Here is a 56,798-nt window from a genome sequence, read left to right on the forward strand (position 1 = left end):
CCGCTATGGCACCGCCTGCGTTCGTCTACGCCCCCCGCAATCCCTCGCGCTGCACTCAGCAGCTCGTACTCCCTCTCGCTCCACTGGCGCAGCCCGGCAGCCTCGACGGCGTCGCGGCACAGGTCCAGGAATACCTCGGCTCTCTCGTAGAAGCACTCGCGGGCAAAGGCGCCGGATCCGTCCGCAACGCACGTGCCGTCGGCAAAGAGCTTCCAGCCAGACGGCTCGCGAGAGTCGTCTCCAAGCAGCTTGATCTGCAGCACGTGCGGATTGCCGGCAGCGCAGAGCTCTTCCTCGAGCTTCTGTACTGTGAAGCGCATCTGGTGGGAGAGGCTGCTCTTGACCATGGCCGAGGCGTAGCCATTTGGCTTATCCAGAAGATGCATTTGTTTTGGCTTGACGATCAGGTTGTGGAAATTGCGCTCGCTGCGCACGGAGAAATTGTCCATACGGACTCCTTTCATCGATGTTGGCAGGGCCACCGTGCCTCTTGGCCGGTTGGCGTCGGGATCGTGGAGCCAACTCTCTACCCCGACTCTGGATAAAACGCGCCCGCTCTTTGCGGGCACGATGGAGTCTATCAGCGAGCGCGGACACAAATCAAGCGCGCTTGCGAAATGACGCGCGGATGGCGTTGGTTTCCCAAGTGATTATTCGGCTTTCATCCGAAAAAGTGTCGAAATCAGTCGTGTAAAAGTACGGAAAAGTGTCGAAATCGGCACCTCAAAATTAAGGAAAAGTGTCAAATTCGATAGGCAAATTATCCGGAAAAGTGTAGCTGGATGACAAAACAGCACTTAGAAGCCGGTGCTGGATGCGGAATCCTGTGGCCGCCTTAACCCCCGCTACTCGTCCCCGTCGTTGGGGTCGCCCTTGAGGGTGTTGATGTCCAGGTGCTGATTGTCGTTCTCTTTTTGCTGCGTTGCCGATTCGGACGCGGTGGGGCCGCGGAACAGCTGGAATCCCTCAAACGCAATGACGCCGAGCAGGGCAATGACAATGGCGATAAAGGCAACCTTGACTGCCTGCGGAAATTCCGAGAAACGCAGCGCCTTTTCCTCGGCGTAATAATCGGCAAAGCGCTCTTCGCCCGTGCTTTTGGTATACGCCGGCGCGGACGCGGCCTCCGGGTCATATTCCGGTGCAGGCGTGGCAGCGTACGGATCGTTGAGATAATCGCTCGATGCAGTGCCATAATCCTCGGTCTCGATGCGACCGGTGCCAGTATAGCTATCGGAATAATCGGAATATGCCGCACTGCCCTCATAGTCCGCGGCGCTCGTGTTGGCGGCAAAAAGCGGGTTAACTGGAACATCGAGCGCCGGCATGCCGGTAGAGGTTTCATCCAGATCGGCTGCAGCCCAGGAATCGTGGACAACCTGACGGACAACGGGCTCATCGAGCCTTGTGACCGGAGGCTTGCGTGCCGCAGGAACGGGCAACTGCTGGGCGTTGTACATAACGGTGCTGTCGGCCGATTTGCCCTGCGTCGCTGCAGCGAGAAATGCCGCCGTCTCGGACGGGTCGCTTGCGGGGCGGGGAGCGGTCGTGGGCGCCGAAGTGGGTGCGGGTGTAGGCGCGGGCGTCGAAACAGGCGACTGCGCAGGAGTCGGCGCAGATGCGGGCTTGGGCGCAAGTGCGGGATTGGGGCTTGACGGGCGAGCCCCGCCACCCATGAGTTCGTCGGCGGTCCACGGGCGATCATCCATCACGTCGTCAAGGCTCAGCGAAAACAGGTCGTCTTCGCCCTCATCGAACATGCGGTGCACATGTCCACCAATTGCCGGAATCAATCCGCGACCGGTGCATGATGCCTTGCTCAACGCCATTCTGTTCCACCCTTTCGAAATGCTAATGACATCGATTATATGGAACTTCCCAAGCGGCTCGGTCTTGGATTCGAGCTTTCCAGAACTCGCGCCCAAAAGGGGAGGGGCAATCTAGGCGAGTGCCTACTTGTCGTCGGCCGCCGCCTTGGCCTCATTGAGGTAGCTATAGAAGCTGTACTTGGAGATGCCAAAGAACTCGCAGGCGCGCTCGCTCGACTTGGAAATGAGGAAGGCGCCGCGACGGTCGAGGTAGCCAATGGCGCGAATGCGCTCATCTTTGGTCATGAGCGCCGCGGGCTTGCCCACAAACTGCTCGCACTCGTGCAGCAGGTCCTCGAGCAGGTCGCCGATGTTCTTGGTAATGGGCTCGGGCTCGGTGTAGCCCGTGCCGCCGGTGCCGGTAAAGGCGTCGAGCGAACGCTCAAAAGCCTTCATAAGCGTAATGTCAAAGATGATGCCCAAAATGCCGACGGGCTTGCCCTCGTCGTTGCGGATAAAGATCGTCGACGATTTGAGCAGCTTGCCATCGGCGGTTTTGGTGAGGTACGGCTCGCGGTCGTGCACGTCGGCGGTGCCCTCGTGCATAGATTCAAGCACAATATGGCTGGGGCCGTCACCCAGTTTGCGCCCGCTGACGTGGCCGTTTTCGATCACTACGATGGAGCGGCCCACGTCCTCGGTCTCCAGGTCGTGGACGACGACTTCGCAGTTGGGGCCAAATTGGAGCGCCAGGCCGTGTGCAAGGCGCTTGTAGAACTCAATCTGTGCGGGGGTCATGGGTGCCTTCCTAAAAATTAGTTTGGGCTCACTGTGCCATAAACCCCACTTGTTCGCAAATAACGAAAGCGTCGCCGTGTTATGTGACCGTTCGGCGGCGAAAAGGTACCGATTACGGCAACAAACAATTTGTTAGGTTTTCCAATCAAAAAGTGTGATAGAACAGTGCTAACAAACTTATTGTTTGGCATCCACATAAAAGTTCAGCCGTGTGAATGGGATCAGGCTGAAACGCGTATGCGGGGGCCGGCAAGAGAGAACTTAAGGAGTTCGCCGTATGGCCGATAAGATCCAGTGGGCGGGCAACACGATGCCCAAGAGCGATGACAAGCACTTGGGAATCATGAGCCTCGACCACGTGAAGAAGGCCCGCGCCTTCCACCAGTCGTTCCCCCAGTACACCGTCACTCCGCTTGCCCGCCTGGATGGCCAGGCCGCGCGCCTGGGCCTGTCCAACCTGTGCGTTAAGGACGAGAGCTATCGCTTTGGCCTCAACGCCTTTAAGGTCCTGGGCGGTTCGTTTGCCATGGCCAACTACATTGCCGACGAGACCGGCAAGGACGTTGCCGAGTGCACCTTCGATTACCTGACCTCCGATCAGCTTGCCAAGGACTTTGGCCAGGCCACCTTCTTTACCGCCACCGACGGCAACCATGGCCGCGGCGTGGCATGGGCTGCCAACAAGCTGGGCCAGAAGGCCGTCGTGCACATGCCCAAGGGTTCCACCAAGCCCCGCTTCGATAACATCGCCGCCGAGGGCGCCACGGTGACCATCGAAGAGGTCAACTACGACGAGTGCGTGCGCATGGCCGCCGCCGAGGCTGACGCCTGCGAGCGCGGCGTCATCGTTCAGGACACCGCCTGGGAGGGCTACGAGAAGATCCCGTCTTGGATCATGGAGGGCTACGGCACCATGGCTTCCGAGGCTGCCGAGCAGCTGCGCGAGATGGCCATCAACCGCCCGACGCACGTGTTTGTCCAGGCTGGCGTGGGTTCGCTCGCTGGCGCCGTGGTGGGCTACTTCACCAACCTGTATCCCGATAACCCGCCCACCTTTGTCGTGGTCGAGTGCGCTCCTGCCGCCTGCCTGTACAAGGGCGCTGCCGCCGGCGACGGAGATCCGCGCATCGTAGACGGTGACATGCCCTCCATCATGGCCGGCCTGTGCTGCGGCGAGCCCAACATCTTGGGCTGGGATATCCTGCGCAACCACACCACCGCCTTCGTGTCCTGCCCCGACTGGGTCACCGCTCGCGGCATGCGCACCCTGGGCGCTCCCGAGAAGGGCGACCCGCGCGTCATCTCCGGCGAGTCCGGCGCAGTGACCACCGGTCTGGTCGAGACCCTCATGCTCGACCCCGAGTACGCCGAGCTCAAGGAGCTCATCGGCCTGGACAAGACGAGCTCCGTGCTCTGCTTCTCCACGGAAGGTGACACGGACCCCGACCAGTATCGCCGCATCGTCTGGGAGGGCGAATACCCCACTTGCTAATCGTTGGGCGGCGCAACGCGCCGCGCCAAATTTCTATTAGACCCTCTATGTCCTGCAGATGCATGAACCCGGGAGGCGGAGGAATACCTATTTGCTCCGTCGCGAGTTCCGCACGCAAAGGAAAGCACTTAATGTGCTTTCCGTCTTGCGCAGGACTGTTCGAGCAGCGGAGTAAATAGGTATTCCTCCGCCAACTCCTAGGTAGACTCCTTCGAATGAAAGGTTGACTGTTATGACTAAAGAACTCGATTTCGACGCTATCAAGGCTGCGGCTGAGTCTCATCGTGCTGATATGACCCGCTTCCTGCGCGCCATGATCTCGCACCCCTCTGAGTCTTGCGAGGAGGGTGAGGTTGTCGCTTGCATCAAGGCCGAGATGGAGAGCCTTGGCTATGACGAGGTCAAGGTCGACGGCCTGGGCAACGTCATGGGCTTTATGGGCGAGGGCGACAAGATCATCGCCATCGACTCCCACATCGACACCGTTGGTATCGGCAACATCGAGAACTGGGACGCCGATCCCTATGAGGGCTACGAGACCGACGAGATCATCTACGGCCGCGGCGGCTCCGACCAGGAGGGTGGCATGGCTTCTGCTACCTACGCTGCCAAGATGATGAAGGACATGGGCCTCATCCCCGAGGGCTACAAGATCATGGTCGTCGGCACCGTCCAGGAAGAGGACTGCGACGGCATGTGCTGGCAGTACATCTACAACAAGGACGGCATTAAGCCCGAGTTCGTCATTTCCACCGAGCCCACCGACGGCGGCATCTATCGCGGTCACCGCGGCCGCATGGAGATCCGCGTCGACGTTCACGGCACCTCCTGCCACGGCTCCGCTCCCGACCGCGGCGACAACGCCATCTACAAGATGGCCGACATCATCGCCGACGTCCGCGCTCTCAACAACAACGGCTGCGACGAGTCGACCGACATCAAGGGCCTCGTCAAGATGCTCGATCCCAAGTACAACCCCGAGCACTTCGAGGACGCCCGCTTCCTGGGCCGCGGCACCTGCACCGTCAGCCAGATCTTCTACACCAGCCCCAGCCGCTGCGCTGTCGCTGACTCTTGTGCCATCTCCATCGACCGTCGCATGACCGCCGGCGAGACCTGGGAGTCCTGCCTGGACGAGATCCGTAACCTGCCGGCCGCCAAGAAGTACGGCGACGACGTGAAGGTCTCCATGTACATGTACGACCGTCCGTCCTGGACCGGCGAGGTCTACGAGACCGAGGCTTACTTCCCCACGTGGATCAACAAGGAGACCGCTCCGCACGTCAAGGCCCTCGTCGACGCCCACAAGGCCATGTTCGGTGACGAGCGCATCGGCTGCGAGCCCAGCATGGACAAGCGCACCGGTCGCCCGCTGTGCGACAAGTGGACCTTCTCCACGAACTGCGTTTCCATCCAGGGCCGCTATGGCATCCCCTGCGTCGGCTTCGGCCCGGGTGCCGAGTCTCAGGCTCACGCTCCCAACGAGGTCACCTACAAGGACGACCTGGTCACCGCTGCCGCCATGTATGTGGCTGCCCTGAACCTCTACGATCCGAGCCAGGCCGATGGCGACGCCACCGTGTTCCGCGCCGGTCTGACCAACAACAAGATCGATTAGTCCCATTCCTCGATCTTGTTGAGCCGGGGACAGCTCGTGTCCCCGGCACCCCCTGTTGACTTGGGGCCCGCGGTCGTTATCTCCCATGCTTCCTCAACGGTAGCGGGTCCTCGTCATAGTGCTCTGCATGTTCTAGCCGCACGCGCATGCCGGAGCACATCTACTCATTGCAATCGTTTCATCGTTGGAAAGGATATTTACATGGACGCCAAGTTTACCGAGCTCGTCGAGCAGCTGAACGGCCTCGATTTTAAGGGCATGTACGGCAGCGACTTCCTGCACACCTGGGATAAGACCACCGATGAGCTCAAGGCGCTCTACATCGTCGCCGACGCCCTGCGCGAGCTGCGCGAGAACAACGTTTCGTCCAAGATCTTCGATTCGGGTCTGGCCGTCTCCCTGTTCCGTGACAACTCCACCCGTACGCGCTTCTCCTTCTCTAAGGCCGCCAACCTGCTCGGCCTTGAGCTGCAGGATCTGGACGAGAAGAAGTCCCAGATCGCCCACGGCGAGACCGTCCGCGAGACCGCTACCATGATCTCCTTCATGGCCGACGTCATCGGCATCCGCGACGACATGTACATCGGCAAGGGCGACGCCTACATGGCCGAGGTCTCCGAGTCTGTCCAGCAGGCCTACGAGGACGGCGTTCTGGATCACCGTCCCACGCTCATCTCCCTGCAGTCCGACTCCGATCACCCCACGCAGTCCTCTGCCGACATGCTCTACCTCATCAACGAGTTTGGCGGTCTTGAGAACCTCAAGGGCAAGAAGGTTGCCGTCACCTGGGCCTATTCGCCCTCTTACGGCAAGCCGCTGTCCTGCCCGCAGTCGCTGATCAGCCTGCTGCCCCGCTTTGGCATGGACGTCACCCTGGCCCACCCCGAGGGCTACGACCTCATGCCCGAGGTCGTCGAGCGCGCCAAGGGCTATGCCGCCGAGTCCGGCACCACCTTTAAGCAGGTCAACACCATGGCCGAGGCCTTCGAGGGCGCCGACATCGTGATCCCGAAGAGCTGGGCTCCGTTTGCCGCCATGGAGAAGCGTACCAACCTGTACGCGGAGGGCGACGACGCCGGCATCGCAGCGCTCGAGAAGGAGCTGCTCGCTCAGAACGCCACCCATCAGGACTGGTGTTCCACGACCGAGCTCATGGAGAAGACCGCCAACGGCCAGGACACCATCTTTATGCACCCGCTGCCCGCCGACATCTCCGGTGTCTCCTGCGAGCACGGCGAGGTCAACGCCGACGTCTTTGACATGCACCGCGTGGGCATGTACAAGGAGGCCAGCTACAAGCCGTACGCCATCGCAGCCATGATGTTCCTGCAGAAGGTTGCCGATCCCGCCGCTACCCTTAAGGCCCTCGACGAGCGCAACACCGCCCGTTGGTTCCAGGCCTAAAGCTGGGCTGAGGTAAGCCATGTAAAGGGGGCGCTCTGCCAACCGGCGGGGTGCCCCTTTTTGCATCGTGGGCGTGCGGGATAAGCTCTTTCGATGTAGATGCCCCGCGACGAGAGTTATGGGTACGATGGTTTCAGGGGAGGTATCGCCATGAAACTTGGTTGCGTCATTATGGCTTCGGGCGAGGGCAAGCGGTTTGGCTCTAACAAGATGCTTGCCGATATCTATGGCAAGCCGCTGATTGCCCGGACCATCGATTCGGTTCCCCGGGGCTTTGACGTCGTGGTTTCGACGCGTTGGCCCGAGGTCGCCCAGATTTGCGAGGACAAGCATTGCTCGTGTGTGCTGCACGATGGCAAGCTCAGAAGCGAAAGCGTCCGTGCGGGCCTTTCGTGGGGGGCGAGCCGCGGCTGGAAGGGTTGCCTCTTTTTGCCGGGCGACCAGCCGCTCGTGAGTTCGGATTCTTTTGAGGCCATGGTTCGCGCGTTTGATGAGCGTGGCCGCAAGTATCCGGTGCGTCTTGCGTGCAACGGTGAGCCTTCGAGCCCGGTGCTCTTTCCGGCGGAACTGTTCGATGCACTTATGTGTCTTGAGGGTAAGGACGGCGGCGGTTCGATCCTCAAGGACCGTACCGACGTGGTGCTGGTCGAGGCGCGTGCCTACGAGCTGTGGGACGTCGATACCGTCAAGGGACAGCGACGCATAACGGAGCATATCGCCGCCTGCTCGTATTTTGATCGCGTGGCCAACTGCATCAATTAATAAGGAGCAATTATGATCATCATCAAAAACGGCGCGCTCGTGACGCCCCAGGGGCTTCGCCGCGCCGATCTTGCCATGGATGGCGATAAGATCGTGCGGATTGCCGCGGCGATTGAGCCGGCCGAGGGCGATACCGTCGAGGATGCTGCGGGCTGCTGGGTGTTCCCGGGCTTTATCGACGGCCACACGCACATGCAGTGCTGGACCGGCATGGATTGGACGGCCGATAGCTTTGAGACCGGTACGCGTGCGGCTGCCTGCGGCGGTACGACGACCATCGTGGACTACGCGACGGCCGATCGCGGCGTGACCATGCCCGATGCCTTGGCCGAGTGGCATCGCCGCGCCGACGGAACCTGCACGGCCAACTACGCCTTTCATATGGCACTCGCCGAGTGGAACGAGCGCAACCGCGCCGACCTCTCGGCCATGCGCGAGGCGGGCGTATCGTCGTTCAAGACCTACTTTGCCTACGATCATCTGCGCCTGGACGATGCCGAGACGCTCGAGGTGCTGGAGGAGCTCAAGCGTATTGGCGGGATACTGTGCGTGCATTGCGAGAACGGTACGCTGGTGAATGAGCTGCAGAAGCGCGTGTTTGAGCAGGGTATCCACGGGCCCGAGGGCCATGCGCTCAGCCGTCCGGACGTGTGTGAGGCCGAGGCCGTGAGCCGCCTGCTGTATCTGGCGCACTTGGCCGGGGACGCTCCGGTCAACGTGGTGCACCTTTCGACCAAGCTGGGGCTCGAGGCCATTCGCGCTGCCAAAGCGCACGGGCAGAAGAACATCTATGTCGAGACCTGCCCTCAGTATCTGATGCTCGACGACACCTGCTATCTGGAGCAGGGCGAGGACGGCTTTGCGGGCGCCAAGTACGTGATGAGTCCGCCGCTGCGCCATGCCGGCGACCGTGCGGCACTGCGCGAGGCGCTTGTGGCCGGCGAGATCGATACGATTGCGACCGACCACTGTAGCTTTAACCTGCACGGGCAAAAGGACCGCGGACGCGATGATTTCCGCGCGATTCCCAACGGCGGGCCCGGCGTGGAGCATCGTCCCGTTGCGATTGCCACGAGCTTTGAGGGACAGCTGGGTCCCGAGGATCTGTGCCGCTTGATGAGCGAGAATCCGGCGCGCGTTTTTGGCATGTATCCGCGCAAGGGCTGTCTTGCCGAGGGCGCCGATGCCGACGTGTGCGTGTGGGATCCGTGCGCGCGTTGGACGATCAGCGCCGCGACGCAGCATCAGGCCGTGGACTACACGCCGCTCGAGGGCTTTGAGGCACATGGCCGCGCCAAGGCCGTGTTTGTGAACGGCGTGCTGGCGGCACGCGACGGCGAGCCCACCGGAGCCCAACCCGGCCGCTACGTGCCCCGCTAACGGGAAGACCGCCGGGGTAGCTAATTTGGGAGATGATTTTTTGGGACGGGGTAGCAAAAAGAGCCCCGTCCCAAATTTGCTACCCCTGGAGGCTGGTGGCGATGAGGGGGCGGTTGAGGGCTGCCTCGAAGCGATCTGCCATTGTTGGGTCGGCAAGCGTGTCGGCTTGGTTGAGCATGATACGGGCATTGCTGAGGTTCAGTATCTGCAGCTCGGCATTGAGCACCTGGGCGACGCGCTCTGGGGTGGCAGCGTCGGTGGGCTCGCAGCCGCAGCGCTCGCAGAAGAGCTCGGGGCGGTGGACAACCTCGGCGACGGGCTTGCCCAGCCCCGAGGCGCCGACGACCCAGACAACGTTTGCCGTGCCGGCGGGAACGACCGGCTCCCAGGCGGCATGTGCCTTGAGCGGGAGTCGCTTGCTGCCATCTGCCTCGGCCAACACATAGTCAAAGCGCTGCGCCAGCTCGTTGAGCGGCTCGGCGGGGGCGGAGAGCTTGCCTGTCTCCGGGTTCAAAACACCCGCCTGGCAGATACTTCCGCGGACAAGTCCCGCGCATGCCTCGCAGGTGCAGCCGGGAACATGTAGGGTCCCCGGCTTCCAAGGCGCGGCGTCCAGGCGACGGCTCGACCCATCCCATGGCACGCCGGCGACGGGAAACATGTGCGTGGTGGTACAGAGGAGCACGCGGCCGCCAGCGCGCATGAGCTCGAGACCCAGCGTCTTCAGCAGCGTCGACTTGCCGCCACTGCCGATAATCGCGGTAATGCCCGACTCGATCCTGAGCGCGGAGGCAAGATTGCTGCTAACCGTTTCCATCTGTTCACCGCCGTATAATACTGTGATAATAAATAATCATCAGAGTAGCGGCCGAACCGCTTTTGCTCTGCTCAAACCGTAGCACAGGGAGGTGCCCCGGGAATGCTCGTTTATGTTCGCGGCGCCGGCGATATCGCCACGGGCGTCGCCGCTCGCTTGGTGCGCGCCGGCGTTTCGGTCGTTATGGCCGATATCGCGGTTCCCACGTGCATCCGCCGCACAATCTGTTTTTGCGAGGCCATTCGCCTGGGCGAGGTCGAGGTCGAAGGCATTCGCGCTCGCTTGGCACGGACGCCGGCTGAGGCGCTTGAGATTACCGAGGCTGGAGACGTCGCCGTTGTGGTGGACCCTCAGGCCAAGATGCTCGGCGAGCTGAAACCCGCGGCTGTGGTCGACGCGATTTTGGCTAAGCGCAACTTGGGCACCACGCGCGACATGGCGCCTGCCGTCATCGCTGTGGGGCCGGGCTTTACCGCGCCGGTTGACTGCGACGCCGTGGTCGAGACCATGCGCGGGCATTTTCTCGGCCGTGTCATTACCCAAGGTTCGCCCCAGCCCAACACGGGCGTGCCGGGCATTATCGCCGGCTATGGCAAGGAACGTGTTATCCACAGCCCCGCCGCCGGCGTGTTTCGGTCCGACCGCGCAATCGGCGACATCGTGAGCGCCGGAGACGTGATTGGCTACGCGGGCGATACGCCCATGTGCACGCAGATCGATGGCTGTCTGCGCGGGCTTTTGGCGAACGGCGTGCAGGTGACTGAGGGCTTTAAATGCGCCGATGTCGACCCGCGCGGCGATGCCAGCTATATCAACTACATTTCGGACAAAGCGACGTCGGTCGGCGGCGGCGTGCTCGAGGCACTCGCTATGCTCACCGATGTCTTTAGAGGATAGAAGGCGGCAATGGAAAAGCTCGATGTTGTGAATGCGGCGCTTGCCGCCCTGCGTGCTGGCGAGACGTGCGAGCTGGTGGTCGTGGCCGGTACGGCGGGGTCGTCCCCGCGCGGTGTGGGCGCCTGGATGGCCGTCTTTGCCGATGGCAGCCAGGCGGGCACTATCGGCGGCGGCAAGATTGAGCTCTTTGCGCTGGATGAGGCGCGCGAGCTCCTGAGCGCGGGACAGTCGCGTCTGGTCCGCTACACCATGGGCGGCGAGAACTCCGATACCGGCATGATCTGCGGCGGAGCCATCTGCCTGTGCTATCTGCGCCTGGATGTATCGCAGGCGCCGTTGTTCCAGTCGGTTGCCGACATCTTGGCCTATCGGCGCATCGGCGACTTCGTCATCGACTTTGAGCCGTTTATCGCGAGCGTGCTCGAGGGCGATGTGGCCGAGTACCATGGCGAGGAATCGCGCCGCACCATTGCGGGCTGCCCCGGGCTTTCGCTGGTGGAGGAGGGGAGTAAGGTCACCTACACCAACGCCGCCTCCGAGATTCCCACGGCGCACATCGAGACGCTCTGCCCCGAGGGCCTGACCTATATCTTTGGCTGCGGCCACGTGGGCGCTGCGACGGCTCGCGTGCTCACGGCGGCGGGCTTTGCCGTCGTGGCTTGCGACGACCGCCCCGGCACGCTGACCCCCGATTGGGTGCCCGGTGTCTACGACCGTCGTCTGGTCGACTACAAGAGCCTGAGCAAGCAGTGCCCCATCGGCCCGCGCGACCTGGTGGTCGTCGCCACGGCGGGTCACAAGTCCGATATCGATGTGGTGATTCAGGCCATGCGCGTCAAACCCGCCTATCTGGGCTGCTTGGGCTCGCGCCGCAAGACCGCCTTTGTGCGCGCCCGCCTGGAGCAGGAGGGCTTTACGCAGGAGCAGATCGACGAGCTGCACCTGCCGATTGGTGTCGCCATCGAGGCCGAGGACCCCGAGGAGATCGCCATCTCCATCGCCGCCGAGATGATCCACCTGCGTCGCACCAAACTCGTCCCCCGCAAGCGCTAGTCGCATCCCAAATGAGCTGCCCCAGCTCTCTGCCGCATGCGGGTCAAAATGCTACCTGTGCCATATGCCCTATAATGTCCGACCGTTGAGCGGCATGGGGCCGCTGCCTAGGGTATGGGAGGCGCAAATGGCAGAGTCGGCAGCAGGGGATGCCCTGTTCGAGCGTACGGGAAAAGTTTCGTTTGTGCAGGTATTACCCCATGCACTGCAGCATGTGCTGGCGGCATTCGCGGGTATCGTCACGCCCGCCATCATTATCGCGTCGGTCTGTGGCTTTACCCCTCAAGAGGAAGCCGCTGTCATCCAGGCGTCGCTCGTCCTCTCGGCGCTTGACATTTTCCTTCAACAGTTTCCCATAAAAGGTGTCGTCGGTTCGGGCCTGCCCATTGTGATGGGTGCGAGCTTTACCTTCGTGCCGGCGCTCAAGGCAGTCGGTCTTGAGCTTGGTTTTGAGGCCGTACTGGGCGCCCAGGTAATCGGCGGCGCGCTCGTCGCGCTCTTCGGCCTACTGTTTAGGCGCGTGAGTTTTCTGTTTCCGGCCCCGGTGCTTGGCACCGTCATCTTTGTCATTGGCCTGTCGCTATGCCCAGTGGCAGTTGCCTCCATGGCGGGCGGGGAGGGCGCGGCCGATTTTGGCAGTGTCACCAACTGGGCCGTCGCACTTGTGACGTTCGTCGTCACCTTTATGGCTGGCAACTACGGCAAGGGCGCGCTTAGGCTGGGCAGCATCCTGGCTGGTATCTGCGCGGGCTTTGTTTTGGCTGCGGTGTTGGGCATGGTCGATTTCTCGGCCATCGCGACCGCCAGCTGGTTCGCCCCGCCGGCCCTGGGCGCCCATCGCCTGGTGTTCGACCCGGCCGCGTGCGCCGTTGTGGGCGTTGTCGCCATTGTCAACGCAGTACAGGTCATGGGCGAGTTTGCCGCCGTGTCGTCCGCTGCGCTCGATACCCCTGCGACCGATAGCCAGATCTCGGGTGGCCTGATCGCCAACGGCCTGGTCGGTATGCTGTCAGGCTTTTTTGGCGGCGTCCCCACGGCAACCTTTGGCCAGAATGTGGGCATTATCGCCGAGAACAAGGTCGTCAACCGCATGGTCTTTACGCTTGCGGCTGCCATCCTGCTCATCGCGGGCCTGCTGCCCAAGTGTGCGGCGGTGCTCACGTCTATTCCGCAGCCGGTCATCGGTGGCGCCACGATTGGCGTGTTCGCGACCATCGGTATGAACGGTGTGGTCATGTTTGCCCGCCACGGCCTGTCTCAGCGCGATACCACGCTCATGGGTCTCTCTATCGCCTTTGGCACGGGCATTGAGCGCACGGCCGGCGCGCTTGCCGGCGCTGGATTCCCCGCATGGGTTGGCACCGTTTTTGGCGGATCCTCCATTGCCGTCGCCGCGCTCGTTGCTGTGATCCTCAACCTGGTCCTCCCGCGCCAAAAATAACGCCCCATATATGAGTTGCGGTGGAATACGGACTGTTTAAGCCTGTTAGGCCGCCAAACAGTCCCTATTTCACCGCAACTGCTTGTTGGGACCCATTTGTGCGGGGGAGTTGTGGAGTTGTGCAGGCAGACGAGGTTTTTCTGGAAATACGCTCCCGATGCGCGTATAGTACCGATTGTTTTGTCGGCTCCTGCTGCGTCGAGTCCAAACCGCGAAATGCCATGAGCGGCGCGGATGCAGCCAGGAGGCACGAGGACAACCCATCGTGGCCACGCCCCGTGCTTAAAACCCCAAGAAGGAGTGAACAATGGCAGAAGAGAAGTATGTGCCGCGTCTGAAGACCAAGTACAACAACGAGGTCAAGCAGCAGCTTCAGGACAAGTTCCAGTACGAGAACGTCATGATGATCCCCAAGTTTGAGAAGATCGTCGTGAACATGGGTGTCGGCGAGGCCGCTACCGATTCCAAGGCCATCGACGGTGCCGTGCGCGACCTGCGCGCCATCACCGGTCAGCAGCCGATGATCACCCGTGCCCGCAAGTCCATCGCTACCTTCCGCCTGCGCGCTGGTATGCCGATCGGCTGCAAGGTTACCCTGCGTGGCGACCGTATGTGGGAGTTCTTCGATCGTCTGACCTCCGTCGCGATCCCCCGTATCCGCGACTTCCGCGGCATCTCCGCCAAGAGCTTCGACGGTCGTGGTAACTTCTCCATGGGCGTCACCGAGCAGCTCATCTTCCCCGAGATCGACTTCGACTCCGTCGATCACCAGCGTGGTATGGACATCACTTTCGTGACCACCGCTAACACCGATGAGGAGGCCAAGGCCCTTCTGGACGCCTTCGGTTTCCCGTTCAAGAAATAGGTTCACCTGCCCTATGAGCGCCGTTCCCAGAAGGGGGCGGCGCTTGGGGCGAACAATACTCTATGTGAGGAGGATATAAGTGGCTAAGACATCGATGATCGTCAAGTGCAATCGCAAGCAGAAGTTCTCTACTCGTGAGTACACGCGCTGCCAGCGCTGCGGCCGTCCGCACTCTGTGTACCGCAAGTTCGGCCTGTGCCGTGTCTGCTTCCGCGAGCTTGCACTCAAGGGCGAGCTTCCCGGCGTTAAGAAGGCCAGCTGGTAAGTCACTACCAGCGTTTCAAGCATCAGTTTGGAACAGGGAAAACGCGCTAAAAAGGCTTTGCCGTTAAGGGCGGCGAAGAACCAAGAGCACGTGTTCATCAAGAACGAAGGAGAATCTGTATGAACCTTACAGACCCGATCGCAGATATGCTTACGCGCATCCGTAACGCTAACTCTGTGAACAAGGCCACGGTCTCCATGCCGAGCAGCAAGAAGCTCGTCGAGATCGCTCGTGTTCTGCACGAGGAGGGCTACATCGAGGGCTACGATGTCGAGGACACCGTTCCCCAGAAGACTCTGCACATCACGCTTAAGTATGGTCCCAAGAAGGCTAAGGTCATCAACGGCATCCGCCGCATTTCCAAGCCGGGCCTGCGTAAGTACACCGGCGTTGCCGACATGCCCCGCGTCCGCGGTGGCCTTGGTACCGCCATTATTTCCACCAGCCATGGCGTCATGACCGACCGCGATGCTCGCAAGCACAACGTCGGCGGCGAGATCATCGCTTACGTCTGGTAATTCGCTCGGTAGGTAGAAGGAAAGGAGATCACCGTGTCTCGTATCGGTAATAAGCCTGTCCAGATTCCCGCCGGAGTCGAAGTGGCAGTCAACGGCAACAACGTTGTCGTCAAGGGCCCCAAGGGCCAGCTCGAGCTCGATGTCTTTGAGAAGCTCGCTATCAACGTCGAGGACAACGTCCTCACCGTTTCCCGTCCCGACGACGAGCGTGAGACCCGTGCCCGCCACGGCCTCACCCGCGCCCTCATCCACAACATGGTTGTTGGCGTTTCTGAGGGCTTCGAGAAGAAGCTCGAGCTCGCCGGCGTCGGTTACCGCGTGCAGCAGAAGGGCAAGAACCTCGAGTTCTCCCTGGGCTTCTCGCACCCCGTGATCGTCGAGGCTCCCGAGGGCATCACCTTCGAGGTTCCCGACAACACCCACGTGAACGTCAAGGGTATCAACAAGCAGCAGGTCGGTCAGATCGCCGCTGAGATCCGCGGCCATCGTCCTCCCGAGCCTTACAAGGGCAAGGGTATCCACTACGTTGGCGAGCACATCCGCCGCAAGCTGGGTAAGGCCGCCAAGTAGTCGTAACCGACTCACTCGCATAAGACCAGCACCCCGTCAGGTGCTGGCAAGATCAACCTTTTTAGGAGTTTACGTATGAACAAGCATAAGGCGAAGCTGGAAGGCCTCAAGCGTCGTCAGCGTCGTGTTCGCGGCAAGGTCTCGGGTACCTCCGAGCGTCCGCGTCTTCGCGTGACCCGTACTAACGCCAACATCTATGCCCAGATCATCGACGACAGCAAGGGCTCCAGCCTGACGCTCGTCTCTGCCTCGACCCTCGAGGCCGAGTTCAAGGGCACCCACACCTCGAACAAGGAGGCTGCGGAGAAGGTCGGTCAGCTCGTTGGCAAGCGTGCCATCGAGGCCGGCATCACCAAGGTCGCCTTCGATCGCGGTGGCCGTATCTACCATGGCCGCGTCAAGGCCCTCGCCGACGGTGCTCGTGCCGCCGGTCTCGAGTTCTAGGAGGTATGTAGCACATGGCTCGTAATCAGAAGCAGCAGCGCGAGGCCTCCGAGTTCGAGGAGCGCGTCGTTTACATCAACCGCGTGTCGAAGACCGTCAAGGGTGGTCGTCGCATGAGCCTCGTCGCTCTCGTCGTCGTTGGCGACGGCAAGGGCAACGTCGGCGTTGGCATGGGCAAGTCCGCTGAGGTGCCCCTGGCCATCTCCAAGGCGTCTCTCGATGCCAAGAAGAACATGTTCCACGTGCCGGTGACCGAGCAGGGCACCATCCCGCACGAGGTTCTCGGCCACTTTGGTGCCGGCCGCATCATCATCAAGCCCGCTGTCGAGGGTACCGGCGTTATCGCCGGCGGCGCTGTGCGTCCCCTCTTCGAGCTTGCTGGCATCAAGAACGTCCTGTCCAAGTCCCTCGGTACCGACAACGGCCTCAACATCATCAAGGCTGCCGTCGAGGGCCTCAAGGAGCTCTCCAGCCCTGAGGACGTCGCGGCTCGCCGTGGCCTGACGGTCTCCGAGATGTTCGTCGGTAAGGAGAACTAAGCATGGCTGACACCATCAAGATCAAGCAGGTCCGCAGCACCAACGGTTGCAAGCAGGACCAGGTCCGTACTGTCCGTGCCCTCGGTCTCCACAGGATCCGCGAGGTTCGCGAGATTGCTGACAACGAGTCCGTCCGCGGCATGATCTTCAAGGTCAAGCACCTTGTCGAGATTGTAGAGGAGTAGCAAATGCAGCTTCACGATCTTACTCCCGCGCCCGGTTCCACCAAGAACCGTAAGCGCGTCGGCCGTGGCAATTCTTCGGGTCACGGCACCACTTCTGGCCGCGGCCAGAAGGGCCAGGGTTCCCGCTCTGGTGGCACCAAGGGTGCCGGCTTCGAGGGTGGCCAGACTCCGCTGGCTATGCGCCTGCCCAAGCTTCCGGGCTTCCGCAACCCCCGTCGTATCGAGTACACCGCTGTTAACGTTGAGCGTCTCGAGCGTAAGTTCGAGGACGGCGCTGTAATCGACGGTGCCGCTCTTAAGGCCGCTCGCATCACCAAGAGCGAGTTCGAGCCCGTCAAGGTGCTCGGCAATGGTGAGCTCACCAAGAAGTTCACGGTCAAGGTCGACAAGGTCAGCGCTTCTGCGCAGGCCAAGATCGAGGCCGCCGGCGGAAAGGTCGAGCTGCCGTGCTAAATGGTCTTAAGAATGCTTTCCGCATCAAAGAATTGCGCGAAAAGATTCTTTTTACCATAGCTATGCTCGTCGTGTACCGCATTGGTGCGCACGTTCCTGTGCCCGGCATTCCCTTCCAGGGGATGCTGGGCCTTTTCTCGACCGATAACAATTCGGTCGCCGCAGGTGCTATGGCCCTCCTGAATCTTTTCTCTGGCGGCGCGTTGAGCTATGTGTCGGTGTTTTCGCTGGGCATCATGCCTTACATCACCAGCTCGATCATCCTCCAGATGCTCCAGGCCGTCGTGCCTTCCCTGCATGAGCTTGCCCGCGAGGGCGAGGTCGGTCAGACCAAGATTACGCAGTATTCGCGTTACCTCACCCTGGCTCTGGCAATCCTCAACTCCGTGGGTTACCTCTTCCTCTTTAAGAGCTTCGGCATCACCTTTAATGGCGCCGGCGCTCCCGAGGTCATCTTCGACCTCATGATCGTCGGTACGCTCACCGCGGGCGCCATGCTGATCATGTGGATTGGTGAGCTCATCACCCAGCGCGGTATCGGTAATGGCATGTCGCTGATCATCTTCGCGAACATCATGGCCGGTCTGCCGCAGGCAATCTTCTCCAGCACCGAGGGCAATGCCGGTGGCATCATCACCATGGTGATCATCTGCGCCATCATCCTGCTGGTCATCCCGCTGATCGTTTTCCTTGAGCGCGGCCAGCGCCGCATTCCGGTCTCCTACGCCAAGCGCGTCGTGGGCCGTCGCATGATGGGTGGCCAGACCACCTACCTGCCCATCAAGGTCAACACCGCGGGCGTCGTGCCGATCATCTTCGCTTCGGCGCTGCTGTACTTCCCGGCTCAGATTGCCGTGTTCTTCCCCGGCATCGGCTGGATTCAGGCAGTTGCCTCCGCGCTTTCGACCGGTTGGCTCAATTGGGTGCTTAACGTTGTCCTCATCGTGTTCTTCGCGTACTTCTACACCTCCATGGTGTTCAACCCCGATGACACGGCCGACAACCTTAAGAAGCAGGGCGGCTTTATTCCGGGCGTGCGTCCGGGTAGGGCTACCGCGGCCTACATCAAGAACGCGCTCAACAAGATTACGCTTCCCAGCGCTGTCTTTTTGGCGCTCATCGCCATCGTGCCTTCGATCATCTTCTCCTTCACGGGTAACCATCTGATCCAGGCATTTGGCGGCACGTCCATCCTCATCATGGTCGGCGTCGTGCTCGACACAGTCGATAAGCTCGAAGGCCAGATCAAGATGTATGATTACGATGGATTCTTTAAATAGGCTAGAGGAGGATTGCTCATGAACCTCGTATTGCTCGGAGCTCCGGGTGCCGGCAAGGGCACCGTCGCACAGGAGCTCGTCGCCGAGTTTGGCGTCGCTCACATTTCCACGGGCGACCTGCTGCGTGCTGCCGTCAAGGGCGGCACCGAGCTTGGTATTCAGGCTAAGAAGTACATGGACGCTGGCGAGCTCGTTCCCGACCAGCTCGTGATCGACCTTGTCAAGGAGCGCCTTGCCGCCGATGACGCCCAGCAGGGCTTCATCCTCGACGGCTTCCCGCGCAACACCGCCCAGGCCGTGACGCTCGATTCCGAGCTCTCCGCCATGGGTCGCGAGATCGACTGTGCCCTTCTGGTCGATGTGGCCCCCGAGGTCATTATCGATCGGCTGTCTTCGCGTCGCACCTGCCGCGCCTGCGGTTACACCGGCACCGCTGCCGATGCTACTTGCCCCAAGTGCGCAGGCGAGATGTATCAGCGCGATGACGACAAGCCCGAGACCATCAAGAACCGTCTCGACGTCTACGAGAAGTCCACGAGCCCGCTCGTCGACTACTATCGTGGCCAGGGTCTGCTCAAGTCGGTCAACGGTGACCAGGCTCGTGAGACCGTGTACGGGGATGTCAAAGAGGCTCTCGGTCTATGATCAAGATTAAGTCTGCAACGCAAATCGAGCAGATGAAGAAGGCAGGAGCGCTATCTAAGATGGCGCTCCGCCACGTTGGAGCCATGGTGCGCCCCGGCGTTTCGACTTTTGAGCTCGATCAGCTCGCGGAGCAGATTATCCGCATGCATGGCGGCACCCCGGCCTTTAAGGGCTACGGCGGGTTCCCGGGAACCATCTGCGCATCGATCAACGATGCCGTGGTTCACGGTATTCCCAACCCCGACATGATCCTGCGCGATGGCGATATCATCTCCATTGATACGGGAGCTGTCGTTGACGGTTGGGTCGGCGATAACGCTTGGACGTTTTTCGTCGGCACCCCCACGCCCGAAGCCAAGGCTTTGTGCGAGGTCACGCGCGATTGCCTTAAGGCTGCCATTGAGCAGGCTGTTCCCGGTAACCATATCGGGGACGTCGGTTATGCCGTTCAGTCCCTCGCCGAGTCTCACGGTTACGGCGTGCTTCGTGATTATGTGGGCCATGGCATTGGCCGCGTGATGCACGAGGACCCCAACGTTCCTAACTATGGAAAGAAGGGGAGGGGCGTTCGTCTCCAGGCCGGCATGGTCATCGCCATCGAGCCGATGGTTACGATGGGTTCCAACCATGTGAGCACGGGCTCCGATGGTTGGATCGTTACGACCAACGACCACCTGCCCGCCGCGCATTATGAGAACACCGTCGCCATTACCAATGACGGTCCGGTGATTCTTACCACCGATGCCCAAGGTGCTTGGTGTCCCTTGCAGGGCGGAGAAATGTAACAAGTTCCACGTAGTTGTGGAGCCATTACGAAGATATTACGATACGTGCATGCGTATTGTAGAATACTCAATCGCTGTCGTTTTCTAGAGAAAGATGATTGCTTGTGAAGAAGGAAGACGCAATTGAGCTCGAGGGTACGGTAAAGGAGCCGCTGCCCAACGCCATGTTTAAGGTCGAGCTCGAGAACGGTCATTCGGTTCTGTGCAACATTTCTGGCAAGATCCGAATGAATTACATCCGCATTCTCCCCGGTGACAGGGTTGTCGTGGAGCTTTCCCCGTACGACCTGACCCGCGGTCGCATCACCTATCGCTATAAATAGCGACACGCATACACGCTCTTTTCCGACTGCAGGCTTAGCTCAACCTACGGTCGGTTTGCGTGTGAAGACCAGCCATAGTTTTAAACGCCTGCGGCTGGGCGAGTAGATAGTAGGGAAGTAGTTTGAGCGCTACCGAAAGGAAGAACGATGAAGGTACGTCCTTCGGTCAAGAAGATGTGCGATAAGTGCAAAATCATTAGGCGCCATGGCAAGGTCCTCGTCATTTGCGAGAACCCCCGTCATAAGCAGCGTCAGGGTTAAGAGAGGAGACTACGTTGGCCCGTATTAATGGTGTCGACCTCCCGCGTGAGAAGCGCGTTGAGATCGGTCTGACCTACATTTACGGCATCGGCCGCACCACTGCGACGAAGATTTGCGTCGAGTGCAACGTTAACGTGGATACGCGCGTTAAGGACCTCACCGAGGATGAGGTTAACGCCATCCGCGATTATATCGATAAGAATCAGATCATGGTTGAGGGCGACCTCCGCCGTGAGCGCAACCAGAACGTCAAGCGCCTTATGGACATCGGCTGCAACCGCGGCCTTCGTCACCGCAAGGGCCTCCCGGTCCGCGGCCAGCGCACCCACACTAACGCTCGTACCCGCAAGGGCCCGAAGCGTCAGATCGGTGCTAAGAAGAAGAAATAAGGAGCGCTAGATAGATGGCTACTGCTAAGAAGAACGTTCGCGCTGCCCGTCTGAAGCGCGCGGACCGTAAGAACATTTCCGTGGGCCAGGCTCACATTCGTTCTACGTTCAACAACACGATCGTTTCGATCACCGATCCCCAGGGCAACGTCATTTCCTGGAAGTCGGCTGGCCAGGTGGGCTTCAAGGGCTCCCGTAAGTCCACGCCGTTCGCTGCCCAGATGGCTGCCGAGGCTGCTGCCAAGCAGGCCATGGAGCACGGTATGAAGAAGGTTTCCGTCTTCGTCAAGGGCCCCGGCTCCGGTCGTGAGACCGCCATCCGCTCCCTCCAGGCTGCTGGCCTCGAGGTCTCGAGCATCCAGGACAAGACCCCCATTCCGCACAACGGCTGCCGCCCCAAGAAGCGTCGCCGCGTGTAACTGAAAGGATCGTATCAATATGGCAATCGACAGGACTCCTGTTCTTAAGCGCTGCCGTCAGCTCGGGATCGATCCCGCTGAGCTCGGTTACAGCAGCAAGAAGGAATCTATCCGTCAGCCCAAGCGCCGTCGCAAGGAATCTGAGTACGGCATGCAGCTGCGTGAGAAGCAGAAGGTCAAGTTCATCTATGGCGTTCTGGAGAAGCAGTTCCACGGCTACTTCAACAAGGCCCGTAAGATGAACGGCGTCACCGGTGAGAACCTCATGATCATCCTTGAGTCTCGCCTCGACAACGTCGTCTTCCGTCTTGGCTTCGCCCGCACCCGCAAAGAGGCTCGTCAGTCCGTCCGTCACGGTCACTTCACCGTGAACGGCAAGCGCGTGGACATCCCGTCCTACCGCGTCAAGGCCGGCGACGTCGTCGCTGTCGGCGAGAAGTTCCGTGACCTCCTCCCCATCAAGGAGGCTCTGATTTCCTCCGAGCGCTTTGAGGTCCCTGGCTGGCTCGAGGTCGATATCGAGAAGCTGTCTGGTAACGTGCTCGCTCTGCCGACGCGTGAGCAGATCAGCGGTGATATCAACGAGCAGCTCATCGTCGAGCTCTACTCTAAGTAGTCCATCCGGGCTGCTGAGGCTGGAGGTAATACATGTCAGAATTCATTAGGCCTCAGGTTCAGGTCGAAGAGATCAACGAGACGTCTGCTCGTGTCTCCGTCGAGCCGCTCGAGCGTGGCTACGGCGATACGCTGGGTAACTCCCTTCGTCGCGTTCTTCTGTCCTCGCTCGAGGGTGCAGCCGTCGAGGCTATTCAGATCGATGGTGCGCAGCACGAGTTCATGACCATCCCTAACATGGTCGAGGATGTCACCGACATCGTCCTGAATGTCAAGGGTCTTGTCTTCAGGGCTCTCGGCACGACCGACGAGGCGACCGCCACCATCTCGGTTGACGGCCCCTGCGAGGTCACCGGTGCGGACTTCTTTATTCCGTCCGAGTTTGAGTTGGTCAACCCCGAGCAGCATATTGCTACGCTCACCGAGGGTGGCCATCTCACCATGAGCATGCGCATCGGCTATGGCCGCGGCTATGTCTCTGGCGAGGCTAACAAGCGCGACAACGATCCCATCGGTGTGATCCACGTCGACTCGCTGTACTCGCCGGTGTCCCGTTGCGCCAAGCTCGTTGAGGCTTGCCGTGTCGGTCAGCACACCGACTACGACCGCCTTGTCCTCGAGATCGAGACCAACGGTTCCATCGCCCCGCGCGACGCCGTGGTCCAGGCTGCCAATATCATCAACCAGCATATGGCCGCCTTTATGAACCTTGCCGAGACCCCCGAGGTCGAGGAGGAGGCTTCGATCTTCGCTCCCGAGGTCACCAACGACAACGCCGAGCTGGACAAGCAGATCGAGGATCTGGACCTTTCCGTCCGTTCCTACAACTGCCTTAAGCGCGCCAGCATTCACTCGGTCCGTCAGCTCGTTGAGTTCTCGGAGAACGATCTGCTGAACATCCGTAACTTCGGTGTTAAGTCGATCGAGGAAGTGAAGGACAAGCTTGAGTCCATGGGCCTGAGCCTGAAGGCTTAATGCTTCGCATATTTGAGGAGAAACTAGACCATGCGTCACAACGTTAAGAAGGGCCTGAAGCTCGGCACCGATGCGAGCCACACCAAGGCCATGAAGAAGAGCCTGGCCAAGGCCCTCTTCGAGAACGACCGCATCAAGACCACCGAGACCCGCGCTAAGGCGCTGCGTTCGGTCGTCGAGCCGATCATCACCTGGGCCAAGAAGGGCGACCTGCACTCTCGTCGTCTGGCCATCGCCAAGCTCGGCGATAAGCAGCTCGTTGCCGAGATCTTCGACAAGGCTGCCCAGGGCATGTGGCAGGACCGCAACGGCGGTTACACCCGCATCATGAAGCTCGGTAACCGTAAGGGCGACAACGCTCCTATCGTTATCATGGAGCTCGTCACCGAGCCTTGCACGCCTAAGGCCAAGAAGGCTGCTCCGGCCCCCAAGAAGGCCGCTGCTCCCAAGAAGGTTGAGGCTGTCGAGGAGACCGCTGCCGAGGAGGCTCCTGCTGAGGAGACCGCTGAGTAGACATTCCGTCTGCATAGGCTATATTCGAGGGGTACGTTCGCGTACCCCTCTTTTTTTGTCGCGATACCGTTGATTGTTTGTTGGGAGCGCCCATGACCGCGCCGTCTGATTTCAATTCGATTCCCGAGCTCGATGCCACGTTGGTGTTTCGCGTGGCCTATGACGGCTCGTCCTATAGCGGATTTGCCGAGCAGCCGGGGCAGACGACGGTTGCGGGCGAGCTTCGTCGTGCTATCGAGACACTGCTTCGCCGCCCGATCGACCTGACGTGTGCGGGGCGTACCGATGCCGGCGTGCACGCGGTGGCACAGTACATCAGCGTGCCCGTAACGGACGCTGAGCTGTCTTTAACGCGCCGTAGGTGGCTGCGGGCTATGGATGCCCTCCTGCCCAAAGATATCGCCATAAACGAGGTCTACAAGGCTCGTAAGGGCTTTTCTGCGCGCTTTGACGCGCGCTCTCGCACTTACACCTATCGCATTGCCGATCGTGATGCGCGGCCCGTGCTGTCACGCGGTGCTGTGTGGTGGCATCGCTATCCCCTCGACGTCGATGCGATGGCGGCCGCCTGCCCTGCGCTTTTGGGCGAGCAGGACTTTAAAAGCTTTTGCAAGGTTGCCTCTGCCGTGGGCAAACCTACGCACCGCTGCGTAATGCGCGCCGAGTTTGGCCATGAGGTTGCGTTTGGCGAGGACATCCTGACGTTTACCATCGAGGGCAATGCGTTTCTGCATTCGATGGTCCGCACGATCGTGGGCACGCTTGTCGAGATTGGCATGCATCGCCGTGAACCCGAGTGGATGCGCGAGGTCATCGATGCTTGCGACCGTACCGCTGCGGGCCCCACGGCTCCTGCCTGCGGCCTTACGTTTATGGGCGTGGATTACGATCCCGCCGAGCTCGTCGTGCTCGACTAGGGGAGGGCTCGACGCGTCGTGCGTCGACACCCGTCATCTGTGGGCTGCGCGTGTGCAACATCTGTTCTTGGCGTGCAATACAACCGGTGTCTAATTGCTTTTATTGTCGGGGTGTACCATGAACCACGGTTTGATTCATTGCTGTCGAGAGGACGGATAACTTGGTTCGACGTGGCTCGCATCCGCGACTTTCGGTGATCCTTGTGGTAGAAGGTTCGCCCAGCTATGCGATGCGTGCGCTCGAGAGTATCCAGAACCAAGACCTCTACGATTTGCAGATTGTCGTTGTTTGCCGCGATGCTGCGCCCGGTGTGCGCCATTCGCTTCAAGTTGCTGCCGACAGGGACATCCATATTGATTTGATTGACGTCGAGGACGCGAAGCGCGGCGCTTGTATTCGTGCCGGTTTTGATGCCTCGCGCGGCTCTCACATCATCGCCATGAACGCCGATGAGTGGTTTGCTCCGCAGGCCCTTTCCAAGATGGTCGATATCGCGTGCGATACTGCGGCAGACATGGTGTTCCCCTCGGTGTCGCTCGATCGATACGATGCGCATCGCGAGCGTCATTCGCGCGTCTTGGATGCTGCCTCTATTGCCATAGAAGACGAGTCTTCTATGGTGACTGGGCTGCCCCAGTTGATTTTGGGCGGCCTAGTCGCTCAGACCTCTGGCGCGATGTATAGCCGTCCGCTGTTTGAGGCATGCCTGTCGCGCGGCAAGGCGTACCGTACGGTTGAGTTTATGGCTTATGCGCTCTCGCAGGCACGATTCGTGTCCGGCTGCGGCGACGCTTGTTTCCACGCGGTGGCACCTAAGCTTACAGATGCCTTTGATCCCACCATGTATGCCAGGATATCCGATGACACTCGAGCGCTCGACGAGCTTGCGGACTCACTCTCGGAAGCAGATAGCGGTGGTCGGCTCAAGCTGGCAAGCCAAAAGTTCTACTTTGCCGGACTGGTCGCCTGCATCGAGAATTTGTGTCTGAGCCCGCATGGGGTGTCGTCAATTGAGCGTTCCGCCCGCATGCGTGATATGCTCGAGGCGCCTCGAACCCGTCAGATGGTCGCCGCGCTCAAGGACAACCATCGGGGACTCGGTCTGTTGTTTGGGCCGATCGCCAGTGCCAAGCCCGCGCGCTGCGTGATGTGTACGCATCTGGCAGCTTTTCTCAACCGGACGGGCGTAAAAACCGCCTAAACGGCTCATTTCGAAACAAATTTGCATAGAATTGTTTCGAAATGCGTTCTTATACACAAAAGCCTTCAAATAGCGTTAAACTATTCAATCACTGATTGATTGTCTCCGCCATCTTTTGGAGAGAGGGTTTGTATGGCTAAAAAACGCAATGGGCGCCAGGATGCCATTAGAGATATTGTGCGCAATAAGGACGTCCGCACGCAGCGCGTGCTGGTCGATGAGCTCCGCGCTATGGGCTTTGATTGCACGCAGGCGACTGTCTCTCGCGATATTGCCGACATGGGGCTGCGTAAGCTCCCTGAGGGCATCTATGTTCTGGCAGAGGACCTGCACCTGCAGCGTATGGTTTCCGAGCTCGTAACGGGCGTTCTGCGCACCGATAATCTGGTTATGATCAAGGCTCAGCCTGGCACGGCTTCCGGCATCGCCGCCGCTGTTGATGCGGCAGAGCTGCCCGATGTGCTTGGCTCGCTTGCCGGCAACGATACGATTTTGGTTATTGCCCAGACGGCCGAGGACGGCGAGCGTCTTGAGGCGCTGATCAATAAGCTGAGCAATTCTCGCAAGTAGGCGTGCGGGTCGTGCGCTCGGCACTGTGCGCGCTGACATAGTGGCTTGTAAGGGGTATCGACGTTGGTCGGTACCCCCCTTTTTTTGTCTGCCGGTATAAAGATCGCCTACCAGGCCGCTTCGAACTAAAAGGCCCCCGAGCAGTTTAATAAGCTGCTCGGGGGCCCTGTTGCTTATGGCTGGATGAATTTCTAGCCGACCGTATCGTCAGGCGTGGGCGAGGGGTCGGGAGTGGGCGTAGGCGTAGGCGTAGGCGTAGGCGTAGGCGTAGGCGTGCCGCCATCGCCGCCGGTCGAACCACCAGTGGAGCCGCCCGTCGAGCCACCGGTCGTACCGGTGCCGCCGGTGGTGTCGCCGCCCGTGGTCTCGGTGGTCGTGGTCGTCGTTGTCGTCGTCGTTGTGGTTTCCTCTTCGTCCTCGTTCTCGTCCTTGTCGTCGTTCTCCGTCTTCTTGGTGTTGTTGGTGCCGTAGAACTTCCAGACGCTGTTGTTCTTGTAGGTGGGCGCCGTTCCGGTCGCAAACTCCTCGCGCTCGGTACCGGTCAGAACGGTGTTCATAAACCGCTTAAAGACAGGCAGGTTGGTGCTGTCGCCCAGCAGGTCTGTGCCGTATTTTTGGATGGGAATCTCGCCCGCGGAATAGCCGGTCCACAGGGCGCACGCCAGCTGCGGGGTATAGCCGCAGAACCACAGGTTGGTGGTGTTGTCGGTGGTGCCCGTCTTGCCGGCATAGGGCTGGTTGACGCTCAGGGCGCCGGCAGCACCCGTACCGCCGCCCTTCATGACGCCGGACAGAACATCGGTGACCGCGGCGGCCTCGCCCTCGGTAAGTACCTGTGAGGGATTGTCGGTGTGCTGGTACAGAACCGAGCCGGTACGCGAGTCGATCTCAGTGATGGCGATCGGCTGGCGATAATAGCCGCCGTTGGCAAAAGTGGCGTAGGCCGATGCCATCTCGAGCGGCGAGATGGACCCGGTGCCGAGCGTCATGACGGGAACGTCCTCGATATTGTCCTTGGCGGGATCGATGCCGAGCTTTTTGACGAGCGACATGATCTTGTTGTTGCCGATGGCTTCTGCCACCTGAATGTAGCCGGTGTTGGATGAGTATGCCGTTGCCTGCTTAAGCGTGATGTTGCCATAGCTCTGGTTGGCATAGTTTTGCACCTTGGTCGTGGTGCCCTTGGCTGTAAGAGGCGAGTTGCAGTTGAGGGTGACGTTGGGGTTCATGCCGTTTTGGATGGCAGTTGCCAGCGTAAAGGCCTTAAACGTGGAGCCCACGGGGCGCTTTGCCGTAGCGTGGTTCACGTGATTCTCGTCGGCGTTGTAGTCGTAGCCGCCCACCATGCACTTGATGTAGCCGGTCTTGGGGTCAACGACGACCATGCCCATGTCCAGGCCGTCGAGCGAAAGCGTGTCGAGCTGCGCTCGCACAGCCTCCTCGGCCACCTGCTGCATGGTGGGGTCGATGGTGGTCTTGACGGTCAGACCGCCCTTAAAGAGCACGTCGGTGGAGAACTCCTGCTCAAGCAGCTGCTTAACGTAGGAGACAAAGTAGGGTTGAGAGTACACATCGACGCCACTGCCCGAAATCTCGGTCACGTTAAGCGTGATGGGCTCAGCCTGTGCGGCATCGTGCTCTTCCTGTGTGATGTGGCCCAGACGCAGCATGTTGTCCAGAACCTTGTTGCGGCGGGACAGTGCCAGGTCGGGATTGACCGTGGGGTCGTACTGCGAGGGCGAGTTGGGAAGGCCGATGAGCAGCGCGGCCTCGCTCAGGGTGAGGTCGGCGGCGCTCTTGGACAGATAGGTTTCGGCTGCGGCCTCGATGCCGTAGGCGCCGTGACCGTAGTAGATGGTGTTGAGGTACATCATGAGGATCTCGTCTTTGGAGTACATGTCCTCCATCTTGACGGCGATGTAGGCCTCGCGCACCTTACGCTCGATGGTCGAGTCGAACTGCTCCTCCTGCAGGATGGTGTTGCGCACCAGCTGCTGGGTGATAGTCGAGGCGCCTTCGTGCCCGCCGCCGAGGGTTGCCACCGCAGCACGCGCGATACCCCACAGGTCGATACCGCCGTGCTCGTAGAAGCGCTCGTCCTCGACGTCAACGGTGCCCTGCAGCACGTAGGGGGAGACCTCGTCCTTGGTGATGGACTTGCGGTTTTGCGTGTAGAAGCTCGCGATCTTGTTGCCGTTGCAGTCGACGATCTCGGTGGGCTCGCTCACCAGATACGCGTTGGCGTCGATGTAGTCGGGCAGATCGGACAGCCAGCGGTTGACGTTGCCGACCATGCCGATGCCAAATGCCACGCCCGCGATAAGCAAAAAGCCCAAAAACGAGAGCAGGATTATGGGCAGGGCATGCGTCTTTGAACGGCTGTGTCCCTGTCGTTGGCGAGGACCCATATATTGACCTCCAGGTATGTCGTGCCGGACGGTGGATGTGCCGTCGGGGCAGGATGGACATAAGTTATTACACGATAAACCAAACGGGGCGCGCGAGGCCTCGTGTATGCTGGAAGACGGCATTTTTCAGAGTGAATGCATACCTTGGTAAGGAGTTTGTCGATGGCGATTCGGACGATGGGGCCGAGCGGACAATACGAGACTGGATTGGATGCTGCCGGTGCGGCGCTACCCGAGCTGCTGGCGCCGGCGGGCGGGCTCGACCAGATGCTTGCGGCCATCGCCGCGGGTGCCGATGCCATCTATGCGGGGTTGGGCGGCTTTAACGCCCGTGTGAGCGCTCATGGCTTTACGGATGACGAGTTTGCGCGCGGTTGTGCCGTGGCGCATGCTCATGGCGTGCGTGTGTACGTGACGCTCAACGTGTTCGTGTTTGACGATGAGCTGTCCGACGCGGTGGCGCTGGGAGCTCATGCACTGGAGCTGGGCGCCGATGCTCTGATTGTGGCCGATGCCGGGTTGGCCTGCGCGCTGCGCGCGGCGATTCCCGGGGTCGAGATTCACCTGTCCACGCAGGCGGGCGCTCATAGCGAGGGTGCCGTGCGGCTTGCCGCCGACGAGCTGGGGGTCGAGCGCGTGACGACGGCACGCGAGCTGACGGTCGACGAGATTGCGGCGCTATGTGCCACGGGCGTGCCCATCGAGGTATTCTGCCACGGTGCGATTTGCATCGGCTATTCGGGGGCGTGCGAGTTCTCGGCCCTGCGGCGTGGGCGCTCGGCGATGCGCGGCGACTGCACACAGCCGTGCCGTCTGGCGTACGACCTAGTGGACGAGGCGGGGCAGAGTGTTGTTGCTGTCGAGGGAGATCGCCTGCTGTGCCCGCGCGACTATCTGGGTATTGCGCATCTGCCCGAGCTTGTAGATGCCGGCGTGGCGTCGCTCAAGATCGAGGGGCGCATGAAGAACCCCGATTACGTATTCAACGTGGTGCGGGTGTGGCGCCGGGCACTCGATATGCTGTGCGACGGCGCGTGGGACCCCGGTGCCGTGGAAGAGCTTGAGCGTGAGCTGGGAAGGTCGTTTAACCGTGGGTTTACCGATGCGTACCTGCGAGGGCGTTCGGGTGCCGAGCTGATGAGCTTTGAGCGCGCAATTAACCAGGGCGTGCGCGTGGGGCGCTTGGTCGCTGTGGGCCACGAAGAGGTGACCGTTGAGCTCGACGCCGCCGTGGCGGCGGGTGACACGCTCGAGATTCGGTTCTATCCGGGTGTCGACGCGCGTCCCGATGTGCCCAAGCGCTGGCCGCAGGTGCCCTGCCCGGTGGATGCCGCAGCGTGGAAGCGCGTTGTCGTGCATTGCAAGCGTAAGGTTGACACGGGCTGCGAGGTATACCTGATTCGCAGCGCCGGCGTGTTGGATCAGACGGCGGCTGTGTTGGAGCGCATGCGGGCCGAGGCGGATGCGATTGCGCCCGTTGCGCGTGCCGTTGAGGTGCTGCCCTTTGAGGACGTTGCGGTGGATGGCGGTGCGTCGACGGAGTTGGTGGAGTGCGCGGTTCCCGCTCGCATGGTTTTTGCTTGGCAGCTGATGGATGCCGACCCGCGCGGAGAACTCGATTTGTCCGACGCCGTTGTGGTGCTTGACGAGGTGTGCCGCACGGGTGACGCTGACCGGACCCGCTCACTGATGCAGCGTGCCGGGTGCGTCGTCTGCCGCAACCTGGGACAGGTGGTGATCGCTCGCGAGCTGGGCGTGACATTTGACGTGGCGGCGCCGGTGTTCTGCGCGAATCGGGCCACGCTTACCTGGCTGCGCGGACTCGGTGCGGGGCGGGTGTACTTGCCGGCCGAGTTGCTCGGCAATGATGCGGAGCGTATTGCCGAACTGGCTGCTGAACCCGGCGTCTTTGGTCCGGTCGACGCCGACCGTCCCGAGCTTATGGTGTGCGAGCACTGCCTGCTGACCGCCGAGGGCGTCTGCGCCACCGATGCGACGGGACAGGTCCGTTGCCGCGACTGCTTGCGTCGTCGGCAGGTACGCTATCTGGTTGAGCGTGACGGTACACGTCTGCCAGTTGCCATTGACGCATGCGGCAGGACGAGGATTTTCCTGTCGTAGGTGCCGCGTCGCGTCAGTTTGTTATCATAAGAGAGTTTATGGACTTCCAGCACCGCCGTTTTCGGCGAGGGTGCTATAGCAAAAGGAGGATACCCAATGCTGTCTGTTGACGAGCAAATGCGTATCATCACCTCGGGCGCCGCGCAGATCGTTCCCGAGGCCGACCTTCGCAAGAAGCTTGAGAAGGGCGAGCCCCTCAACATCAAGCTCGGCGTCGACCCCACCAGCCCCGACCTGCACCTGGGCCACGCCGTGCCGCTGCGCAAGATGCGTCAGTTCCAGGACCTGGGCCACAACGTCACCCTCATCATCGGCAACGGTACCGCGTTGATTGGCGACCCTTCGGGCAAGAATTCCACCCGTCCGCAGCTTTCGCAGGAGCAGATCGAGGCCAACGCCGAGACCTACGTGAGCCAGGCCATGAAGATCCTGGATCCCGAGAAGACCACCATCGTGCACAACGGCGACTGGATCCTTTCGATGGACCTGGCCGGCCTGCTGCAGGTGTGCTCCAAGTTCACCGTCGCCCGCATCCTTGAGCGCGATGACTTTACCAAGCGCTACCAGTCTCAGACGCCGATCGCCCTGCATGAGTTCCTGTATCCCGTGATGCAGGCCTTCGACTCCGTGCAGATCAAGGCCGACGTGGAGATGGGCGGCACCGACCAGCTCTTCAACCTGCTCGCTGGTCGCGAGCTCATGGAGAAGATGGGTATGGAGCCGCAGATCGCGCTTACCATGCCGCTGCTCGAGGGCACCGATGGCGTGCGCAAGATGTCCAAGTCCTACGGCAACTACATCGGCCTGACCGATGCTCCCAAGGATATGTTCGGCAAGACCATGTCCATCCCCGACGAGATGATCGGCAAGTACTATCGTCTGGCCAGCTCGCTCACCCCGGCCGAGGTCGACAAGATCGACGCTGCTCTGGCCGATGGTTCCGCCGATCCCTATGAGCTCAAGCGCGCACTGGGCCGCGACCTGTGCGACACCTACCACGGCGCCGGCGCCGGCGACGAGGCTCAGGCCGAGTTCGACCGCGTGTTCAAGGAGGGCCAGCTTGCCGACTTCCCCGAGAAGCACGTTGAGCTGACCGTCAACGATGAGGGCCAGATTTACCTCGCCGGCCTCCTCAAGGACCTGGGTCTTTCTGCCAGCGCCGGCCAGGCCCGTCGCGATATCGACGGCGGCGGCGTCAAGATCAACGGCAAGGCCGTGGCTCCCAAGAGCTACAACATCGATCCCAGCGCCCTCAAGCTGGGCGACACCCTCTCCGTAGGCAAGCGCAAGGGCTTCAAGTTGATTTAGTTCCGCCGTTCTACCGAACGGCGGACCGGCCGACGCTGCGCGGGCCGCATTTGGACAATCTGACGTTCAACTTCAAGGGCGCGACCAGAAGGTCAGCGCCCTTTCGTTTCACGTCACCTTGTCTCAAATGCGGCCCGCTCGCTGTCGTTGCCAAAACATCGGCGCTCCCTTTGTTGGCACTTTGGGACACTCCTTGTATTGGTGCTCAGCGGCAGTCCCCATTGCACCAAGTGGCGTGTGCCGTTAAGCGGAGAGGCGCATTGTTGACCCATCGTTTGGGCATACAATGGCTATTGGTTTGCTGCGGTGAAGGTTTGTCCGCTCCGCAGCTTTTTTCTACGGTTAAAGGAGTATGTATGTCCGTTGAGGTCATGAGGTCTGTGATCGATGCTGCCGAGGGTCGCGTGCCCGTCGACACGCTGTTTACCAATGCGCAGATTGTCGACGTGTATGGCCAGCGTGTGGCGCCCGGTAGCGTTGCCGTCAAGGACGGTGTAATCGTCGGCGTGCTCTACGATGGTCGCGACGATGCCGCTGGCACCTACGAGGCTGCCGAGGTTATCGACTGCCAGGGTCGCTATCTCGCTCCCGGTTTTATTGACGGGCATCTGCATATCGAGTCTTCGAACATCCGTCCCGCCGAGTATGCTCGCATGGCCGCGACGCGCGGTACCACCACCGCCATTGCCGACAGCCACGAGATTGCCAATGTTGCCGGTCTCGACGGCTTGCGTTTTATGATTGAGGACGGCCGCCGCGCACCCATCTCCATCAAGTACATGATGCCTTCGTGCGTGCCCGCGCTGCCCGACGAGCAGGCCGGTGCCGTTATTTCGGCTGCCGATATGCAGGCGTTTTTTGCTGAGCATCCGGGCGATGTCTTTGGTCTGGGCGAAATGATGAACCTGCCGGGTGTCTTTATGGCCGATCCCGAGACCTGCGCTCGTATCGACGCCGCTAACCAGACGCCGTCCAAGCAGGTTGACGGCCATGCGCCGCTCGTTGCCGGTAAGGACCTCAACGCCTATGCCGCAGCGGGCATTATCGCCGACCACGAGTCGACGATTCCCGAGGAGGCGCTCGACAAGCTATCCCGCGGCATGTATGTGATGCTGCGTGAGGGCACGTGCAGCCACGACCTGGCCAATTTGTCCCCGATGCTGCTGGAGAATCCCGCGCGCGCCCGCCGCTGCTGCTTTGCGACTGACGACCGCGCCCCTTCCGATGCGCTTGCGACCGGCATGATCGACAATGCCTGCCGCGTGGCGATTGAGGCCGGTATCGACCCCGTGGTCGCTATCTCCATGGCGTCCCTCTCCACGGCCGAGGCGTTTGGCTTGGACCACGGTTGCCGCGACCCGCACGAACTGCGTGGCGCCATCGCCCCGGGCAAGCGTGCCGACCTGCTGGTACTCAATGACCTGACGTTTGCCACGGCTCCGCATCGCGTATATGCCGCCGGTGCTCTGGTGGCGCAGGACGGCACCTTTGTGGGCGAGATCGCACCCGAGATGGCCGAGGTTGCGGCCCTTGCCGATGAACTGCGTGCTTCCGTTAAACTGCCGAAGCTATCGCTCGATGTGTTCGACTATGCCTTTAAGCCGGGCGAGGCCGTGATCGACGTGGTGCCGGGTAAGGCCATCACGGGTATGGCTCGCCCCGAGAGTGCCGAGGGCCTGCGCCGCATTATGCTGATCGAGCGCCACGGCCGCGGCGTGTCGCTGCAGGCCGAGGGCGCCGACGGTGATGGTCCTGCGGGCCTGGGTCTTGTTGGCAAGCACATCGGTCGCGGCTGGGTGCGCGGCTTTACCATCACGGGCGGTGCCATCGCCTCGACGATCGGCCACGACTCGCACAACGTGTGCGTGGTGGGCGACAGCGCGGCCGATATGATGGCTGCCGTTGAGGCCGTGGGCCAGGGCGGCCACGTGCTGGTGCGCAACGGCGAGGTCGTGGCGCGCATTCCGCTGGCGCTCGGCGGCCTGATGAGCGAGGGCGCTGCCGAAGACGTTGCGGCGCAGCACGACGACTTTATGGTCAAGGCGCGCGCTATGGGTATTGAGCCGCCGCTCGACCCCATCATGGGCATCATCTTCCTGCCCCTGCCGGTCATCCCGACGCTCCGCATCCGCCCCGAGGGCATGTTCGACGTCACCACCTTCACCTACGCCGACTAGTCATTGGGGACGTTCTTAAACGACTAGTCATTGGGGACACTCTTTGACGTGTCGCCTGACGCTGCGACCGTAGGGCCTCTGGCGCGCGTGAGCTATTTGCCAGGTCCTTGTAACGTTTGCGTCCGCGGAGTCTTATTTGAGCTCCCTTTGGGTACGGTGATTTTGGATATACATCCGATTCCATCAAGCCCGAAGGGAGCTTTTCTATGTTTAAACTGATTGCATCCGATATGGACGGCACGCTGCTTGACGAAAACGGCCAGGTGCCTCCCGAGACCTACGAACTGATTCTGGCGCTACACGAGCATGGCGTGCATTTCGCCGCATCGTCAGGTCGTCGCTACGATCGCCTGTGCGAGTTCTTTGCGCCCGTTCGCGACAAGATGGACTTTGTCGCCGCTAACGGCGCCCAGGTCTACGCCGACGGCAAGATGGTAGACCGTGAGGTGTATTCGCACCTGGCGATTCGAAGGCTCGCCCAAGCCGTCAGGACGTTTCCCAATCTGCATCTTGCGCTCTTTGACCGAACCAAGTCCTTCTTGCTCGATGATGAGTGCAAGTTCGTGCGCGAGGTCGATAAGGACCTTCCCAATGCCGAGCGCATTTGGGAGCTGCCCGATCCCAGCGTAAATATCATCAAGGCGAGTATCTTTTGCGATGACTGTGCCGTTATGGACAGCGCTTACGTACTGCAGCGCGAACTTGGTCAGCTCTTTACTTTTGCGCCTTCGGGCAACGCGTGGATTGATGCCATGCAGCCCGGTGTGTCGAAAGCCTCGGGCATCGCGCAGCTTGCGGAGCATTACGGCGTTGGACGCGACGAGGTCATGGCGTTTGGCGACTCGATGAACGACTACGAGATCATTCGCTTTGTCGGCACAGGCTGCGCGATGGAAAACGCGCGCCCCGCGCTCAAGGCGGTGGCCGATCGCGTGGTGGGTCGTAACCGCGACCACGCCGTCCAGCAGGAGCTTCGTCGCGTGCTGGAGAGTCTCTCCTAATCCGGCAGATGGGGACGTTCCTTTTTTGCCGACAGTGGGGGACAGTCCTTGCAGCTTTTTCGCGAAGACTGTCCCCAACGACTAGTCGTTTAAGAACGTCCCCAATGACTAGGCGAGGGCGGCCATGATGGTGCGGGCGACGCCGTCGTGGTCGTTGTCGTATTCGGTGATGGCGTCGGCGGCGTCGCGGTCCTCGGGCTCGGCGTTGATCATGGCCATGCCGTGGCCCGCTGCCTGCAGCATGGGAATGTCGTTGATGTTGTCGCCGAACGCCCAGGCGTTGGCGAGACGCTCGCCCAGATGCTCACATAGCCACGTGAGGGCCGTTCCCTTGGTGGCGCCCTTACCCATGACCTCGATATTCATGGTGTAAGAACGCGTGACCTCAATGCCTTCGAGCGTGTCGAGCGCCGCCGCGATGGCGTCGCGATCGGCCGGGTTGTGCCAGTACATGGCGATGCGTTCGAGCGTCTCGACCTCGTCGATCTTGCTGTCGATATCCATGTCGATCGGTGTTCGTGTGCGCTTAAGCGAAGCCGCGATGTGGGGGTCGCCGCCGCAGAATTCGTCCAGGCGCGCGTAGAGCGAGCGGGGGAGGAAGCACTGCCCGTCCGCGAAGATATCGAAGGTCACATCGTGGCCGGCTGCAATGCTATGGACGCGGTGGGCGATGGCGCGGTCGAGCGGTCGGCTCAAAATGCGCGTGGCACGCGAGGCATCGGCAGGCACAACGTCGTCGAGCTGCCAGACGCTGGCACCGTTGGCGCAGACCGCGTAGTGTACGGCGGGGTGGGCGAGGATGGGCTCAAAGATGCCCGACAGCGGACGCCCCGTGCAGGGCACAAACTCAATCCCACGTCGAGCGAGTTCGTCGAGCATTGCCCAGGTGGCGTCGCTCATCTGCTTATCACTCGTCAGCAGCGTTCCATCCATATCGGAAAACACAATCATTCGCTGCAATCCTTTCTACTGGCATAAAAAGCGTGGCCGAGGGCGGTGATGCCCTGGCCACGCTCGGGTTCTATAACGGTCTGCGTCCTAACGATCGGCGAGCGGCTTGTACTCCAGCGGCTCGATAACCGGGCGATACGCGGGACGGATGATGCGGTGCGCGCAGAAGAGCTCTTCCATGCGGTGCGCCGACCAGCCGGCCATGCGGGCGACGGCGAACAGCGGCGTAAAGAGCGTCTCGGGCACGCCGAGCATTTTGTAGATAAAGCCCGTGTACAGGTCGATGTTGGCGCAGATGGGCTTGGTCATGCCGTGATCGCGCATCACTTGCGGGGCCAGGCGCTCGATGCGCTCGATGAGCGCGAACTCCTCGCCCAGGTCCTTCTTGGCGGCAAGCGTGCGCGCGTAACGACGGCACACCTCGGCACGCGGGTCGCTCAGCGTGTAGACGGCGTGGCCCATACCGTAGATGAGACCCGTGCCGTCGAAGGCCTGCTTGTCGAGGATCTTGCCCAGGTAGGCTGCGACCTCGTCCTCGTCCTCCCAATTGGAGACATGCGCACGGATGTCCTCGTGCATGGACACGACCTTGGCGTTGGCGCCGCCGTGGCGCGGGCCCTTGAGCGAGCCGATAGCCGCGGCGTAGGCGGAATACGGGTCGGTGGCCGAGGAGGACAGCACACGGCAGGCGAAGGTGGAGTTGTTGCCGCCGCCGTGCTCGGCATGCAGCATAAGCATCACGTCGAGCAGCATGGCCTCGTCGCGGGTGAATGCCATGCCGCCGCGCAACACCTGCAGGATGGTCTCGGCGGTGGAGAGGCCGGGTGTGGGGTGCGGTACATGAACCTCGGAGCCGCGGCGCTTGGCGACCGAGGCCATATGCGCGAAGGCGGCGATGCGGGGGAGACGGGCGAGCATGGAGATGGCGACGTCGATTTCGTGCTCGGGTGTAATGACGTCGGGCTCGGCGTCGAAGGCGTAGAGCAGCAGCACGGCGCGCTGAAGCACATTCATGATGCTCGACGACACCGTGGTCATGGGGAACTCGCGGACGTATTCGTCGCTCAGGTGCCTAAAAGCACCCAGGCGCTCGCAAAAGCCGTCGAGCTCTTCCTTGTTGGGCAGCGAACCCGTGATAAGCAGATAGGCGACTTCCTCGTAGCCGTAGCGGTTCTCGGCCTGGGCGTTGTTGACCAGATCCTCGATGCTGTAGCCACGAAGCGTGAGCTTGCCCTGATCGGGCACGACTTTGCCGTCGACCTTGTTGTAGCCGTGCACGTCCGAGATGCGGGTAAGGCCCGCGACCACGCCCGAGCCGTCGGCATTGCGCAGGCCGCGCTTGACGTTGTGCTCTACGAACAGGTCCTCGTCGTACGGGGCGGTCGGCAGGCCGTGGTAGAGGTTTTCGCTTTCGGGCGAAATCTGACGGCTCGCCTCGTAATCCAGAACCAGGCGGCTCAGGTGATCGTCGAAGCGGTAGTAGATTTTCTTGGCGTCGTAGGCCATGCGCGCTCCTCTCCGGTCCGCTTTGGGGCCGCGCGCTTGGACGATATGACGTCAAGCTGCCCCGAGCGGCTTGTTCGCTACAGGCGGTACATAAAGTTAAAGACGTCCTCGCGCTGGATGGACACGTTGACGCCCGAAAGCTCGCCGGCCTCGGCCAGCGCCTTCTGCAGCTCGGCGAAGTCGAGCTTGGACTCGGCGGTGTCGGCCAGCATGGTCATGGTGAAGATGTCCTCGATAATGGACTGCGTAATGTCGCGGATGTCGACGTTGGCCTCGCCCAGGACACGGGTGACGCCGGCGACGATGCCGGGGCGGTTCTTGCCAAGGACGGTGATGACGATACGGGAGGACGAGATCTCGGCCATGGGAAACCCTTTCGCGTGGTTGCGGCGCGCGCGGGGCGCTCCGCTACGGTACAGTGTTCATCATTGTACCTGTCTGGCGCAAAAAAGGCGCGCTCGCTGCGGCGTTACATGCCTGCAACATGAGCGTAAGGGGGAAGGCCGCACGGGGAAGAGCCGTCTGGCGCGTGTCCGGCTCGTGTTGGGTTGATTTCCGATCTCAGCCGAACACATTGAGCGGACAGGCCGTTCCCGCAGTCAGCCGAACGCCTCCGACGGCTGATTCCGAACTGGAAGCGGAGGGCATCCCCGCCCTTCGGTAGGGGATACCGCTCCGCGGCGCATGCCGCGGGCGGCGCCCCTATCGGACCACCGTGACCTCAGTTGGGATGGGCCCAGCACTGCTGCGTACTCGGTGAGCTAGAGCCAACTGTTCGTCTTCACGTCGCGTATGGCGATATTTCGGTCGTCCGGCTCGGTGATGCCGTAGCCGAACGCCTGGAGCGTCTCGATGGACTCCTGGATCCTCTGTTGGAACATGGGACCCGGATCGACCCTCGGCCCGAGGTGCCCGCGCCAAAGGCACGGCGTGGCGCGCAGCATGTTATGGATTTTGGAGATGGGCTCGATGTCGGCGTAGACGTTGAGCGTCGCCATGGCGTCCTTGTGGCCGAGGATCGATTGGAGCGCCTTGATATCGCCGCCTTGGCGGATCCACTGCGTTGCGAACGTGTGGCGAAGGCCGTGGAACGTGATCAGCTCGTCGTTGGTGCCCATGAGGCCGTTGGTCTCCGAGAACGTCTTGAACGCCCTGCGGATATAGCTTGTCGTCGCGAAGGTCGCGCCCGGCTCCGACAGGATGTAGCAGTCCCCGATCTCGACCGCCCCGGTAAGGCCGCGCAAGCGCAGCTTTCCGCAGTCGATCTCGTGGGTCTCCTTCAGGAAGGGGAGTAGGCCGACCGGGTCGATGGGGATACCCCTGGCGTCATGGGTCTTGGTGTCCTTGATGAACGAACCCATTCCCTTCGCGTACGCCACCGAGTGTCTGATCGAGATCAGGCCCGTCTCGAAATCCACATCGCACCACCGAAGGCCGCAGACCTCGCCGATTCGCATCCCCGTGTGCAGGGCGAGTACGACCGCCCTCTAATCCTCGGCGGACCAATCGAGTCCGAACTCCTTTCGGGCATCCTCTTCGCTCATGACTTCGAGAAGGTCTCCGGGTTGGCAACGAAGGGCGAGGCATAGTTGCTCGAGTGTGTTGAAGCGAATGCCGCGAATATGCCCTTTTTTAATACGGGACAGGTTCACGGGCGTGGTTCCAATCCTTTCGGCAAGTTCGTTCGAGGAAATCTTTCGCTCGGCCATGATCTTGTCGAGGCGAACAATTACGGGCATGGCGTTTCCTTACGCAATCTCGTCGGAGTCGAGGTACAGCTCTCGGGCGTACAAGAAGAGCTGGGAAAGCATGAACAGGACGATGCCGAGAACCAGAGAGGTCCAATCGAATGATGAAGCGATCTCTTGGGCGCCGACGGCCCCCTCGCCGCCAAACATCGAAACGGAGGTTTTGAGTGAGCCGGCGTAGAGGCTGGTGGCAGCTTGAACAACGAAGAGAATGCCGAGCACCTTCAAGCATGTCGCAGACCCTTTCTTGAAGGGGTCTCCGCTCTTGATCGTCCACACGAGAACGGCGCTGAGGATGGTCGTAGCGATACCGATGACGGCAGGGACCAATGTCGAGATCGCAAGGGCTGGATACGCGGGGGAGTCTGCAATTACAGGGTTGTCGAGCACTTCGATTGCTGGCTTTAAGGAGAACGCCACTTGTGCGATGGCGGTGGCGCAAAGGGTCGCAGAGGCTATCGCACATGCGATGCGGAAGGAATAAAGCCGGGGAGTGCGATTGTCGGAACTCATAATAACCTCCGAAGAATTTAAAAAACTCAGGTTACTTTTTAACAGTTTATGTTAAATTGACTTTGCTGGCAAGTAATCACAGCATGCTGCAACCGAAACCCCTCTAGATTGGAGAGGATTATGTTCAGTACTGTTAAGTCGTGTAAGCTCTTGGTTTTCCTCGGCCTCGCTCTTTGTCTGTTGCTGCCGGGAGCCCCCGCTTTTGCGGATACCCCGATGCCTCCTTCCCAGGAGAGCAGCCAGTGTGCCCTCGTTGAGCCCCTCGGGTATACGGACGACGTCGTCGATACCTACTGGAGCTACAGCTGTCCTCGCGGCGTAAGCGGGCACAGCATCTCGATGTTCAACATCTCTTACAAGACGATCTCCTACCGAAATGGCTATCGCCGATCCGCGCATCATAGGGAATCCCGCCTCGCTGCAATGTGCTCCTGTGGTGTTCTTGGCACAACTGATAAATGGCAATTTGTCTATAGCACCTAATAGATGCGAGGAAGGGCCGAGCATTTTGTTCGGCCCCTCTGTTCCGACTGGATGAGGTTAAGGTTGGCGATGAATATGCTCAAAATCTCGAAGGCGATCTTTAGGTCGCTTCTCTCCTCCAGGTCGCTCTGTGTTGTCGTTGTTGCGTTGATGGTTCTTTGTGCTCTGCCCGTCTTCAGGAGCGCGGCTGGCATCGACGGACGGGTCGAATACCTCGAGTCGGGAATAACCCGTGTTGAGCAGGAATTGTCAGCATCCTATGCGGATGCGCTTGTGAATGCGGGGGAGGACGGTGTCTATACCTCTTCATCAAGCATGCCCGCGCTTCTGTACCCTCTTGCCGCGGGACGTCTTATCTTGGCACCGCTCTCTCCCCTACTTCCGTTTCTGCAGATATCGGATGGAGAGTACACCTATTATGACGGATCGAAGGAGTACTTGCTATGGGTCGCAACGGCCGTTGCCGTCTCGTTCCTTGCCGCGCGTCTTAACAAACGTGAAAAGCTCATCATCCAGGCACCGATGGGCGAGCTGGGTAGACTTGTTGCATCGAGCGTATGGGCGAGTGTTTTTGCAATGCTTGCCGTCCTCGCCATCAATCTTCCAGGGATAATCGCCGCGCTTGTGAAGAATGGCCCGGGCTCGCCGTTCTATCCGATAGGCTACATTCAATATGCGACTCCGGTTATCAAACCGGCTTGGCTGGTGTTCGCGCAGTCGGCCATCTTGCAATTCTTGGTGGCAGCGTTCATCTCGCTTGTCGTTCACCTTGCCGTGAAGATTGCCAATAACCCTACGCTTGGAATCGTGTTCGTATGTGCCCTGATGGGGGTGACGATGGTTCCCGGGTATTACGGAAGATCCATCGCTTTACGTGAGTTCGCCCTGTTGAATCCCCTTACGTATGCGAACACTGAGTTGACCGTCGGCGCCTATAGCCCGTACCCGACAACGCAGATAGTGAATCTGCCTGGACTTTGCTTCGAGCGTGGCGCGATTGCCCTCGTATGCGCAATCGGGATCGAGGTGCTGGCAATTAGCCTGCTTTGCGTTGCTGGAAAGAGCGGCTGCGCGTGCCCGATATCCCCGATTTGTCTTGAGAGAGGTTCCTTCACTGCATCGAGAACGGCAACTCGTTCGAGCGCTTGTGCCTCCGCCGTTGCATACGTAAGAACGATGGGGAAACTGCTCCTGCGTTCTCCTACCCTCGCCGTATGCGCGATTGCAATGTCGACGACGATGCTGGCCCCGGCTCTGGTCGAGATGTTTCCTGACGCTGATAACGTTTCCGCTGTTCGGTATAGGGATGGGGAGCTCCGTTCAATAGATCGGTATCTAGAGCAGAACGCTGCGAATATGGACGTCGAGGGCAAAGCGGCCCTGGAAGACATGCGGGATGCTCTTTCGGGTTTCGTGTACGCGCCTATGCCTGCGGAGGGGTTTCGAAGCCTTGCGACGTACGAGCGCGCTCGAGGTGAGCTGGGCGCGGCAGATGCGACTCTCCTGCAATCGATCGGAATCGAGCCGGAGACTCCTTCTCGTGCGGAGGCGCGCGCCCTTCTGCTTGAGTCGATCGCGAGCTTGCCGGACCCCAAGGTTTACGAGTTAAGTACGAAGATGCCCCCATTAATCCTCCTTTCGTATCTCCAGGCAGCGCTTCCCTCCTTATTTTTGCTGTTGCCCGTGGTTGTCACATCGCTCGCGTGTACCCACCTGCAGTGTCGTTCCCTTCTGGTTCTCCAGATCCCCGCAACAGCGCATGTGCGTTTTCTGACGGCTGTTGCGCTGGCTCTCCTGCTTGGCTTGGTGCTGCTTTTGGTGTCGATGGTTCCCGCTGTCGTTGTGTCCGTGATTAAGAACGGTGCGGGTGGATCGGAGTATCCCGTCGCTCTCATTCGGGCGGGAGCTTCGACAACGTCCATGGTGGGGGAGGCGGTGTTGTGCAGTATTCCGTTGCTGGTCATGGCATACGGCGTGATTTCCGTCGTCGCTGCGTTGACAGCAGCGATTAGCCGCAACCCCGTTGTCACCGGAATGGTTTGCGCGGTTCTCTTGGTGTTGGGTTCGTTGAGCGCTCATGTTGAAAGCGTGGGCATGGGCGTCGCGCTGCTGGCTCCATTCGCCTCGTTTGATCCCGCTTCCCAGGTGGGGACGATTGGGTTCCTTGGGCGAGGGACGAACGCGATGCCTTTTGGAGAGGTCGTCGGCGCATCGGGCGCTCTGCTGGTGGTCTTGGGTGCCGTATCTCCGTTGATGGTGCGCCTGAGTGTTCCAAAGATCGAAAGGGGATGATCTCGATGATTGACCTTCAAACGCTGACGATCTCTTATGGAAAGAAGGTGCTCGTAGATTCGGTGAACGCTGAGTTTGCCCCGGGTACGGTCTACGGTCTCGTCGCTCCGAACGGGCATGGAAAGACGACGTTGCTGCGTGCGATGGCAGGTTTGCCGGGTCCTCGCGTGGACGGGAGCATCGTTCTGGATGAGGTGCAGGGTACGGGTGCGAGAGAGGTCCGTTCTATGATCTTCTATGCACCTGGTGAGGGGACGCTGCTGTATCCCGGATTGCGTGCGGAAGATCACCTCAAGATGGTTTGCGATATGTGGCCGCATGCTCGCGATATCGAAGAGATAGTGGAACAAACGCAGATAGGCGAGTTCGCGAAGATGAGGATCCGCACTCTGAGCCAGGGCATGAAGCAGCAGCTTACCCTGGCGATTGCGTATGCGACGGGCGCGCGGTACCTTCTATTAGATGAGCCCATGAACGCGCTCGACCCCAGCAGGGTGGACTTGCATTCTGAGATTCTCAGGAAGCTGGCCGATTCTGGTACGTGCATCATCATGTCATCCCACATCTTGGATTCGGTCGATAGGCTGTGCGATGAGATTCTGTTTTTGAAGGATGGGAGGCTCATTAGAAGCATTCCGCAAGATGATGCTGCGCCGAAGTCTCCTGGATCCCATTTCGCAAAGCCTGCCGGACGCGCCGAGGGTGCGCTAAGCACGTATCGGCGACTCTACGAAAAGGGCGGGTAGAAATGCAAGTTAAAAATCTATGTGGCCAATGTGATACCGTTGAACCCGCATATCGATACCGCTCAGCCATTCGCCTCGCCCCCGTCGCACGCATCTTCATTCGGTCTGTCATTATCAATCTAACGATGCTTTGGGAAATGTAGGTGCTTCTAAATGTACTGTCGACTTCTTCTCAAACTGATCCTAAGAGACAGGGCCGTATGGATCTCTACGCTTGTTCTTGCCGCAGCCTTCTCCATCCCCATTGCGTTCAATTCACCCATTTACGGACCCTTCTTTATGACGCAGGGCATGCAGGGCTTTGTCGACACATTCAATACGCGCGCACCCCAGGCCAGCGGCACAGACCTATCGCCAGAGCAGCAAGCTGACGCGGAGCTTGCAAGATACGCGAACGCCGCCCTCGCCGCTCAAACCGACGCCGCCTTTCTCGATTCAGCCGAGAGCTACTACGCGCTCATGGGCGAAGGCTTCCAATCCGGGTCCATCGTGGGAGACCGAGAGACCAATGACGCGGCGCTCGCATATTGCCGTGCCCTGAGCAGCTCCGGCATCACGGATATCCCGGCCTCCGCAAACGACCTGCCATTCCTTTCCTTCCTGCCTTACGCCATTGCCACGGCGCCGTCTTTCCTTCCCTTCATCCCCTTCCTTCTCTCGTCGATACTCGTGCTCGGCGCCACAAGGCCCGGGACCCTGGCGGCGAAGGCGGGCGTGCCCAAATTCCGGCGCCTTATCCAGACCGTGTTTTCGATAATCGCCGCGGGGACCGCGATGCTCCTCGCCGGCCTCGCACCCGGGGGCATTTACGCCTTGGCCCTAAACGGCTTCGGGCAAATTGGGTACCCGATCGCCTTCTTCCATGACGGCGCGCTTACCACCACGACCGCGGGAAACGTCTTCACGACCCTGCTTCTCGCGCTGCTTGCGGGCGGAACCTTGATATCCGTTTGCTCCGCCGTCCTATCGACCGCAACGAGGCGCGTCCTCGCGGGCCCCCTTACCTCAGCGCTGCTTGTCGCGGCCCCGGCATTCCCGTTGCTGTCCGATTCGGCGCTGGAGCATAATGCCGTGCTCGGGCTCCTGCCGCTGGCCGTGTTCTCGCCTATCGAGGCCACGGGCTACGTAGGATGCTTCCCGACAGAATTCATTGGCTCCGGTTCAGGCAGCGCATCGATGCTTGCCGTGGCCCTGATATACGTCGCGGTCCTTTTTGCGGTCGGCGCCGTTGCGGCACGTTCGCCCAAACAGGCTGGACCCGCGAAAAAGCACCATGGGCTCGAGCTTCTGGACGTGAGCGTGGGATACGGGAGCACGACGATACTTTCAATCGGATCGCTTCTCCTGAGCCCGGGAACGGCGGCGGGCCTCATTGCTCCCAACGGCTCGGGGAAAACCACCCTTCTTGAAGCGCTGTCGGGCCAATTTCCCACCCGCATCCGCTCGGGAAGCCTGGCGGCAGACGGAATCTGCCAACGTCGATCAGCCGAATTTGCAGAACTCGTCTACCTGAGCTCTTCGGGCAGCGCGGATCTCTACCCCACGCTATCGGCCATCGAGCACCTTGCTTTCGTTAGGGAGGCGTGGAAATCGGCCGCCGACATCGACTCGCTCTGCGACTCCCTCGGAATCTCCCCATATCTCGACAAGCCGACCCGTAAACTCTCGACAGGAATGAAGCAGCAGGTAAAGCTTGCCATGGCGATATCGACCGGTTGCCCGTACCTTATCCTCGATGAACCGCTGAACGGCCTCGATCCGGGAAAGCGGAAAACCTCCTGCGACGCGATGCGCAGCGAGGTGGCGCGGGGACGAAGCGTGCTCATTTCAAGCCATCTGCTCGACGACCTGGCAGACCTCACCAACTCGTTCTACTTCATCGAAGCCGGCACGCTCGTGGAAAAGATCAAGTCGTCCTCGCAGACGCTCAAGCAGGAATACCTCGATACATACGAGGGAGGTGAATGACATGAAACTATTTGAACAGCTGAAGTCCAATGCGTCGCGCATGGCTGTCTACGCCATCCTCGTGGCAACGGCTTTATGCGGAATCTCGGCACCCGTCTATGCGCTCAACGGGGAGAAAGGCGATGTCGAACCCGCGTACATGGCTTCGACGGTTAAGGACCGGTACAAAGCCTTCTCTGGAGACACGTTTTACGTAGCAGAGTACGACACGACCTACCGTTAGCTTCGCTACAACAAGGGCTACGACTATCTAGGCGCAGGGGCAATCAGCTATACGTCGGGTTGGTACCGCTCCAACTATGGACACATAACCCAGTTCAAGTGTAACTACCGTGTGTACAACTAAAGCAACCGGCCGGGACGAGGGGTGACGCAAAAGCGTCGCCCCTCGTTTTTAACCATGTCAACTGAACCTAGTTCAGTTTGGTTGATTTCCGATCTCAGCCGAACACATTGAGCGGAAAGGCCGTTCCCGCAGTCAGTCGAACGTCCCCGGGGCCCTTCTCAGGCCCCGGGGACGGCATTTTCCCAGTTGAAGGAACGGTGGAGATGTGTTTCGATGGGTCAGATTCGTGTCGTTTCGAAAAGACCGTGAACCTTTTGTGGGACACGCGGCGCCGTGGTACCATAGCCGAGTTTGTTGTCTTGGTCGGAAACCAAGACGCCTTATGCGCTGATCGGTAACCAGCGCCTGACCAATAAGGAGTCCTACCATGAAGCAGGGTATCCATCCCCAGTATGTCGAGTGCACGGTGACGTGCTCCTGCGGCAACACCTTCAAGACGCACGCTACCGTGTCCGAGATGAAGGTTGAGCTTTGCAACGAGTGCCACCCGTTCTACACCGGCCAGCAGAAGTTCGTCGACACCGGTGGACGCGTCCAGCGCTTCGCCGACAAGTTCGGTGGCGCCGCTGCCGCCCAGCTCAAGAAGGCCGAGGAGGCCAAGGCTGCCAAGGCCGCCAAGGCTGCTGAGGCCGAGGCTGCTCGCAAGGCCGCCGCTGAGGCTAAGGCTGCCGAGAAGGCTAAGCGTGCTGCTAAGTTTGCCGAGGAGGCTGCCAAGCAGGCCGCCGAGGCTCCCGCAGAGGCTCCCGTCGAGGAGGCCGCTGCCGAGGCCGAGACCACCGAGGCTGCTGAGTAAATAGCTCGCCGAGGACACACTCGCATTCATGGCATGAGGGCCGCGCATCCTTTTGGGTGCGTGGCCCTTTTCTTGTTGATACAAGCCAACAACCTGCCAAAACATACCTGTCCCTTTTTGGCAGGTCGGTCGTAGTTATTACGTGGTTTGGGCTGTCGTCCGTATAGGCTGTGCGCCGTTTGGCTAAAGTAAACTCAACTGTGTTTAACTCGCCCTAAACCGCACGGCGCGGGCGATGGCCAAAAAGGAAAACCATATGGGATTCATGTCAAAGCTGCTGTCCTTTGGATCCGATAAGGACCTCAAGCGCTACTACAAGATCGTTGACCAGATCAACGGTCTTGAGCCCCAGTTTGAGAAGATGACCGAGGAGGAGCTCCGCGGCCAGACCGACAAGTTCCGCGAGCGTTACGCCAACGGCGAGTCGCTCGACGACATGCTCCCCGAGGCCTTTGCCACCGTGCGTGAGGCTTCCAAGCGCACCATGGGTATGCGCCACTTTGACGTGCAGCTCATTGGCGCCATGGCACTGCACGAGGGCCACATCGCCGAGATGAAGACCGGCGAGGGCAAGACGCTCGTCTCCACCTTGGCCGGCTACCTCAACGCTATCGCCGGCAAGGGCGTGCATGTCGTTACCGTCAACGATTACCTGGCAAAGCGCGACTCCGAGTGGATGGGCCGCATCTACAAGTACCTGGGCATGACCGTCGGTCTGCTCCAGAACAACATGCCGCTCGAGCTCAAGCGCCCGGCCTACCAGGCAGACGTCACTTACGGCACCAACTCCGAGTTCGGTTTCGACTACCTGCGCGACAACATGGTCACCCGTCCCGAGCAGCGCGTGCAGCGCGGTCACAACTACGCCATCGTCGACGAGGTCGACTCCATCCTGATCGATGAGGCCAGGACGCCGCTCATTATCTCGGGCGCCGGCACTAAGTCCGCCAGCACCTACAAGGACTTCGCGCGCGCCGTGCGCGGCCTGGAGCGCGGTGAGGACGTGTCGCACGACATGCTCACCGCCACCGAGGACGTTGAACCCACGGGCGACTACGTCATGGACGAGGCCAAGCACACCATCGCCGCCACCGAGCGCGGTCTTAAGAAGATCGAGCGCCGCCTGGGTATCGATGACATCTATGCCGATCTCTCCGGCCAGCTGGTCAACCACCTGCAGCAGGCGCTGAAGGCCCAGTACATGTTCCACCGTGATAAGCAGTACGTGGTCACCAACGGCGAGGTCAAGATCGTCGACGAGTTCACCGGCCGCATTATGGAAGGCCGCCGTTACTCCGAGGGCCTGCACCAGGCCATTGAGGCCAAAGAGGGCGTGCTCGTACGCGAGGAGAACCAGACCCTGGCCACCATCACCCTGCAGAACTACTTCCGTCTGTATGACAAGCTCTCCGGCATGACCGGCACGGCACTTACCGAGGATGCTGAGTTCCGCGAGATCTACAAGCTGCCCGTCGAGGTCATCCCCTCCAACAAGCCCGTGCAGCGCGTGGACCACGAGGACCTGGTGTACCGCACCATTCAGGCTAAATACAACGCCGTTGCCGACGACGTTGAGCGTCGTCACGCCAAGGGCCAACCGGTCCTGGTGGGCACCGTCTCCATCGAGAGCTCCGAGAAGCTGTCCGCCGCCCTTACCAAGCGCGGCATCGCGCACGAGGTCCTCAACGCCAAGCATCACGAGCGCGAGGCTCATATCGTTGCCCAGGCCGGACGCTACGGCGCCGTGACCATCGCTACTAACATGGCCGGTCGTGGTACCGACATCCTGCTGGGCGGCAACCCCGACGAGCTGGTGCGCGAGCGCTTGGAGTACGAGGGCCTGACCATGGAGGACGTGACGCCCGAGCAGCTCGAGCAGTTTAACGCCGAGGCCAAGGAGACCTGCAAGGCCGAGCGCGAGCGCGTGCTTGCCGCCGGCGGCCTGACCGTTATCGGAACCGAGCGCCACGAGTCCCGTCGTATCGACAACCAGCTGCGCGGCCGCTCCGGTCGTCAGGGCGATCCGGGCGAGACCCAGTTCTACCTGTCGCTCGAGGACGACCTCATGCGCCTGTTCGGCGGCGACAAGATGGACCGCGTCTCCAAGATGATGGTCACGGCCGACATGGGCGACGACATGCCCATCCAGCACAAGATCATCTCCAAGGCCGTCGAGAGCGCCCAGCACAAGGTCGAGAGCATCAACTTCTCCATGCGTAAGAGCGTCCTTGAGTACGACGACGTCATGAACAAGCAGCGCCAGGTCATCTACGCCGAGCGCAATAAGATTCTGGACGGCAAGGACCTGACCGACCACATCACCGAGGTCATGCACGACACCGTGTACCGCTGCGTGCAGGAGTTCTGCACCAAGGACAGTCACGATGGCGAGCGCGACCTGGAGGGCCTGCGCAAGTGGGTTGTGGAGCTCACCGGCCACATCGATACGCCGAAGTTCCCCGACGAGGATTATGAGGCCCTGGCTGCCGATGTCCTGGCTTACGTAGAGAAGTGCTACAACATGAAGGCCGAGCGCTTGGGCGAGGACCTGATGCGCGAGCTCAACACCCAGGTCATGCTGCGCGTCATCGATACCCGCTGGATGAACTACCTGCAGGAGATGGACTACCTCAAGACCGGCATCGGCCTGCGCGGCTTTGGCCAGCGCGACCCGCTGGTTGAGTACAAGACCGAGGCCTACGGCGCGTTCCAGATACTCGTCGATACCATGTATGAGGATTACCTGCGCACGGTTCTGCGCATCGAGATCAAGGCTGCCCCGCGTGCCGTGGAGCACAAGGAGGAGCCCGCGCTCGAGGGTGCGCACTTCTCCGGTCCTGCCGAGGTCGATGGTGACAACGGCGGCTCGGTGCTGCGCAAGCAGGCGCAGGTGCAGGCCCGCATGGCTGTCCAGGGTGGTCCGGCTGCCGTCAACAACGGTGGCAAGGTGACCACCTATCGCAAGTCCGAGAGCGACGATCCGTACGTCAACGTGGGCCGCAACGACCCGTGCCCCTGCGGTAGCGGCAAGAAGTTTAAGTACTGCCACGGCAGGAATCGTTAATGGCTGAGGCTTTAGAGGTAACGCCCGCCGAGCTGGACGCGTTTGCGGACCGGCTCGGTGAGGTCGAGTCGTATCTCCACCTGGACGAGAAGCGTACCCGCGTGTTCGAGCTCGAGGCCAAAAGTGTTGCCCCTGGCTTTTGGGATGACGCCGACGCCGCCCGTGCCACCATGGAGGAGATCGCGCGCACCAAGGAAGATATCGCTGCCGTGGACACCGCGCGCGGCGAGCTTTCCGATGCCCGCGCCGCGCTGGAGCTTGCCGAGGAGATGGGGGATGACCCCGACGCCGCCGCCCTTCGCGAGGAGGCTGCAGCCACGGCTGAGCGCCTGGCCCGTGCCATCGATGAGCTTGAGCTTTCGAGCTGGTTTACCGGTGAGTTCGATCACGGCGATGCCATTGTGACCATCAAGCCCGGACAGGGTGGTCTGGAGGCCCAGGACTGGACCTTCATGCTCTTTAAGATGTACATGAAGTACTGCCAGCGTCGCGGCTGGAAGGTCACCATCAACGACTGTCCCGCGGCCGAGGTCATCGGCATTGACCGTGCGACCTTTACCGTCGAGGGCAAGGACGCATTTGGCATGCTGCGCGCCGAGGCCGGCGTCCACCGCTTGGTTCGCATTAGCCCCACCGACGACAAGAAGCGCCGCCAGACCACGTTTGCCGGCGTCGAGGTCATCCCCGTGCTACCCGATGATATCGACATCGAGATCAGTCCCGATGACATCCGCGTGGACGTGTACCACGCGAGCGGCCCGGGCGGTCAGGGCGTCAACACCACCGACTCCGCCGTGCGCGTGACGCATTTTCCCAGCGGCATTGTGGTCACCTGCCAAAACGAGCGCAGCCAGATTCAGAACAAGGCCGCGTGCATGCAGATCCTCAAGGCTCGCCTGTACGAGATTGAGCTCGAGAAGCGCGCCGAGGCGCTCGATGAGATCCGCGGACCCAAGACCACGATTGGTTTTGGCAACCAGATTCGCAGCTACGTGCTCTACCCGTACCAGATGGTTAAGGACCTACGCACGGGCGTTGAGACCAGCAATGTCGAGGCCGTTCTTGACGATGGCGACCTGGACCCGTTTGTTATTGGCTACCATCGCTGGGCCACTGGCAACGCTGACGCAGAGATCCCATCTGCATAAACCGCCCGGTTTATGTGGAAATGGATAAAACCCTCCGAGCAGGGTGGTTTTGTATCCAAAGCAAACCCTGCGCAGGGGTGGTTTTTGTTCGGCGAATCGGTAGAATCGAATACAGCAAGAAGTTCGAAGCGCATCCGTTTGGGTGCGCTTTTTTGAGGGAGGTAGCATGGCATATCGTCTGGACATCAAGCGCATTCTATCGATGAACTTCTTTCACGACCTGCCCCAGATTATGTTGGGGTGCGCTCTGGCCGCCATCGCGACCGACTTGTTTTTGATTCCCAACGGTCTTGCCGCCGGTGGCGTTACGGGCCTTGCCACCATTATCCAGGCGGTCGGCGCGGCGCGCGGCCTATCGCTTCCCGTTGGTATTCAGACGATCGTGATGAACGCCTTGCTGTTGTTGGTCGTTATGCGCGAGGGCGGCATGTTCTACGTGGTGCAGACCGCGACGGGCTTTGTGCTGCTGGGCTTCTTTACCGATCTGTTCGCCCCGTTTGTAGCACCTCTGGCGGATGCGGACCTGATGCTCCCTGCCATGTGGGGCGGCATTATTACGGGCATCGGTTACGGCATGGTGTTGCGCGCCGGCGCCAACACCGGCGGCTCGGACACGATTGGCCAAATCATCTCGCGTAACACCTCGCTGCCGGTGGGCTCGACCGTCATGGCGATCGATGTTGCCGTATGCGCGCTATCGGCTCCGGTCTTTTCAATCGAAAACGCACTGTATGCAGGCCTTTCGATGGTCATTAGCGGCTACGTGATCGATGCCGTGGTCGATGGTGGCAACAAACGCCGTATGGTACTCATCATCTCGGACAAGTTCCCTGATATCGCTGCCGATATCATGTATGGCCTGGGTCGTGGTTGTACCAAGTTTAAGGCGACTGGCATGTATTCGGGTGCCGAGAAGCCAGTGATTATGGTCATCGTGAGCCGTCGAGAGCTCAATACCCTCAAGACGATCGTGCGCGAGCGCGATCCTCATGCCATCGTGACGGTTGCCGACGTTACGGAAGCCTTCGGCGAGGGATTCAAGGACATTAGCGCGTAGGGTCGATCGCGTTCCATCCAAAAGACGTTCACATTGATAAACCGTTTCATCAGCGGTTCTGCCTGCTAAATTGTTCAAATAATGATAAAAACTCTGGTAAAGCCATCAGTTTCCAGCATAATGAATGACGTACGTGCATTGCGGCTGTGTTGGGATTACCTTTCCGTGCCGTGCGCATTTTGTCTAATGAGGATGAAAGGAAGGCACAATGAGCGACGAAGAGCTCAAAAAGGTTGCCAACGAGGTAAGGAAGGGCATCGTCACCGGCGTGCACGCTGCCAAGTCCGGCCATCCGGGCGGTTCGCTCGGCGCTGCCGACATCATGACCTATCTGTACTTTGAGGAAATGAACGTCGACCCGGCCGATCCCCGCAAGGCCGATCGCGACCGTTTTGTGCTCTCCAAGGGCCATTGCGCTCCGGGCCTGTACGCCGTGCTCGCCGAGCGTGGGTTCTTCCCCAAGGAGGATCTCGAGACGCTGCGCCATATCGGCAGCCACCTGCAAGGTCATCCCAACATGAACGACACCCCGGGCGTCGATATGTCCACCGGCTCGCTCGGCCAGGGCATCTCCGCCGCCGTGGGCATGGCGGTTGCCGCCAAGCACTGGGGCGATACTTACCGCACGTACGCCCTGCTGGGTGATGGCGAGAGCGAGGAGGGCCAGGTCTGGGAGGCAGCCATGTTTGCCGGCAACCAGCAGCTCGATAACCTCTGCGTGATCGTCGACCACAACGGCCTGCAGATCGACGGCCCCGTCGAGGAGGTCAACGACCCCATGCCGCTCGCCGACAAGTTCCGCGCCTTTAAGTTCCACGTGGTGGAGCTTGCCGACGGCAACGATTTCGATCAGATCCGCGCCGCCTTTGCCGAGGCCCGCGCCACCAAGGGTCAGCCGACCGCCATCATCGCCGAGACCATGAAGGGCAAGGGCGTTTCCTTTATGGAGAACCAGGTTGGTTGGCACGGCAAGGCCCCCAACGATGAACAGTTTGAGCAGGCCATGGCAGAGCTCACGGCCGCCGGAGAGGAGCTCTAGGATGGCAGACGTCAAAAAAATCGCCACGCGCGTAAGCTACGGCGAGGCCCTCGTCGAGCTCGCCAACGAGCACGATGACTTTGTGGTCCTCGACGCCGACCTGGCCGCCGCCACGCAGACCGGCAAGTTCAAGGCCGCCTGCCCCGATCGTTTCTTCGATGTGGGCATTGCCGAGAGCAACCTGATGGGCGTCGCCGCCGGTATCGCGACCACCGGCCGCGTTGCCTTCGCGAGCACCTTTGCCATGTTTGCCGCCGGCCGCGCCTTTGAGCAGGTCCGTAACTCCATCGGCTACCCGCATCTCAACGTTAAGATTGGCGCCACGCACGCCGGTATCTCGGTGGGCGAGGACGGCGCCACACACCAGTGCTGCGAGGATATCGCCCTGATGCGCGTCATCCCTGGCATGACTGTGATCGTTCCTGCCGACGACGTCGAGGCCCGCGCCGTGACGCGCGCCGCCTACGAGTGCGACGGTCCGGTGTACATGCGCTTCGCTCGTTTGGCCTCGCCGGTTATCAACGACCCCGAGACCTACAAGTTCGAGTTGGGTAAGGGCATTGTCATGCGCGAGGGCGCCGATGTGACCATCATTGCCTGCGGCCTGATGGTCGGCGAGGCTCTCGAGGCCGCCGAGCAGCTCGCTGCCGAGGGCATCGACGCCGAGGTCATCAACATGCACACCATCAAGCCCATCGATGCCGACCTGATCGTCAAGAGCGCCACCAAGACCGGTCACGTCGTGACCGTCGAGGAGCACTCTGTGATCGGTGGCCTGGGCAGCGCCGTTGCCGACGTCCTGTGCGAGCAGTGCCCGACGTCGCTCAAGAAGATCGGCGTCAACGACACCTTCGGTGAGTCTGGCCCGGGTGCCGAGCTCTTGCACAAGTATGGCCTGGACGCCGCCAACATCGTGGCGACCACCAAGGAGTTCTTGGCCTAGGACAAGACGAGGCAAAGTATCGCCTCAACAACCACATACAAGCCAGAACAGGGGCGTCCCCAAAGAGGGCGCCCCTGTTTTTTCGGCAACAAACAAAACAGGCCCGCACCAAGCAAGGGCTTCCTCCGGGAAACGGGCCCATCCCAGCCAAGTGCAATTCAGCCCCCAAGCATAGCACTGCTGCACCCAAATAAAACGCAGCGACCCCTTAGTTACCGCAGGCCGGGTACAGGGTTACTCTCCAAATCTTTCCGCAGGACGGAGGAGCCCCCGCCGCGCGAAGCGCGCAGCGGGGGCTCCGACATGTCCGAGGACGATTTGGAGAGTAACCCTGTACCCGGCCGACGGGATCCCTAAGCACGCCATGCTTCTTATGTGCAGTAAAGCTAATGCTGCTAAAATACAAAGCGCTCATGTAGTTTAAACGCACGACGATAAGGAGCACCAGTGGGTAACCACTTCCGTACCTCCGGTGCGGGCGATGATGCCCCCAAGACGCAGGCAGGCGTCCAGGGCAGTCGTTTCGCCACTCCGGATTCAGAGGGCCAGCCTGTTGCTCAGGCCCCCGCTCAGCCGGCAGATCAGGCACAGCCGGCATCCGATCCCTTTGCCTACAATCCAACCAGCGATGTCGCGCTTTCCGGCACGGCGGGTTTTGAGCCCGTTCAGGCCGTGACCGCTCGCGTTGAGCAGCCTCAGGCTGGTGCCGCCACGCCGCAGCCTACCATGGCCGGCATTCCCGACCCCTTGGCCCCTGCGACGCCGGCTCCTCAGCCTGCGCAGTCCGGTCTCTTTGCCGCTATTCCCGACCCCACGCAGCCTGCTGCCCCGGTGGTCGAGAGCGATCAGGCAGCCGAGGTCGCAAGCCTCGATAACGCGCTCAACAACCCCGATTTTACGTCGGTGTTTGCGCCCATCGATCCGCAGGCCAGCCGCAAGAAGATGGCCAAGCAGGCCGGTGTCGAGCCCGTCATCCTTATGGAGCATGTCACCAAGATCTATCCGGCACAGCCCAACAAGCCTGCACTCGACGACATCAACATCGAGATCTATCCGGGCGAGTTCGTCTTCCTGGTCGGTCACTCCGGCTCGGGTAAGACCACGCTGCTGTCGACGCTCAACCGTGACGTCAAGCCGACGAGCGGCCGCATCCTGGTTGCCGGTCAGGACCTCATGAAGATCAAGAACCGCAAGGTTCCGTTCCTGCGCCGCCAGATTGGCGCCGTGTTCCAGGACTTTAAGCTTCTGCCGCAAAAGACCGCCTACGAAAACGTGGCGTTTGCCCTGCAGTGCATCGGCAAGCCCAAGGGCGTCATTCGCAGCCAGGTGCCCGAGGTGCTGCGTCTGGTCGGCCTGGCCGATCAGATGGACTCGCTGCCCGACCAGCTTTCCGGTGGCGAGCAGCAGCGCGTTGCCGTCGCCCGCGCTATGGTCAACCGTCCGCCGCTGCTGATCTGCGACGAGCCGACGGGCAACCTCGACCCGGCGATCTCGCTGGGCATCATGAAGCTGCTCGAGCGTATTAACCGCACCGGCACCACCGTGATCGTCGCCACGCACGACCGCGAGATGGTCGATAGCATGCACCGTCGCGTGATCGCCCTCGAGGGCGGCCACGTTATTCGCGACCAGGAGAGGGGAGGTTACGGCAACTATGGCACCAACTAACGTGGGCTACTCCTTCAAAGAGGCAATCAGCCACTTCTTCCGTAACTGGACCACCTCGCTCGGCGCCGTCATCACGATTTTCCTTTCGCTGTTTATCATCGGCCTGTTCATCATGGGCTCCGCGATGTTGAACTCCGTGATCGGCACCGTCGAGGATCAGGTTGTCATCAACGCGTTTATCAGCGATGACGCCGATCAGGCCGATGTTCAGGCTTTTGAGGCCGAGCTCAAGACGTGGAGCAACGTCAAGTCCGTGACCTACAAGGACAAGGACGACGCGCTGGCCGAGTATACGAGCAAGATGTCGGGTAACGCCGACGCCACCATGAGCGCGCTCGATGGCCAGAACCCGCTGCCGGCTTCGTTTGCAATTGAGATGGACGATCCGTCCAAGGTCGAGAGCACGGCAGAGAAGCTCAAGAAGGATGCCGATTTCCAGAAGATCGCGGATGACGGCGACGTCAACGCGAGCGTGCTGTACGGACAGGAGGAAGTGAGCCGCCTGTTCCAGGTGACCAACTACATCCGCATCGCCGCCGTGGTGCTCGTTGGCCTTCTGACCTTTATCGCATTCATCTTCATCAACAACACGATTCGCCTGTCCATCACGGCGCGTCGTCGTGAGATTGCGATTATGCGTCTGGTCGGCGCCAGCAATGGCTTCATTCGTGGCCCGTTTATCACCGAGGGCGTACTGCAGGCCATTTTGGGCTCGCTGCTTTCCATCGGCGTTCTGGAGCTGCTGCGCAATCTGATGATTCCGCGTCTGCAGGAGAGCATCGGCTGGATGTCGTTTGCCCTGCCGATGCAGTACTACCTGGTGACCTATGCTGCGCTGATTCTGGTCGGCGTGATTATCGGTCTCTTTGGTTCTGCCATCGCCATGCGCCGCTACCTGCGCGTGTAGGCATGCCTGGAATTCATCCCTTCCAACGGGTCGTCTCTTATGGGGCGGCCCGTTTTTTGATCCCTATGGGACGGCAGGATTGCGGATCATCGTGGCGCTGGTCTATCTATGTGATCCGTTTTCCTTCGTCCCCTAGGGATCATTTGGGTAGACTCTTGGGATGTAAACGGCAATCGATAGTTAGGAGGCGCCATGGGGCGCAATAACAAGCATAAGCGTGGAGCTCGCAATAAGCGCGGGCCGGTACGCAGCGAACGCCGTCCGAGCCTGACCGGGCGCGTGCAGCTCCATGAGCACAGTGCCTATGTCATAACCGAAAACGGCGACTACAAGGTCATGGGTCGCGGCAAGCGTGAGATCATGGACGGCGATACCGTTGCCGTGAGCATTAAGAATAGCCCGCACGGT

Annotated in this window: 57 protein-coding genes and 1 riboswitch (2 of these 58 cut by a window edge); of the genes, 46 read left to right on the plus strand and 11 right to left on the minus strand. The window is 60.6% G+C overall.

Going from position 1 to position 56,798, the window contains the following annotated elements:
• The 3 genes from PMX70_RS00270 to PMX70_RS00280 form a co-directional block, all read right to left on the minus strand.
• Window positions 1-449, minus strand: the 5' portion of a protein-coding gene (locus tag PMX70_RS00270; RefSeq protein ID WP_117773391.1) for a hypothetical protein. 70 nt of this gene lie to the left of the window's left edge; only the first 449 of its 519 coding nucleotides appear in the window; it begins with the start codon at window positions 447-449; its stop codon lies off the left edge, out of view.
• A gap of 8 nt (window positions 450-457) precedes the next feature.
• Window positions 458-548, minus strand: a riboswitch (SAM riboswitch).
• A gap of 297 nt (window positions 549-845) precedes the next feature.
• Entirely contained in the window at window positions 846-1,829 is a 984-nt protein-coding gene (locus PMX70_RS00275; protein WP_117773389.1) for a hypothetical protein, read from the minus strand.
• Window positions 1,830-1,952: 123 nt separating this feature from the next.
• Entirely contained in the window at window positions 1,953-2,606 is a 654-nt protein-coding gene (locus PMX70_RS00280) for a helix-turn-helix transcriptional regulator (protein WP_271742465.1), read from the minus strand.
• A 277-nt stretch (window positions 2,607-2,883) separates the two neighbouring features.
• Here PMX70_RS00280 and dpaL point away from each other — a divergent pair, with 277 nt between their 5' ends.
• The 5 genes from dpaL to hydA all read left to right on the plus strand — a co-directional run bounded on the left by dpaL (window position 2,884) and on the right by hydA (window position 9,262).
• A complete protein-coding gene (gene dpaL, locus PMX70_RS00285) occupies window positions 2,884-4,098 on the plus strand; it encodes a diaminopropionate ammonia-lyase (protein WP_055252227.1) in 1,215 nt (404 codons plus the stop codon).
• A gap of 232 nt (window positions 4,099-4,330) precedes the next feature.
• The gene (locus PMX70_RS00290; protein ID WP_099432046.1) at window positions 4,331-5,716 is read left to right on the plus strand and encodes a YgeY family selenium metabolism-linked hydrolase; all 1,386 of its coding nucleotides are present in this window, start codon (window positions 4,331-4,333) and stop codon (window positions 5,714-5,716) included.
• 201 nt (window positions 5,717-5,917) lie between these two features.
• On the plus strand, window positions 5,918-7,120 hold the full coding sequence (gene ygeW / locus PMX70_RS00295) for a knotted carbamoyltransferase YgeW (protein ID WP_055252229.1): 1,203 nt from the start codon (window positions 5,918-5,920) through the stop codon (window positions 7,118-7,120).
• Window positions 7,121-7,270: 150 nt separating this feature from the next.
• Window positions 7,271-7,882: a nucleotidyltransferase family protein gene (locus tag PMX70_RS00300; protein ID WP_271742466.1), complete on the plus strand. Its 612-nt coding sequence runs from the start codon at window positions 7,271-7,273 to the stop codon at window positions 7,880-7,882.
• Between the two features lie 12 nt (window positions 7,883-7,894).
• Entirely contained in the window at window positions 7,895-9,262 is a 1,368-nt protein-coding gene (gene hydA, locus PMX70_RS00305) for a dihydropyrimidinase (RefSeq protein WP_118266254.1), read from the plus strand.
• A 79-nt stretch (window positions 9,263-9,341) separates the two neighbouring features.
• Here the strand turns inward: hydA and yqeC are convergent, their stop codons facing one another.
• Window positions 9,342-10,079 carry a selenium cofactor biosynthesis protein YqeC gene (gene yqeC, locus PMX70_RS00310; protein ID WP_271742467.1) on the minus strand — a complete coding sequence of 246 codons (738 nt, stop codon included), beginning with the start codon at window positions 10,077-10,079 and terminating at the stop codon, window positions 9,342-9,344.
• 102 nt (window positions 10,080-10,181) lie between these two features.
• Here yqeC and yqeB point away from each other — a divergent pair, with 102 nt between their 5' ends.
• The 24 genes from yqeB (at window position 10,182) to PMX70_RS00430 (ending at window position 26,203) form a co-directional block, all read left to right on the plus strand.
• Complete coding sequence (gene yqeB / locus PMX70_RS00315) at window positions 10,182-10,976, plus strand: selenium-dependent molybdenum cofactor biosynthesis protein YqeB (protein ID WP_089573559.1); 795 nt, start codon at window positions 10,182-10,184, stop codon at window positions 10,974-10,976.
• A 9-nt stretch (window positions 10,977-10,985) separates the two neighbouring features.
• Window positions 10,986-12,029, plus strand: a complete 1,044-nt coding sequence (locus PMX70_RS00320) for an XdhC family protein (protein WP_271742468.1) — start codon at window positions 10,986-10,988, stop codon at window positions 12,027-12,029.
• Window positions 12,030-12,156: 127 nt separating this feature from the next.
• Window positions 12,157-13,470, plus strand: a complete 1,314-nt coding sequence (locus PMX70_RS00325; protein ID WP_158548927.1) for a uracil-xanthine permease family protein — start codon at window positions 12,157-12,159, stop codon at window positions 13,468-13,470.
• A gap of 307 nt (window positions 13,471-13,777) precedes the next feature.
• Window positions 13,778-14,335, plus strand: coding sequence for a 50S ribosomal protein L5 (gene rplE / locus PMX70_RS00330; RefSeq protein WP_006235260.1), 558 nt, complete (start codon window positions 13,778-13,780; stop codon window positions 14,333-14,335).
• 79 nt (window positions 14,336-14,414) lie between these two features.
• Window positions 14,415-14,600, plus strand: a complete 186-nt coding sequence (locus PMX70_RS00335) for a type Z 30S ribosomal protein S14 (protein WP_022094280.1) — start codon at window positions 14,415-14,417, stop codon at window positions 14,598-14,600.
• Window positions 14,601-14,719: 119 nt separating this feature from the next.
• A complete protein-coding gene (gene rpsH / locus PMX70_RS00340) occupies window positions 14,720-15,118 on the plus strand; it encodes a 30S ribosomal protein S8 (protein WP_006235262.1) in 399 nt (132 codons plus the stop codon).
• A 33-nt stretch (window positions 15,119-15,151) separates the two neighbouring features.
• On the plus strand, window positions 15,152-15,688 hold the full coding sequence (gene rplF, locus PMX70_RS00345) for a 50S ribosomal protein L6 (RefSeq protein ID WP_006235263.1): 537 nt from the start codon (window positions 15,152-15,154) through the stop codon (window positions 15,686-15,688).
• A gap of 75 nt (window positions 15,689-15,763) precedes the next feature.
• Window positions 15,764-16,132: a 50S ribosomal protein L18 gene (gene rplR, locus PMX70_RS00350; RefSeq protein ID WP_006235264.1), complete on the plus strand. Its 369-nt coding sequence runs from the start codon at window positions 15,764-15,766 to the stop codon at window positions 16,130-16,132.
• Between the two features lie 14 nt (window positions 16,133-16,146).
• On the plus strand, window positions 16,147-16,671 hold the full coding sequence (gene rpsE / locus PMX70_RS00355; protein ID WP_055252236.1) for a 30S ribosomal protein S5: 525 nt from the start codon (window positions 16,147-16,149) through the stop codon (window positions 16,669-16,671).
• Window positions 16,672-16,673: 2 nt separating this feature from the next.
• Window positions 16,674-16,856: a 50S ribosomal protein L30 gene (gene rpmD / locus PMX70_RS00360; RefSeq protein WP_006235266.1), complete on the plus strand. Its 183-nt coding sequence runs from the start codon at window positions 16,674-16,676 to the stop codon at window positions 16,854-16,856.
• A gap of 3 nt (window positions 16,857-16,859) precedes the next feature.
• The gene (gene rplO / locus PMX70_RS00365) at window positions 16,860-17,309 is read left to right on the plus strand and encodes a 50S ribosomal protein L15 (RefSeq protein ID WP_006235267.1); all 450 of its coding nucleotides are present in this window, start codon (window positions 16,860-16,862) and stop codon (window positions 17,307-17,309) included.
• Window positions 17,303-18,589, plus strand: a complete 1,287-nt coding sequence (gene secY / locus PMX70_RS00370) for a preprotein translocase subunit SecY (protein ID WP_271742469.1) — start codon at window positions 17,303-17,305, stop codon at window positions 18,587-18,589. The genes rplO and secY overlap by 7 nt, the downstream gene beginning before the upstream one ends.
• A gap of 18 nt (window positions 18,590-18,607) precedes the next feature.
• The gene (locus PMX70_RS00375) at window positions 18,608-19,234 is read left to right on the plus strand and encodes an adenylate kinase (RefSeq protein WP_055252238.1); all 627 of its coding nucleotides are present in this window, start codon (window positions 18,608-18,610) and stop codon (window positions 19,232-19,234) included.
• The gene (gene map / locus PMX70_RS00380; RefSeq protein WP_271742471.1) at window positions 19,231-20,019 is read left to right on the plus strand and encodes a type I methionyl aminopeptidase; all 789 of its coding nucleotides are present in this window, start codon (window positions 19,231-19,233) and stop codon (window positions 20,017-20,019) included. Before PMX70_RS00375 ends, map begins: the two co-directional genes overlap by 4 nt.
• 104 nt (window positions 20,020-20,123) lie before the next feature.
• On the plus strand, window positions 20,124-20,342 hold the full coding sequence (gene infA / locus PMX70_RS00385) for a translation initiation factor IF-1 (protein WP_035137443.1): 219 nt from the start codon (window positions 20,124-20,126) through the stop codon (window positions 20,340-20,342).
• Between the two features lie 147 nt (window positions 20,343-20,489).
• Entirely contained in the window at window positions 20,490-20,603 is a 114-nt protein-coding gene (gene rpmJ, locus PMX70_RS00390; protein WP_006363204.1) for a 50S ribosomal protein L36, read from the plus strand.
• A gap of 14 nt (window positions 20,604-20,617) precedes the next feature.
• Window positions 20,618-20,992 (plus strand): 30S ribosomal protein S13, encoded by a 375-nt coding sequence (rpsM, locus tag PMX70_RS00395; RefSeq protein WP_022094275.1) that lies wholly within the window; start codon window positions 20,618-20,620, stop codon window positions 20,990-20,992.
• A gap of 14 nt (window positions 20,993-21,006) precedes the next feature.
• Window positions 21,007-21,411, plus strand: a complete 405-nt coding sequence (rpsK, locus tag PMX70_RS00400; RefSeq protein ID WP_006235274.1) for a 30S ribosomal protein S11 — start codon at window positions 21,007-21,009, stop codon at window positions 21,409-21,411.
• 19 nt (window positions 21,412-21,430) lie between these two features.
• Window positions 21,431-22,027 (plus strand): 30S ribosomal protein S4, encoded by a 597-nt coding sequence (gene rpsD, locus PMX70_RS00405; protein WP_006235275.1) that lies wholly within the window; start codon window positions 21,431-21,433, stop codon window positions 22,025-22,027.
• Between the two features lie 32 nt (window positions 22,028-22,059).
• On the plus strand, window positions 22,060-23,001 hold the full coding sequence (locus PMX70_RS00410) for a DNA-directed RNA polymerase subunit alpha (protein ID WP_006235276.1): 942 nt from the start codon (window positions 22,060-22,062) through the stop codon (window positions 22,999-23,001).
• A 30-nt stretch (window positions 23,002-23,031) separates the two neighbouring features.
• Entirely contained in the window at window positions 23,032-23,514 is a 483-nt protein-coding gene (rplQ, locus tag PMX70_RS00415) for a 50S ribosomal protein L17 (RefSeq protein ID WP_271742473.1), read from the plus strand.
• Between the two features lie 92 nt (window positions 23,515-23,606).
• Window positions 23,607-24,431, plus strand: coding sequence for a tRNA pseudouridine(38-40) synthase TruA (truA, locus tag PMX70_RS00420; RefSeq protein WP_271742475.1), 825 nt, complete (start codon window positions 23,607-23,609; stop codon window positions 24,429-24,431).
• Window positions 24,432-24,634: 203 nt separating this feature from the next.
• A complete protein-coding gene (locus tag PMX70_RS00425) occupies window positions 24,635-25,633 on the plus strand; it encodes a glycosyltransferase family 2 protein (protein WP_271742476.1) in 999 nt (332 codons plus the stop codon).
• A gap of 132 nt (window positions 25,634-25,765) precedes the next feature.
• The gene (locus PMX70_RS00430) at window positions 25,766-26,203 is read left to right on the plus strand and encodes an arginine repressor (RefSeq protein ID WP_006235280.1); all 438 of its coding nucleotides are present in this window, start codon (window positions 25,766-25,768) and stop codon (window positions 26,201-26,203) included.
• Window positions 26,204-26,394: 191 nt separating this feature from the next.
• Here PMX70_RS00430 and PMX70_RS00435 read toward each other — a convergent pair whose 3' ends face one another.
• Window positions 26,395-28,611 (minus strand): transglycosylase domain-containing protein, encoded by a 2,217-nt coding sequence (locus PMX70_RS00435; protein ID WP_271742477.1) that lies wholly within the window; start codon window positions 28,609-28,611, stop codon window positions 26,395-26,397.
• A 162-nt stretch (window positions 28,612-28,773) separates the two neighbouring features.
• Here PMX70_RS00435 and PMX70_RS00440 point away from each other — a divergent pair, with 162 nt between their 5' ends.
• From PMX70_RS00440 to PMX70_RS00455, 4 genes are all read left to right on the plus strand, one after another.
• Window positions 28,774-30,732: a U32 family peptidase gene (locus PMX70_RS00440; RefSeq protein ID WP_271742478.1), complete on the plus strand. Its 1,959-nt coding sequence runs from the start codon at window positions 28,774-28,776 to the stop codon at window positions 30,730-30,732.
• Window positions 30,733-30,828: 96 nt separating this feature from the next.
• Window positions 30,829-32,040: a tyrosine--tRNA ligase gene (gene tyrS / locus PMX70_RS00445; RefSeq protein WP_006235283.1), complete on the plus strand. Its 1,212-nt coding sequence runs from the start codon at window positions 30,829-30,831 to the stop codon at window positions 32,038-32,040.
• A 356-nt stretch (window positions 32,041-32,396) separates the two neighbouring features.
• Complete coding sequence (locus PMX70_RS00450; protein WP_271742479.1) at window positions 32,397-34,217, plus strand: adenine deaminase; 1,821 nt, start codon at window positions 32,397-32,399, stop codon at window positions 34,215-34,217.
• Window positions 34,218-34,423: 206 nt separating this feature from the next.
• Window positions 34,424-35,218: a Cof-type HAD-IIB family hydrolase gene (locus tag PMX70_RS00455; protein WP_271742481.1), complete on the plus strand. Its 795-nt coding sequence runs from the start codon at window positions 34,424-34,426 to the stop codon at window positions 35,216-35,218.
• Window positions 35,219-35,326: 108 nt separating this feature from the next.
• On the opposite strand, the gene PMX70_RS00460 is transcribed toward PMX70_RS00455, so the two are convergent.
• From PMX70_RS00460 to PMX70_RS00485, 6 genes are all read right to left on the minus strand, one after another.
• Entirely contained in the window at window positions 35,327-36,169 is an 843-nt protein-coding gene (locus PMX70_RS00460) for a Cof-type HAD-IIB family hydrolase (protein ID WP_271742482.1), read from the minus strand.
• Between the two features lie 87 nt (window positions 36,170-36,256).
• Window positions 36,257-37,675, minus strand: a complete 1,419-nt coding sequence (locus tag PMX70_RS00465; protein WP_271742483.1) for a citrate synthase — start codon at window positions 37,673-37,675, stop codon at window positions 36,257-36,259.
• 77 nt (window positions 37,676-37,752) lie between these two features.
• Entirely contained in the window at window positions 37,753-38,040 is a 288-nt protein-coding gene (locus PMX70_RS00470) for an ACT domain-containing protein (RefSeq protein WP_006235289.1), read from the minus strand.
• Between the two features lie 396 nt (window positions 38,041-38,436).
• Complete coding sequence (locus tag PMX70_RS00475) at window positions 38,437-39,144, minus strand: site-specific integrase (RefSeq protein ID WP_255360342.1); 708 nt, start codon at window positions 39,142-39,144, stop codon at window positions 38,437-38,439.
• Between the two features lie 18 nt (window positions 39,145-39,162).
• Complete coding sequence (locus PMX70_RS00480) at window positions 39,163-39,414, minus strand: helix-turn-helix domain-containing protein (protein WP_006235292.1); 252 nt, start codon at window positions 39,412-39,414, stop codon at window positions 39,163-39,165.
• Between the two features lie 9 nt (window positions 39,415-39,423).
• A complete protein-coding gene (locus tag PMX70_RS00485) occupies window positions 39,424-39,936 on the minus strand; it encodes a hypothetical protein (protein WP_271742484.1) in 513 nt (170 codons plus the stop codon).
• A 552-nt stretch (window positions 39,937-40,488) separates the two neighbouring features.
• Here PMX70_RS00485 and PMX70_RS00490 point away from each other — a divergent pair.
• The 13 genes from PMX70_RS00490 to PMX70_RS00550 all read left to right on the plus strand — a co-directional run.
• Complete coding sequence (locus PMX70_RS00490) at window positions 40,489-42,711, plus strand: hypothetical protein (protein ID WP_271742485.1); 2,223 nt, start codon at window positions 40,489-40,491, stop codon at window positions 42,709-42,711.
• A 5-nt stretch (window positions 42,712-42,716) separates the two neighbouring features.
• Entirely contained in the window at window positions 42,717-43,457 is a 741-nt protein-coding gene (locus tag PMX70_RS00495; protein ID WP_117769450.1) for an ABC transporter ATP-binding protein, read from the plus strand.
• Window positions 43,458-43,736: 279 nt separating this feature from the next.
• On the plus strand, window positions 43,737-45,425 hold the full coding sequence (locus tag PMX70_RS00500) for an ABC transporter ATP-binding protein (protein WP_271742486.1): 1,689 nt from the start codon (window positions 43,737-43,739) through the stop codon (window positions 45,423-45,425).
• 1 nt (window position 45,426) lies between these two features.
• Complete coding sequence (locus tag PMX70_RS00505) at window positions 45,427-45,648, plus strand: hypothetical protein (RefSeq protein ID WP_138340400.1); 222 nt, start codon at window positions 45,427-45,429, stop codon at window positions 45,646-45,648.
• Window positions 45,649-46,138: 490 nt separating this feature from the next.
• Window positions 46,139-46,564, plus strand: a complete 426-nt coding sequence (gene rpmE / locus PMX70_RS00510; protein ID WP_006235303.1) for a 50S ribosomal protein L31 — start codon at window positions 46,139-46,141, stop codon at window positions 46,562-46,564.
• 256 nt (window positions 46,565-46,820) lie between these two features.
• On the plus strand, window positions 46,821-49,628 hold the full coding sequence (secA, locus tag PMX70_RS00515) for a preprotein translocase subunit SecA (RefSeq protein ID WP_138340401.1): 2,808 nt from the start codon (window positions 46,821-46,823) through the stop codon (window positions 49,626-49,628).
• A complete protein-coding gene (gene prfB, locus PMX70_RS00520) occupies window positions 49,628-50,776 on the plus strand; it encodes a peptide chain release factor 2 (RefSeq protein WP_271742487.1) in 1,149 nt (382 codons plus the stop codon). The genes secA and prfB overlap by 1 nt, the downstream gene beginning before the upstream one ends.
• A gap of 166 nt (window positions 50,777-50,942) precedes the next feature.
• A complete protein-coding gene (locus tag PMX70_RS00525; protein ID WP_195247200.1) occupies window positions 50,943-51,833 on the plus strand; it encodes a YitT family protein in 891 nt (296 codons plus the stop codon).
• A gap of 208 nt (window positions 51,834-52,041) precedes the next feature.
• On the plus strand, window positions 52,042-52,872 hold the full coding sequence (locus PMX70_RS00530; RefSeq protein ID WP_006235308.1) for a transketolase: 831 nt from the start codon (window positions 52,042-52,044) through the stop codon (window positions 52,870-52,872).
• Window position 52,873: 1 nt separating this feature from the next.
• On the plus strand, window positions 52,874-53,815 hold the full coding sequence (locus PMX70_RS00535) for a transketolase family protein (protein WP_138340403.1): 942 nt from the start codon (window positions 52,874-52,876) through the stop codon (window positions 53,813-53,815).
• Between the two features lie 447 nt (window positions 53,816-54,262).
• Window positions 54,263-55,483 carry a cell division ATP-binding protein FtsE gene (gene ftsE, locus PMX70_RS00540; RefSeq protein ID WP_022094244.1) on the plus strand — a complete coding sequence of 407 codons (1,221 nt, stop codon included), beginning with the start codon at window positions 54,263-54,265 and terminating at the stop codon, window positions 55,481-55,483.
• Window positions 55,470-56,390, plus strand: a complete 921-nt coding sequence (gene ftsX / locus PMX70_RS00545; protein WP_138112992.1) for a permease-like cell division protein FtsX — start codon at window positions 55,470-55,472, stop codon at window positions 56,388-56,390. The genes ftsE and ftsX overlap by 14 nt, the downstream gene beginning before the upstream one ends.
• 192 nt (window positions 56,391-56,582) lie before the next feature.
• Window positions 56,583-56,798, plus strand: partial view of a ribonuclease R family protein gene (locus PMX70_RS00550; RefSeq protein ID WP_271742488.1) — the 5' end (the start) only. Its footprint extends 1,920 nt past the window's final position; only the first 216 of its 2,136 coding nucleotides appear in the window; the start codon lies at window positions 56,583-56,585; its stop codon lies off the right edge, out of view.

Origin of the sequence: Collinsella aerofaciens (assembly GCF_028206795.1) — a bacterium.
Taxonomy (GTDB): Bacteria; Actinomycetota; Coriobacteriia; order Coriobacteriales; family Coriobacteriaceae; genus Collinsella; species Collinsella aerofaciens_AX.

Bases quoted from the DNA above. Each gene is read 5' to 3' on its own strand.
- yqeB (WP_089573559.1), top strand. From the start codon at position 10,182: ATGCTCGTTTATGTTCGCGGCGCCGGCGATATCGCCACGGGCGTCGCC.
- PMX70_RS00460 (WP_271742482.1), bottom strand. From the start codon at position 36,169: ATGATTGTGTTTTCCGATATGGATGGAACGCTGCTGACGAGTGATAAG.
- dpaL (WP_055252227.1), top strand. From the start codon at position 2,884: ATGGCCGATAAGATCCAGTGGGCGGGCAACACGATGCCCAAGAGCGAT.
- yqeC (WP_271742467.1), bottom strand. From the start codon at position 10,079: ATGGAAACGGTTAGCAGCAATCTTGCCTCCGCGCTCAGGATCGAGTCG.
- rpsH (WP_006235262.1), top strand. From the start codon at position 14,720: ATGAACCTTACAGACCCGATCGCAGATATGCTTACGCGCATCCGTAAC.
- rpmJ (WP_006363204.1), top strand. From the start codon at position 20,490: ATGAAGGTACGTCCTTCGGTCAAGAAGATGTGCGATAAGTGCAAAATC.
- PMX70_RS00300 (WP_271742466.1), top strand. From the start codon at position 7,271: ATGAAACTTGGTTGCGTCATTATGGCTTCGGGCGAGGGCAAGCGGTTT.
- tyrS (WP_006235283.1), top strand. From the start codon at position 30,829: ATGCTGTCTGTTGACGAGCAAATGCGTATCATCACCTCGGGCGCCGCG.
- hydA (WP_118266254.1), top strand. From the start codon at position 7,895: ATGATCATCATCAAAAACGGCGCGCTCGTGACGCCCCAGGGGCTTCGC.
- rpsD (WP_006235275.1), top strand. From the start codon at position 21,431: ATGGCAATCGACAGGACTCCTGTTCTTAAGCGCTGCCGTCAGCTCGGG.
- PMX70_RS00450 (WP_271742479.1), top strand. From the start codon at position 32,397: ATGTCCGTTGAGGTCATGAGGTCTGTGATCGATGCTGCCGAGGGTCGC.
- ygeW (WP_055252229.1), top strand. From the start codon at position 5,918: ATGGACGCCAAGTTTACCGAGCTCGTCGAGCAGCTGAACGGCCTCGAT.
- PMX70_RS00275 (WP_117773389.1), bottom strand. From the start codon at position 1,829: ATGGCGTTGAGCAAGGCATCATGCACCGGTCGCGGATTGATTCCGGCA.
- PMX70_RS00505 (WP_138340400.1), top strand. From the start codon at position 45,427: ATGAAACTATTTGAACAGCTGAAGTCCAATGCGTCGCGCATGGCTGTC.
- PMX70_RS00470 (WP_006235289.1), bottom strand. From the start codon at position 38,040: ATGGCCGAGATCTCGTCCTCCCGTATCGTCATCACCGTCCTTGGCAAG.
- rpmD (WP_006235266.1), top strand. From the start codon at position 16,674: ATGGCTGACACCATCAAGATCAAGCAGGTCCGCAGCACCAACGGTTGC.
- PMX70_RS00465 (WP_271742483.1), bottom strand. From the start codon at position 37,675: ATGGCCTACGACGCCAAGAAAATCTACTACCGCTTCGACGATCACCTG.
- PMX70_RS00485 (WP_271742484.1), bottom strand. From the start codon at position 39,936: ATGAGTTCCGACAATCGCACTCCCCGGCTTTATTCCTTCCGCATCGCA.
- PMX70_RS00500 (WP_271742486.1), top strand. From the start codon at position 43,737: ATGACGCAGGGCATGCAGGGCTTTGTCGACACATTCAATACGCGCGCA.
- PMX70_RS00530 (WP_006235308.1), top strand. From the start codon at position 52,042: ATGAGCGACGAAGAGCTCAAAAAGGTTGCCAACGAGGTAAGGAAGGGC.
- map (WP_271742471.1), top strand. From the start codon at position 19,231: ATGATCAAGATTAAGTCTGCAACGCAAATCGAGCAGATGAAGAAGGCA.
- rplO (WP_006235267.1), top strand. From the start codon at position 16,860: ATGCAGCTTCACGATCTTACTCCCGCGCCCGGTTCCACCAAGAACCGT.
- PMX70_RS00495 (WP_117769450.1), top strand. From the start codon at position 42,717: ATGATTGACCTTCAAACGCTGACGATCTCTTATGGAAAGAAGGTGCTC.
- PMX70_RS00535 (WP_138340403.1), top strand. From the start codon at position 52,874: ATGGCAGACGTCAAAAAAATCGCCACGCGCGTAAGCTACGGCGAGGCC.
- ftsX (WP_138112992.1), top strand. From the start codon at position 55,470: ATGGCACCAACTAACGTGGGCTACTCCTTCAAAGAGGCAATCAGCCAC.
- PMX70_RS00325 (WP_158548927.1), top strand. From the start codon at position 12,157: ATGGCAGAGTCGGCAGCAGGGGATGCCCTGTTCGAGCGTACGGGAAAA.
- prfB (WP_271742487.1), top strand. From the start codon at position 49,628: ATGGCTGAGGCTTTAGAGGTAACGCCCGCCGAGCTGGACGCGTTTGCG.
- rplQ (WP_271742473.1), top strand. From the start codon at position 23,032: ATGCGTCACAACGTTAAGAAGGGCCTGAAGCTCGGCACCGATGCGAGC.
- rpsE (WP_055252236.1), top strand. From the start codon at position 16,147: ATGGCTCGTAATCAGAAGCAGCAGCGCGAGGCCTCCGAGTTCGAGGAG.
- rpmE (WP_006235303.1), top strand. From the start codon at position 46,139: ATGAAGCAGGGTATCCATCCCCAGTATGTCGAGTGCACGGTGACGTGC.
- truA (WP_271742475.1), top strand. From the start codon at position 23,607: ATGACCGCGCCGTCTGATTTCAATTCGATTCCCGAGCTCGATGCCACG.
- PMX70_RS00430 (WP_006235280.1), top strand. From the start codon at position 25,766: ATGGCTAAAAAACGCAATGGGCGCCAGGATGCCATTAGAGATATTGTG.
- secA (WP_138340401.1), top strand. From the start codon at position 46,821: ATGGGATTCATGTCAAAGCTGCTGTCCTTTGGATCCGATAAGGACCTC.
- PMX70_RS00290 (WP_099432046.1), top strand. From the start codon at position 4,331: ATGACTAAAGAACTCGATTTCGACGCTATCAAGGCTGCGGCTGAGTCT.
- rplE (WP_006235260.1), top strand. From the start codon at position 13,778: ATGGCAGAAGAGAAGTATGTGCCGCGTCTGAAGACCAAGTACAACAAC.
- PMX70_RS00280 (WP_271742465.1), bottom strand. From the start codon at position 2,606: ATGACCCCCGCACAGATTGAGTTCTACAAGCGCCTTGCACACGGCCTG.
- PMX70_RS00435 (WP_271742477.1), bottom strand. From the start codon at position 28,611: ATGGGTCCTCGCCAACGACAGGGACACAGCCGTTCAAAGACGCATGCC.
- rplR (WP_006235264.1), top strand. From the start codon at position 15,764: ATGAACAAGCATAAGGCGAAGCTGGAAGGCCTCAAGCGTCGTCAGCGT.
- PMX70_RS00490 (WP_271742485.1), top strand. From the start codon at position 40,489: ATGAATATGCTCAAAATCTCGAAGGCGATCTTTAGGTCGCTTCTCTCC.
- PMX70_RS00320 (WP_271742468.1), top strand. From the start codon at position 10,986: ATGGAAAAGCTCGATGTTGTGAATGCGGCGCTTGCCGCCCTGCGTGCT.
- PMX70_RS00455 (WP_271742481.1), top strand. From the start codon at position 34,424: ATGTTTAAACTGATTGCATCCGATATGGACGGCACGCTGCTTGACGAA.
- rpsK (WP_006235274.1), top strand. From the start codon at position 21,007: ATGGCTACTGCTAAGAAGAACGTTCGCGCTGCCCGTCTGAAGCGCGCG.
- PMX70_RS00410 (WP_006235276.1), top strand. From the start codon at position 22,060: ATGTCAGAATTCATTAGGCCTCAGGTTCAGGTCGAAGAGATCAACGAG.
- PMX70_RS00525 (WP_195247200.1), top strand. From the start codon at position 50,943: ATGGCATATCGTCTGGACATCAAGCGCATTCTATCGATGAACTTCTTT.
- PMX70_RS00480 (WP_006235292.1), bottom strand. From the start codon at position 39,414: ATGCCCGTAATTGTTCGCCTCGACAAGATCATGGCCGAGCGAAAGATT.
- PMX70_RS00375 (WP_055252238.1), top strand. From the start codon at position 18,608: ATGAACCTCGTATTGCTCGGAGCTCCGGGTGCCGGCAAGGGCACCGTC.
- PMX70_RS00440 (WP_271742478.1), top strand. From the start codon at position 28,774: ATGGCGATTCGGACGATGGGGCCGAGCGGACAATACGAGACTGGATTG.